This window comes from Gordonia sp. 852002-51296_SCH5728562-b, from assembly GCF_001665475.1.
GTDB lineage: Bacteria > Actinomycetota > Actinomycetes > Mycobacteriales > Mycobacteriaceae > Gordonia > Gordonia sputi.
Genome location: NZ_LZMI01000008.1, coordinates 1 through 56,468, shown reverse-complemented (window position 1 = coordinate 56,468; position 56,468 = coordinate 1). Strand labels below are relative to the sequence as shown.

At 64.4% G+C, this 56,468-nt stretch carries 60 protein-coding genes and 1 pseudogene (1 of these 61 running past the window's edge); 39 read left to right on the top strand and 22 right to left on the bottom strand.

Features of this window, described 5'->3' with window-relative positions; all coding sequences use genetic code 11:
* Nucleotides 1-522: the 5' portion of an alternate-type signal peptide domain-containing protein gene (locus A5766_RS01420; RefSeq protein WP_082933578.1), read on the bottom strand. It extends 48 nt beyond the left edge of the window; the window shows 522 of its 570 coding nt (coding positions 1-522); its start codon is at nt 520-522; its stop codon lies beyond the left edge, outside the window.
* A 512-nt stretch (nt 523-1,034) separates the two neighbouring features.
* Here A5766_RS01420 and A5766_RS01415 point away from each other — a divergent pair.
* Nucleotides 1,035-1,853 (top strand): hypothetical protein, encoded by an 819-nt coding sequence (locus A5766_RS01415; RefSeq protein WP_005208402.1) that lies wholly within the window; start codon nt 1,035-1,037, stop codon nt 1,851-1,853.
* Here the strand turns inward: A5766_RS01415 and A5766_RS25255 are convergent.
* The 5 genes from A5766_RS25255 to A5766_RS01390 are packed head-to-tail and all read right to left on the bottom strand — an operon-like array spanning nt 1,850 to nt 9,807.
* The gene (locus tag A5766_RS25255) at nt 1,850-2,977 is read right to left on the bottom strand and encodes an esterase/lipase family protein (RefSeq protein WP_051994085.1); all 1,128 of its coding nucleotides are present in this window, start codon (nt 2,975-2,977) and stop codon (nt 1,850-1,852) included. The two genes, A5766_RS01415 and A5766_RS25255, sit on opposite strands and share 4 nt — an antisense overlap.
* A gap of 23 nt (nt 2,978-3,000) precedes the next feature.
* Nucleotides 3,001-3,750, bottom strand: coding sequence for a respiratory nitrate reductase subunit gamma (narI, locus tag A5766_RS01405; protein ID WP_039856783.1), 750 nt, complete (start codon nt 3,748-3,750; stop codon nt 3,001-3,003).
* Entirely contained in the window at nt 3,750-4,412 is a 663-nt protein-coding gene (narJ, locus tag A5766_RS01400; protein WP_064903115.1) for a nitrate reductase molybdenum cofactor assembly chaperone, read from the bottom strand. The genes narI and narJ overlap by 1 nt, the downstream gene beginning before the upstream one ends.
* Entirely contained in the window at nt 4,409-6,100 is a 1,692-nt protein-coding gene (gene narH, locus A5766_RS01395) for a nitrate reductase subunit beta (protein WP_005208398.1), read from the bottom strand. The genes narJ and narH overlap by 4 nt, the downstream gene beginning before the upstream one ends.
* On the bottom strand, nt 6,100-9,807 hold the full coding sequence (locus A5766_RS01390) for a nitrate reductase subunit alpha (protein WP_005208397.1): 3,708 nt from the start codon (nt 9,805-9,807) through the stop codon (nt 6,100-6,102). Before A5766_RS01390 ends, narH begins: the two co-directional genes overlap by 1 nt.
* 164 nt (nt 9,808-9,971) lie before the next feature.
* Between A5766_RS01390 and A5766_RS01385 the strand changes: the two genes are divergently transcribed.
* Nucleotides 9,972-11,129 (top strand): tellurite resistance/C4-dicarboxylate transporter family protein, encoded by a 1,158-nt coding sequence (locus tag A5766_RS01385; protein ID WP_269449442.1) that lies wholly within the window; start codon nt 9,972-9,974, stop codon nt 11,127-11,129.
* Here the strand turns inward: A5766_RS01385 and A5766_RS01380 are convergent.
* The 6 genes from A5766_RS01380 to A5766_RS24220 form a co-directional block, all read right to left on the bottom strand.
* On the bottom strand, nt 11,110-11,439 hold the full coding sequence (locus A5766_RS01380) for a cupin domain-containing protein (RefSeq protein ID WP_005208395.1): 330 nt from the start codon (nt 11,437-11,439) through the stop codon (nt 11,110-11,112). The genes A5766_RS01385 and A5766_RS01380 overlap by 20 nt on opposite strands.
* Before the next feature lie 83 nt (nt 11,440-11,522).
* On the bottom strand, nt 11,523-14,762 hold the full coding sequence (locus tag A5766_RS01375; protein WP_064903113.1) for a helicase HerA domain-containing protein: 3,240 nt from the start codon (nt 14,760-14,762) through the stop codon (nt 11,523-11,525).
* The gene (locus A5766_RS01370) at nt 14,762-15,415 is read right to left on the bottom strand and encodes a MarR family transcriptional regulator (RefSeq protein WP_005208393.1); all 654 of its coding nucleotides are present in this window, start codon (nt 15,413-15,415) and stop codon (nt 14,762-14,764) included. Before A5766_RS01370 ends, A5766_RS01375 begins: the two co-directional genes overlap by 1 nt.
* Nucleotides 15,397-16,479: an endonuclease domain-containing protein gene (locus tag A5766_RS01365; RefSeq protein ID WP_005208392.1), complete on the bottom strand. Its 1,083-nt coding sequence runs from the start codon at nt 16,477-16,479 to the stop codon at nt 15,397-15,399. Before A5766_RS01365 ends, A5766_RS01370 begins: the two co-directional genes overlap by 19 nt.
* 78 nt (nt 16,480-16,557) lie before the next feature.
* Nucleotides 16,558-17,307 (bottom strand): DUF2127 domain-containing protein, encoded by a 750-nt coding sequence (locus tag A5766_RS01360; RefSeq protein ID WP_005208391.1) that lies wholly within the window; start codon nt 17,305-17,307, stop codon nt 16,558-16,560.
* 31 nt (nt 17,308-17,338) lie between these two features.
* Entirely contained in the window at nt 17,339-18,295 is a 957-nt protein-coding gene (locus A5766_RS24220; RefSeq protein WP_005208390.1) for a LysR family transcriptional regulator, read from the bottom strand.
* 121 nt (nt 18,296-18,416) lie between these two features.
* Between A5766_RS24220 and A5766_RS01350 the strand changes: the two genes are divergently transcribed.
* The 14 genes from A5766_RS01350 to A5766_RS01285 all read left to right on the top strand — a co-directional run bounded on the left by A5766_RS01350 (nt 18,417) and on the right by A5766_RS01285 (nt 30,369).
* Nucleotides 18,417-19,808, top strand: coding sequence for an MFS transporter (locus tag A5766_RS01350; protein WP_168431200.1), 1,392 nt, complete (start codon nt 18,417-18,419; stop codon nt 19,806-19,808).
* A 259-nt stretch (nt 19,809-20,067) separates the two neighbouring features.
* Nucleotides 20,068-20,466 carry a 30S ribosomal protein S8 gene (gene rpsH, locus A5766_RS01345; RefSeq protein WP_005208388.1) on the top strand — a complete coding sequence of 133 codons (399 nt, stop codon included), beginning with the start codon at nt 20,068-20,070 and terminating at the stop codon, nt 20,464-20,466.
* 15 nt (nt 20,467-20,481) lie between these two features.
* Nucleotides 20,482-21,018 (top strand): 50S ribosomal protein L6, encoded by a 537-nt coding sequence (rplF, locus tag A5766_RS01340; RefSeq protein ID WP_005208387.1) that lies wholly within the window; start codon nt 20,482-20,484, stop codon nt 21,016-21,018.
* 3 nt (nt 21,019-21,021) lie between these two features.
* The gene (gene rplR / locus A5766_RS01335; protein ID WP_005208386.1) at nt 21,022-21,426 is read left to right on the top strand and encodes a 50S ribosomal protein L18; all 405 of its coding nucleotides are present in this window, start codon (nt 21,022-21,024) and stop codon (nt 21,424-21,426) included.
* Between the two features lie 49 nt (nt 21,427-21,475).
* The gene (gene rpsE, locus A5766_RS01330; RefSeq protein WP_005170418.1) at nt 21,476-22,117 is read left to right on the top strand and encodes a 30S ribosomal protein S5; all 642 of its coding nucleotides are present in this window, start codon (nt 21,476-21,478) and stop codon (nt 22,115-22,117) included.
* A 3-nt stretch (nt 22,118-22,120) separates the two neighbouring features.
* On the top strand, nt 22,121-22,300 hold the full coding sequence (rpmD, locus tag A5766_RS01325) for a 50S ribosomal protein L30 (protein ID WP_005208385.1): 180 nt from the start codon (nt 22,121-22,123) through the stop codon (nt 22,298-22,300).
* Nucleotides 22,301-22,305: 5 nt separating this feature from the next.
* Entirely contained in the window at nt 22,306-22,746 is a 441-nt protein-coding gene (rplO, locus tag A5766_RS01320) for a 50S ribosomal protein L15 (protein WP_005208384.1), read from the top strand.
* Between the two features lie 299 nt (nt 22,747-23,045).
* Complete coding sequence (gene secY / locus A5766_RS01315) at nt 23,046-24,365, top strand: preprotein translocase subunit SecY (RefSeq protein WP_005208383.1); 1,320 nt, start codon at nt 23,046-23,048, stop codon at nt 24,363-24,365.
* Nucleotides 24,362-24,916: an adenylate kinase gene (locus A5766_RS01310; protein WP_005208382.1), complete on the top strand. Its 555-nt coding sequence runs from the start codon at nt 24,362-24,364 to the stop codon at nt 24,914-24,916. The genes secY and A5766_RS01310 overlap by 4 nt, the downstream gene beginning before the upstream one ends.
* Before the next feature lie 13 nt (nt 24,917-24,929).
* Nucleotides 24,930-25,724 (top strand): type I methionyl aminopeptidase, encoded by a 795-nt coding sequence (gene map / locus A5766_RS01305; RefSeq protein ID WP_005208381.1) that lies wholly within the window; start codon nt 24,930-24,932, stop codon nt 25,722-25,724.
* A gap of 207 nt (nt 25,725-25,931) precedes the next feature.
* A complete protein-coding gene (locus A5766_RS01300; protein WP_005208380.1) occupies nt 25,932-26,846 on the top strand; it encodes a carbohydrate ABC transporter permease in 915 nt (304 codons plus the stop codon).
* A gap of 128 nt (nt 26,847-26,974) precedes the next feature.
* Entirely contained in the window at nt 26,975-27,760 is a 786-nt protein-coding gene (locus A5766_RS01295) for a carbohydrate ABC transporter permease (protein ID WP_231894511.1), read from the top strand.
* Between the two features lie 140 nt (nt 27,761-27,900).
* On the top strand, nt 27,901-29,217 hold the full coding sequence (locus tag A5766_RS01290; RefSeq protein ID WP_064903111.1) for an ABC transporter substrate-binding protein: 1,317 nt from the start codon (nt 27,901-27,903) through the stop codon (nt 29,215-29,217).
* 84 nt (nt 29,218-29,301) lie between these two features.
* On the top strand, nt 29,302-30,369 hold the full coding sequence (locus A5766_RS01285) for an ABC transporter ATP-binding protein (RefSeq protein WP_005207969.1): 1,068 nt from the start codon (nt 29,302-29,304) through the stop codon (nt 30,367-30,369).
* 21 nt (nt 30,370-30,390) lie between these two features.
* Here A5766_RS01285 and A5766_RS01280 read toward each other — a convergent pair whose 3' ends face one another.
* From A5766_RS01280 to dtd, 4 genes are all read right to left on the bottom strand, one after another.
* A complete protein-coding gene (locus A5766_RS01280) occupies nt 30,391-31,539 on the bottom strand; it encodes an EAL domain-containing protein (protein WP_005207970.1) in 1,149 nt (382 codons plus the stop codon).
* Nucleotides 31,536-31,709: a DUF1059 domain-containing protein gene (locus tag A5766_RS01275; protein ID WP_005207971.1), complete on the bottom strand. Its 174-nt coding sequence runs from the start codon at nt 31,707-31,709 to the stop codon at nt 31,536-31,538. Before A5766_RS01275 ends, A5766_RS01280 begins: the two co-directional genes overlap by 4 nt.
* Nucleotides 31,706-32,680 carry a formate dehydrogenase accessory sulfurtransferase FdhD gene (gene fdhD / locus A5766_RS01270; protein ID WP_039856653.1) on the bottom strand — a complete coding sequence of 325 codons (975 nt, stop codon included), beginning with the start codon at nt 32,678-32,680 and terminating at the stop codon, nt 31,706-31,708. Before fdhD ends, A5766_RS01275 begins: the two co-directional genes overlap by 4 nt.
* Nucleotides 32,681-32,742: 62 nt before the next feature.
* Nucleotides 32,743-33,192 (bottom strand): D-aminoacyl-tRNA deacylase, encoded by a 450-nt coding sequence (gene dtd / locus A5766_RS01265; protein WP_039856660.1) that lies wholly within the window; start codon nt 33,190-33,192, stop codon nt 32,743-32,745.
* A 129-nt stretch (nt 33,193-33,321) separates the two neighbouring features.
* Between dtd and A5766_RS01260 the strand changes: the two genes are divergently transcribed.
* Nucleotides 33,322-34,194 carry an LLM class F420-dependent oxidoreductase gene (locus A5766_RS01260; RefSeq protein WP_051994042.1) on the top strand — a complete coding sequence of 291 codons (873 nt, stop codon included), beginning with the start codon at nt 33,322-33,324 and terminating at the stop codon, nt 34,192-34,194.
* Between the two features lie 73 nt (nt 34,195-34,267).
* On the opposite strand, the gene A5766_RS01255 is transcribed toward A5766_RS01260, so the two are convergent.
* The 3 genes from A5766_RS01255 to A5766_RS01245 all read right to left on the bottom strand — a co-directional run bounded on the left by A5766_RS01255 (nt 34,268) and on the right by A5766_RS01245 (nt 36,470).
* Nucleotides 34,268-34,663, bottom strand: a complete 396-nt coding sequence (locus A5766_RS01255) for a phage holin family protein (RefSeq protein WP_005207975.1) — start codon at nt 34,661-34,663, stop codon at nt 34,268-34,270.
* An 87-nt stretch (nt 34,664-34,750) separates the two neighbouring features.
* Nucleotides 34,751-35,095 carry an iron chaperone gene (locus A5766_RS01250; protein WP_005207976.1) on the bottom strand — a complete coding sequence of 115 codons (345 nt, stop codon included), beginning with the start codon at nt 35,093-35,095 and terminating at the stop codon, nt 34,751-34,753.
* Between the two features lie 37 nt (nt 35,096-35,132).
* The gene (locus A5766_RS01245) at nt 35,133-36,470 is read right to left on the bottom strand and encodes an inorganic phosphate transporter (protein WP_064903109.1); all 1,338 of its coding nucleotides are present in this window, start codon (nt 36,468-36,470) and stop codon (nt 35,133-35,135) included.
* Between the two features lie 395 nt (nt 36,471-36,865).
* Here A5766_RS01245 and infA point away from each other — a divergent pair, with 395 nt between their 5' ends.
* The 9 genes from infA to A5766_RS01205 all read left to right on the top strand — a co-directional run bounded on the left by infA (nt 36,866) and on the right by A5766_RS01205 (nt 42,216).
* Nucleotides 36,866-37,087 (top strand): translation initiation factor IF-1, encoded by a 222-nt coding sequence (infA, locus tag A5766_RS01240; protein ID WP_005170487.1) that lies wholly within the window; start codon nt 36,866-36,868, stop codon nt 37,085-37,087.
* A gap of 87 nt (nt 37,088-37,174) precedes the next feature.
* Entirely contained in the window at nt 37,175-37,288 is a 114-nt protein-coding gene (rpmJ, locus tag A5766_RS23660) for a 50S ribosomal protein L36 (RefSeq protein ID WP_005207978.1), read from the top strand.
* Between the two features lie 274 nt (nt 37,289-37,562).
* The gene (gene rpsM, locus A5766_RS01235) at nt 37,563-37,931 is read left to right on the top strand and encodes a 30S ribosomal protein S13 (RefSeq protein WP_005207979.1); all 369 of its coding nucleotides are present in this window, start codon (nt 37,563-37,565) and stop codon (nt 37,929-37,931) included.
* A complete protein-coding gene (gene rpsK / locus A5766_RS01230) occupies nt 37,931-38,338 on the top strand; it encodes a 30S ribosomal protein S11 (protein ID WP_005207980.1) in 408 nt (135 codons plus the stop codon). Before rpsM ends, rpsK begins: the two co-directional genes overlap by 1 nt.
* Before the next feature lie 23 nt (nt 38,339-38,361).
* The gene (gene rpsD, locus A5766_RS01225; RefSeq protein ID WP_005207981.1) at nt 38,362-38,967 is read left to right on the top strand and encodes a 30S ribosomal protein S4; all 606 of its coding nucleotides are present in this window, start codon (nt 38,362-38,364) and stop codon (nt 38,965-38,967) included.
* 75 nt (nt 38,968-39,042) lie between these two features.
* Nucleotides 39,043-40,095, top strand: coding sequence for a DNA-directed RNA polymerase subunit alpha (locus tag A5766_RS01220; RefSeq protein ID WP_005207982.1), 1,053 nt, complete (start codon nt 39,043-39,045; stop codon nt 40,093-40,095).
* 60 nt (nt 40,096-40,155) lie between these two features.
* Complete coding sequence (rplQ, locus tag A5766_RS01215) at nt 40,156-40,764, top strand: 50S ribosomal protein L17 (protein ID WP_005207983.1); 609 nt, start codon at nt 40,156-40,158, stop codon at nt 40,762-40,764.
* A 24-nt stretch (nt 40,765-40,788) separates the two neighbouring features.
* Entirely contained in the window at nt 40,789-41,673 is an 885-nt protein-coding gene (gene truA / locus A5766_RS01210) for a tRNA pseudouridine(38-40) synthase TruA (RefSeq protein ID WP_064903107.1), read from the top strand.
* 24 nt (nt 41,674-41,697) lie between these two features.
* Nucleotides 41,698-42,216 carry a hypothetical protein gene (locus tag A5766_RS01205; RefSeq protein WP_064903105.1) on the top strand — a complete coding sequence of 173 codons (519 nt, stop codon included), beginning with the start codon at nt 41,698-41,700 and terminating at the stop codon, nt 42,214-42,216.
* Between the two features lie 46 nt (nt 42,217-42,262).
* On the opposite strand, the gene A5766_RS01200 is transcribed toward A5766_RS01205, so the two are convergent.
* The 3 genes from A5766_RS01200 to A5766_RS01190 form a co-directional block, all read right to left on the bottom strand.
* Nucleotides 42,263-42,751, bottom strand: coding sequence for a hypothetical protein (locus A5766_RS01200; protein ID WP_064864721.1), 489 nt, complete (start codon nt 42,749-42,751; stop codon nt 42,263-42,265).
* Nucleotides 42,752-42,842: 91 nt separating this feature from the next.
* Complete coding sequence (locus tag A5766_RS01195) at nt 42,843-43,391, bottom strand: TM2 domain-containing protein (protein WP_064864719.1); 549 nt, start codon at nt 43,389-43,391, stop codon at nt 42,843-42,845.
* 81 nt (nt 43,392-43,472) lie between these two features.
* Nucleotides 43,473-44,483 carry an alpha/beta fold hydrolase gene (locus tag A5766_RS01190; protein ID WP_210734281.1) on the bottom strand — a complete coding sequence of 337 codons (1,011 nt, stop codon included), beginning with the start codon at nt 44,481-44,483 and terminating at the stop codon, nt 43,473-43,475.
* 328 nt (nt 44,484-44,811) lie between these two features.
* Here A5766_RS01190 and A5766_RS01185 point away from each other — a divergent pair.
* The 13 genes and pseudogenes from A5766_RS01185 to ahcY form a co-directional block, all read left to right on the top strand.
* Nucleotides 44,812-45,414, top strand: a pseudogene (locus tag A5766_RS01185) (DedA family protein); the annotation flags it as partial.
* Between the two features lie 555 nt (nt 45,415-45,969).
* Entirely contained in the window at nt 45,970-46,281 is a 312-nt protein-coding gene (locus tag A5766_RS01180) for a hypothetical protein (protein WP_064903139.1), read from the top strand.
* 10 nt (nt 46,282-46,291) lie between these two features.
* Nucleotides 46,292-46,606: a YbaB/EbfC family nucleoid-associated protein gene (locus A5766_RS01175; protein ID WP_082933568.1), complete on the top strand. Its 315-nt coding sequence runs from the start codon at nt 46,292-46,294 to the stop codon at nt 46,604-46,606.
* A 151-nt stretch (nt 46,607-46,757) separates the two neighbouring features.
* Complete coding sequence (locus A5766_RS01170) at nt 46,758-47,066, top strand: type VII secretion target (protein ID WP_005207992.1); 309 nt, start codon at nt 46,758-46,760, stop codon at nt 47,064-47,066.
* Complete coding sequence (locus A5766_RS01165; protein WP_387316751.1) at nt 47,063-48,481, top strand: hypothetical protein; 1,419 nt, start codon at nt 47,063-47,065, stop codon at nt 48,479-48,481. The genes A5766_RS01170 and A5766_RS01165 overlap by 4 nt, the downstream gene beginning before the upstream one ends.
* A 48-nt stretch (nt 48,482-48,529) precedes the next feature.
* Nucleotides 48,530-48,835, top strand: coding sequence for a PE family protein (locus A5766_RS01160; RefSeq protein WP_064862053.1), 306 nt, complete (start codon nt 48,530-48,532; stop codon nt 48,833-48,835).
* 115 nt (nt 48,836-48,950) lie between these two features.
* On the top strand, nt 48,951-50,006 hold the full coding sequence (locus A5766_RS01155) for a PPE domain-containing protein (protein ID WP_064864717.1): 1,056 nt from the start codon (nt 48,951-48,953) through the stop codon (nt 50,004-50,006).
* On the top strand, nt 50,003-50,866 hold the full coding sequence (locus A5766_RS01150) for an ESX secretion-associated protein EspG (protein ID WP_064862051.1): 864 nt from the start codon (nt 50,003-50,005) through the stop codon (nt 50,864-50,866). The genes A5766_RS01155 and A5766_RS01150 overlap by 4 nt, the downstream gene beginning before the upstream one ends.
* 124 nt (nt 50,867-50,990) lie before the next feature.
* A complete protein-coding gene (locus A5766_RS01145) occupies nt 50,991-51,320 on the top strand; it encodes a WXG100 family type VII secretion target (protein ID WP_005207997.1) in 330 nt (109 codons plus the stop codon).
* A 118-nt stretch (nt 51,321-51,438) separates the two neighbouring features.
* Nucleotides 51,439-51,735 (top strand): WXG100 family type VII secretion target, encoded by a 297-nt coding sequence (locus A5766_RS01140; RefSeq protein ID WP_005207998.1) that lies wholly within the window; start codon nt 51,439-51,441, stop codon nt 51,733-51,735.
* A gap of 185 nt (nt 51,736-51,920) precedes the next feature.
* Complete coding sequence (locus tag A5766_RS01135; RefSeq protein ID WP_005207999.1) at nt 51,921-52,877, top strand: cation diffusion facilitator family transporter; 957 nt, start codon at nt 51,921-51,923, stop codon at nt 52,875-52,877.
* A gap of 186 nt (nt 52,878-53,063) precedes the next feature.
* On the top strand, nt 53,064-54,569 hold the full coding sequence (locus A5766_RS01130) for an APC family permease (RefSeq protein WP_064903137.1): 1,506 nt from the start codon (nt 53,064-53,066) through the stop codon (nt 54,567-54,569).
* Between the two features lie 227 nt (nt 54,570-54,796).
* Nucleotides 54,797-56,275 (top strand): adenosylhomocysteinase, encoded by a 1,479-nt coding sequence (gene ahcY, locus A5766_RS01125; protein WP_039856658.1) that lies wholly within the window; start codon nt 54,797-54,799, stop codon nt 56,273-56,275.
* The last annotated feature ends 193 nt before the right edge of the window (nt 56,276-56,468 follow it).

Genomic DNA, 56,468 nt, shown 5'->3' with positions numbered 1-56,468 from the left:
GTTCAGGTTGAGCGTGTCGGTCTGGCTCGCGTTGGTCGCAGATGCGAACGGAAGTTTGAGCGTGACCACCACGGTGTAGGCCGACGCCCCGCCCGTCGGGCTGATGGCCAGCGACGTTCCACTCTGGGTGATATCGGTCGCCGATGCGTCGCCGCTCTTCTTGGCCGAGATGGTCTTTGTTGTTTCTGAGGCAAGAGATCCGGACGACGTGAATGCCGTTGTATCCGCGTAGAGTTTCGCCTTCAGGTTGTCACCGGTCGCGTTGATATTCACGGTCGTGGTGTACGTGAGAGTGTCACCCGGAACGAACTTGAATGACGTCGGATTGATGGCACCGTTCTGGTCGGTCCATGTTCCCGTGTCTTTGTTCATCGAGAGCTGGCCCGAACTGATGGTCGAGCCGCCGATCGCCGTGCTGTCGTTCCAGTATGCGAGCGAGCCGAGCCCGCCGAGAAGAAGAACTGCCGCGCCCCCCGCAGCAACTGCGCCCTTGGTCTGTTTCTTCATTGTTGCTCTCTGCATCGATTGGTCACCTCGGGGATTCCGTGGTGTGGTGATGCTTTTCTAGCCTGCTGGTGCCAGTTGCACAACCAATGGTTGTCTATCGAGCCTCAAGCTCAACTTGATTACAGGTGTTCACTGACCGCCCAGTAGGGCGACCCGGGGCGCTCGGTGAAGGTGCATGTTTCCGCAGATCATCGGCGCTAAATCGCTTTCATTCGCCGAAGTTTGCGATTAATGATGTCGAATGGGTATGGCATTGAATGTTGTCGCATAGATGTGATGCAGATCATGAACGGTGTGTCCGATTTACCCATTCACGCACGTGAGCGGCCATCGATGTGGATTTAATAATTGATGAAAGTCGCAAGCCGTTTGCCGTATCTGCGAGCGTCTGCGGATTAGTGGAACGCCTTTGGTGGGTACCGCGTGATGGCGAACACGAAAGCGCGAATTGATTAGTTCTGGCGTACGATCCATTGCCGAAAGCCGCAGACCACAGAATCCAAGTAGCGCTTTCGGGGGAGAATAAAATGAAAAAGCATGGCGTACGAAGCTCGGGGGAGTTTCTGACCGCGCGGTCAGGAAAGCTGTTCGTGTTCTTATTGTCGGTCGCTTTGGCGACGGTGGTCTCTGTCGTTGCCGGGATCGTCGGTGGCGGGGCACAGGGCGACGCGTCGCCGCCTCCGGCGTCGAATCGGATAGATTTCCACACCGCGGTGAAGGGCGACGATGTGGTGCTGACGGTTGGTTCCGGTGCTCTGCGAGTGGCAGGTGATCAGATTCAGATCGTCGACCGGAACGGCAAGGTGGCCGCCAGTGCGCCACTGAAATATGAAGTGGCGCAAGATATTTACAAGCTCGGCGTCGAACTTCACAGCAGCGTGGCGCGACTGCACGTCAACCGGTCGTCGATTTCTCGTGCGACGTCGCTCGCGCCGCACCGCGCAGCCGAGACGACGGTTGTGGTCACATCGACGCCGCCAACGTCGGCGACGTCGGACGCGGACGCGCGCGCCGACAAACTGGATAAGGCGATCACTCGGATGGGGACTGAATTGTCACTCGGAATGGCCATCGGAACGTCGGTTGGCACGATTCTCGGTGGTGTTCTCGGCTGTCTTATCGGGCTGACCGCAGGTATCGTCGGATGTTTGCCGGGGCTCATGTCGGGTGCGACAGCCGGTGCCGTCGCTGGATCGGTGGTCATCGGCGGGGCCGCGATCGTCGTGTCGGCGATCGTCTTCGGGATGACGATGAGCGAGCCGAGGCCGAAGGCGGAGCAGTCACCGCGGCCGACTACTCAGGTGCCGACAGCAGCACCCTCGTCTGGGGCGACCTCGTCTCGCTAGCCGACGAGCCACGCATTCGGTGCGCAGACGAGTGGGACGTCGGCCCCGAGGGCACGCAAGACGATCGACGTCGCGCGGGGCGAATAGCTCATCGAGAAATGATCGGACGTGTCCTGGGGGCAGCCGTCCTGCAGCGTGATGTTGCGGGTGTTCTTGGTGCCCGTGGGGAAGAACGTGCTGGAGTAGGGGGTGGTGACCTCGTCGTAGCGGGTGCCGACGATCGTGTATCGGATGTCGCCGAGGGCGTAGACACCGCCGCTGTTGAGTGTCTTCAGAAATGGCGAGTTGTAGATCTGCTGGGTGCCCGAGACCCCGACGCCGAGTGCGAGGGGTCCCAGGATGTCGACACCGAGATCGTTGATGGTACGTCCGAGTGCGCCGATGCCATTGAGTGTTGTGCCGTTGTTGGTTGCACCGAGAGTCACGACATTGGCGACCTTGGCCGCGCCGCCGTCGAATCGCAGGTACTGGCGGGTCGAGATGCCGCCCATCGAGTGGCCGACCATGCTGACTTTGGCTGCGCCGGTCGACGCGAGGACCTTGTCGACGAAGGTCTTGATCTGGTTTGCCGATTTCACGATGTCGCCGGTGCCGTACACGCCGGGGAATGCCGCTGCTACGCCACCGCCTTGAGAGGGCGGCTGTATTCCGTAGTCGAGTGCGTAGACGCAGAAGCCTGCCTGCCGGAGCGCGGGGGAGATCATCGACCAGTTGCTGTAGGCGTTCTCCCACGTTCCGTGGACCAGCACGACGGGATTGCGGCCGGCCTGGGGTTTGCACGACCAGTCATTCGCACCGGCGGGCGCCACGTTGGGGTTCGACAGGCTGTGCGCGAAAGCCGCGGGGAACGTAGTCTGCTTCGGCCCGTTGCCGGTGGGGATGAGCCAGCGACTCTCGCCGTTGAGCAGGAAGGTCTCGGCGCGGGCCGGGGTGGGCGAGGCATCGGAGATGTAGTCGGCGAGCTGTTGCTGCGGGGCGGCCGACGCGATACCTGCGGAGTTCGCGGCAAGCGAGATACACGCGGCGACCGCGGCGACAGCCGTCGTCAGCAGGCGGGTTCGGGAACGACGTCGATGAGACGATGTGGTCACGTGCGAACCTCTCAGCCAGGTGTTGCCGGTCATAGCGCAGGCGAGTGGAGCGTAGCTCACCGGTCACGATCCCTGACTCCCACCGGTTCCCAGCCTCGGCGTGACGTGCGGTCACCTGGGGTGGGCAGTCGGTCGCGACTGCGGTACACGATGTACGGCCGGAACAGGTAGTGCACCGGAGCGGTGAACATGTGCACGAGACGGGTGAACGGGACGAGTGCGAACAGGGTCAGACCGATCAGGACGTGCACATGGAAGCGCAGCGGTGCTGCCTCCATTGCGCGAATGTCGGGTTGCAGCACGAAGATCGACCGAAACCACGGCGAGACAGTCTGGCGATAGTTGACCCCGGGTCCACTGGGATCGACTGCACCGACAACTGTGATGTAGGTTCCCGCGATCAGCGCGCATACCAAGACCAGATACATCAGCTTGTCGTTGCGGGTCGTCGCCATGAACACCGGGCCGGTGGTGCGACGTCGATAGATGAGCAGGCCGACGCCGAGCAGAGTCGCTGCCGCGGCGAGGAGACCGAAAAAGCCTGCGCCCCAGTGGTACATCGTCTCGGAGACGCCGAGTGCGTCGGTCCAGGACTGTGGGATGACCAGACCGACCGCGTGTCCGACGATGACCACGAGGATTCCGTAGTGGAACATCGGCGAGGCAATCCGCAGTAGCCGCGACTCGTAGAGCTCCGATGATCGTGTGGTCCACCCGAACTTGTCGTAGCGGTAGCGCCAGATCGTGCCGCCGATGAGTATGAGCAGTACGAGATAAGGCAGTACGCCCCACAGGAAGACGTCCATCACGGCTCACCCCTCGCAGGTGTCGCAGTCAGCGGCAGTAGGCGCGAATCGTAGGGCTCGAGGCCAACGGCCTCGACGCCGAGCGCCGGCGTCATCGCGCGCGCAGCCTGTCGGTCTACCGGCGATTCACCGGGCAGCGTCGAGCAGATCGCCGTGAGCACAGCGGTGTACGGAGATCGACGGTCGCGCAACGCGAATCGGATCAACTCGAGCGCTGGGCGATACTTCTCCAGCATCTCTTGTCCCGCGTCAGCGTCGACACGCGCCGCGAACTCCAGGACGATCGGCAGGTGGTCGGGCAACTCGCCGTGGAGGTCGACGACAAAGCCGCTGCTCCGATAGAGCGCTTTGAACTCGCCGAGTGCGGCTCCACGCCGTCGGGTGTCGCCATCGGTCCAGTACGAGAGATACAGCGTGTGCTTGCGTGACAGGTCGAATGTGTCGACGTAGTCGTCGACCAAGGTGGGGAGCGGCGTGGACTCGATATGGTCGACGAAGGTCAGTAGCTCACGAGTGGATGAGTGATCGGGCTGTTCGCATAATGCTCTGCGCAGCAGTGAGCTTCGGTCGATGAACTGATCGTCGGGGTAACTCAGACACCATGAGGAGACCTGCCACGTCACGCGATGATCGGCCGCAGTCGTGCGGCGAGGCCACCTCACGACGACGCCTTCGAGTCGCCGGTGTCGTCGGACGCGCGGCGGTCGGGGAACAGCCCTTCGGGCGAACCGTTACCGTCCCAGTTCAGCAGATTCGTGCGATTCGCGAGGCGATGTGAGCTGGTCGCGGTGTCGGTCGTCTGGCGTTGCTTGAGCGCGTGAAAGGTCTCCACCGACACCGGGGTCGGGGTTCCGCTCGCTTCACCGAAGGGGCCGGACTCGTACATGCCGGGCCCGTCCTCGTAGTCGAGGGAGCACGCCATCTCGTCGAGCTGTTCGGCCTGCTCGAGATGGGCCGTCGGAATCACATACCGCTCTTCGTATTTGGCGATCGCCATCAAGCGGTACATCTCGTAGACCTGCTCTTCGGACATGCCGACAGAGGCGGGGATGTCGGGGTCGGGTTCGCGGCCGAGTGTGATGTCGCGCATGTAGGCGCGCATCGCCGCGAGTTTGCGCAGGACGCCGTCTATTACCGAGGTGTCGCCCGCACTGAACAGTTCGGCGAGGTACTCGACGGGGATTCGCAATGCGTCGATCGCACCGAACAGGGTGCCCGCGTCCTCAGCGTCGTGGCCCTGGCCGCTGAGTAGGTCGACGATCGGCGACAACGGCGGCACGTACCAGACCATTGGCATGGTGCGGTACTCCGGATGCAGCGGCAGCGCGACGCGGAACTCCTTGGCCAGCGCATAAATTGGCGATCGACGTGCCGCATCGAGCCAGTCCTCGGGAATGCCTTCAGCCCGCGCCCCGGCGATCACGTCGGGGTCGTTGGGGTCGAGGAGCAGGTTGAGCTGGGCTTCGTAGAGGTCGGTGTCGTCTGGTGTGGAGGCGGCTTCGGTGACAGCGTCGACGTCGTAGAGAAACAGTCCGAGGTATCGGAGTCTGCCGACGCAGGTCTCGGAGCAGACGGTCGGCTGCCCGACCTCGATACGCGGGTAGCAGAGCGTGCACTTCTCGGCCTTGCCCGTTCGATGGTTGAAGTAGATCTTTTTGTACGGGCAGCCGGTGATGCATTGGCGCCACCCGCGACACCGGTCCTGGTCGACGAGGACGATACCGTCCTCGCTGCGCTTGTAGATCGCCCCGGACGGGCACGACGCCATGCATGAGGGATTCAGGCAGTGCTCGCAGATGCGGGGCAGATAGAACATGAACGTCTGCTCGAAGCTGAACTTGACGGCGTCTTCTGATTCACGACGCAGCTTCTCGACGATCGGATCGAGCGCGCCCAATTCCGGTGCGCCACCGAGGTCGTCGTCCCAGTTCGCCGACCATGTGACCTTCGTGTCGTCACCGGTGAGCAGCGATTTCGGCCGCGCAACAGGGAAATCGTCGCCAAGCGGGGCGTCGATGAGCATCTGGTAGTCGTAGGTCCAGGGCTCGTAGTAGTCGTAGATGGTGGGCTGAACGGGACTCGCGAAGAGCGTCAACAACTTCTGCATCCGGCCGCCTGTGCGCAGCCGCAGCTTTCCCTTGTTGTTCAGATGCCAGCCGCCGCGCCACTTCTCCTGATCCTCGTAGCGTCGCGGATAGCCTTGTCCCGGACGCGTTTCGACGTTGTTGAACCAGACGTACTCGGTGCCCGCCCGATTGGTCCACGCCTGTTTGCACGTGACAGAACAGGTGTGGCAGCCGATGCATTTGTCGAGGTTCATCACCATGCCGACCTGTGCCATGACCCGCATCAGTACGTCACCTCCTGGCTGCGCTTGCGTATCGTCGACACCATGTCACGCTGATTTCCCGCGGGGCCGAAATAGTTGAATGCGTAGGACAATTGGGCGTAGCCGCCGATCAGGTGAGTGGGTTTGACCAGAAGTCGGGTGGCGGAGTTGTGCATTCCGCCGCGACGACCCGTCGCCTCCGATTTCGGGACGTCGATCGTGCGCTCCTGCGCGTGATGAACGTAGACCACACCGGCGGGCATCCGATGGCTGACAATAGCCCTGCACACCACGACGCCGTTGGCGTTGACGCATTCGATCCACTCGTTGTCGTGCACGTCGATGGCTGCGGCATCCGACGGGCTCAGCCACGCGGTTGGACCGCCACGGGACAGTGACAGCATCAAGAGGTTGTCCTGGTACTCCGAATGAATGGACCACTTCGAGTGGGGCGTCAGGTATCGCACGGTGATTTGCTGCTCCCCGTCCGGCCCGAGCCTGGGCTCACCGAACAATCGGTGCATGTCCAAGGGCGGGCGGTACACGGGTAGCGACTCACCGAGGTCGATCATCCAGTCGTGGTCGAGATAGAAGTGCATACGCCCGGTCAGCGTGTGAAACGGCTTGAGCCGCTCTATGTTCACCGTGAACGGGGCATAGCGTCTGCCGCCTTTCTCAGATCCCGACCATTCCGACGAGGTGAACACCGGGACCGGGCCCTGCTGGGTGTCGGCGAAGCTGATCTGCTTGTCGGCGTTGCCCTCGGCCAGTTCGACGAGCGTCGTGCCGACGCGCTTCTGGAGCTTCTCGAAGCCGTTGACGGCCAGAGCCCCGTTGGTGGTACCGGAGAACATCAGGATCGCATCGGCCATCTTGGCATCCGTGTCGATTGCGGGCCTGCCGTCGCCGGCACCCCCGAGCATGACCCCGTTGCGATCCGCGAGGCGCCGTGACTGCTCTGCGATGTCGAAGGTGACGCCCTTGTTGGCGAAGCCGAGTGTGTCGGCCAGCGGCCCTACCGATGCAAGTTTCTCGGCGATCGCGGTGTAGTCGCGTTCGACCACCGTGAACGACGGCATGTTGACACCCGGCCGACCGGGGGATGCCGACATCGCCCAGTCGTCGACGCTGCCCTTGGGTTGCGCGGTCTCGCCGGGGGTGTCGTGTTGCATCGGAGTGGCGACGAGATCGTGGCGCACACCGAGGTGAGTCTTCGCCTGCTCGGACAGTTCGACTGCGAGCAGGTGGAAGAGATCGAAATCGGTCTTGGCCTCCCACGGCGGGTCGATGGCGGGAGAGAAGGCATGGACGAAGGGATGCATGTCGGTCGACGACAGGTCGTTCTTCTCGTACCACGTTGCTGCGGGTAGGACGATGTCGGAAAGAAGGGTCGTCGACGTCATCCGGAAATCTGCCGACAGGAGGAGATCGAGTTTGCCCTCCGGCGCATTCTCGTGCCACCGAACATCGTTGGGGCGTGGGGTATCCGGAGATTCGGCACCCATCACGTTGTTGTGGGTGCCGAGGAGATGTCGCAGGAAGTACTCATTACCCTTCGCCGACGACCCCATCAGGTTCGATCGCCACAGAACCAGCGTGCGTGGCCAGTTCACCTGAGCGTCGACGTCGTTGATCGCAGGTGTCAGTGAGCCGTCGGAAAGATGTTGTGCCACATAGCTCGACGCGGATTCCGCATCGCCACGGTCGACCGCGTCGCGGGCCTCATCGGCGACGTCGAGAGGATTGCGGTCGAACTGCGGATAGAACGGCATCCAGCCGAGCCGTGCCGATTGCGCGATGGCGTCGGCGGTGTGTTCGTGGTCGAGCGTGCCGCGCGACAGCGGAGATGCCAGTGACGTCGCCGAGTAGCCGTCGTTGCGCCACTGGTCGGTGTGCATGTACCAGTACGACGTGCCGGTCATGGTGCGAGGCGGTCGGCTCCAGTCGAGTCCGTTGGCCAATGACATCCATCCCGTGATCGGGCGGCATTTCTCCTGTCCCACGTAATGCGCCCAACCCCCGCCGTTTCGCCCCATGCAGCCGGTGAGGATCAACAGCGAGAGGATGGCCCGATAGGTGGCGTCGCCGTGGAACCACTGGCAGATCCCGGCTCCCATGATGATCATCGATCGTCCGCCCGAATCGACTGCATTGGTGGCGAATTCGCGCGCAACCCGGATCGCTGCCTCCGCAGGCACGCTGGTGATCTCCGCCTGCCAGGCAGGCGTGTAGGGGGTCGACGCGTCGTCGTAGCCGGACGGCCATTCGCCGGGCATGCCGTCACGATGCACCCCGTACTGCGCGAGCATGAGGTCGAAGACCGTGGTGACCTGATGGCCGTCGATGACGGTCGTCGGCACACCTCGGCGTAGCACCGAACCGCTGCCATCCGGGGAGTCGAAGGCCGGCAAAGCGATCTCGACCAGTTGCGCGTCGTCGCGACCGAAAAGGGTCAGCGCCGGGGTGATTGCTTCGAGGTCGAGGTTCCATCTGCCCTCGCCTGCGGCGGAGCGGCGAAAGCCCAGCGAGCCGTTGGGAACCGTGGCTGCTCCGGTCTGCTCGTCGAGTACCACGGTTTTCCACACGGCGTCGGAGTCGTTGTCATCGGCCCCCGCCAACTCATCCGCGGTCAGGAACTTGCCTGCGACGAGGCCGTTTTCGTGTTGCTCGACGTGCACCAGAAAGGGAAGGTCGGAGTAGGAGCGCACGTACTCGTCGAAGAACTCGGTGGTGTTCGCGACGAAGTATTCCGAGAGGATGACGTGCCCCATCGCCATGGCCAGCGCGGCGTCGGTACCTGCTTGTGCCGGTAGCCATTCGTCGGCGAATTTGGTGTTGTCGGCGTAGTCGGGGCTGACCGATACGATTTTGGTGCCGCGATAGCGCACCTCTGCCATCCAATGCGCGTCAGGAGTTCGGGTGACCGGGACATTGGAGCCCCACATCATCAGATACGACGCGTCCCACCAGTCACCGGACTCAGGGACGTCGGTCTGATCGCCGAAGACCTGTGGGCTCGCGACGGGCAGATCGGCGTACCAGTCATAGAACGACGTCATCACCCCGCCGATCAACTGGATGAAGCGCGTCCCCACGCAATGCGACACCATCGACATCGCGGGGATCGGTGAGAAACCGGAGCAGCGGTCGGGGCCGTAGGTCTTGATGGTGTGCACATGGGCAGCCGCCGCCATCTCGATGGCCTCGTCCCAACTCACGCGGACGAGGCCGCCCTTACCACGAGCCTGCTGGTATGACCTGCGGCGCAACGGATCTCCGACGACGTCGGCCCACGCCAGCACGGGATCGCCGGTCTTTTCCTTGGCGGCCCGGTACATTTCGACGAGCACCCCGCGTGCGTACGGGTATCGAACCCGCGTCGGCGAGTACGTGTACCAGGAGAATGCCGCACCACGTGGGCAGCCGCGGGGCTCGTATTCCGGCCGGTCGGGACCCACCGACGGATAGTCGGTTTCCTGCGTCTCCCACGTGATGATGCCGTCTTTGACGTACACCTTCCATGAGCACGACCCGGTGCAGTTGACGCCATGGGTCGATCGCACGATCTTGTCGTGGTTCCACCGATCGCGGTAGAAGACATCGCCAGCACGGCCTCCCTCGCGGAAAGCGACTCTCCCGTCAGAGGTTTCGTCCCAGCGGGTGAAGAATTTGCCGATATCGAGTAGGGCTTTGGCTGCATCGCCCTGAACTGCAGTAGATCGGGCCATGAATTCACCATACGGATGAAATGCTCGGGGTGTGCGGTTTCGTCGTCGCAGATCCGAGGCGGCTCGGCGGAGGCGTCGACGCCCGGCCGGACGTTATCGCCGAGTGCTCCGCGTGTTTCGATTGGGTATAGACATTCGCAATGTGTAGGTCCTTGTGACACAACGTGAAAGGGTCGGTCAGTGTGAACGTTTCGCGTGCGGTATCGCCCGATTCGCCCACCCGGCTTCGACGACGCGTGCCGCATGCGAGCCTTGGGCAGTTCACTTTCGTCATGGCGACCGGCATTGTGTCGACAGCAATCCACAATGCGGCGACACTCGGTAGTGGCACATACTCGGATCTGGCCGATCTCATTTCGGCGATTCTCTTCTTTGCGGCAGTCGTCGGATATGTCGCGTTGATCGTGTTCACCATTGCCGGTTGGTTCACTGGTGCAGGCGTGGTCGACGAGGTGCGGCGTGAGATCGCGAACGACGGGTTCACCGTGTTGGCCTTCACTGCGGCGAGTGGGGTGCTCGCGGCGAGAGCGTTGGCGGCGGGAAGTACCTGGGCCGCAGTCACATGTGCTGTCGTCGCGCTCGTGTCGTGGGTGATACTCGGCTACACGGCGGTGATCGCCGCGTTCTTCAGCGCCGCACAGTCACGGGAGCATCCCCCGGCGCCGACGACCCCGTTGCCGTGGACACACGTCAACGGCACCTGGTTTCTGATGGTGGTCGGGACACAGGCGGTCGCGGTTGCCTTCGGCGCGCTGGCCGCGGCCAAGCGGGTCAAGTGGTACGCCGAGGTCGCTGCGTTGTGGTGGGGGATCGGCGTGCTGATCCTGATCGTGATGGCTGTGTTGGTCGTCGCACGGTTGATCATCGTCGGACTCTCACACGACGACGAAGTGGCGCCGTACTGGGTGCTCATGGGCGCCGGCGCGATCTCCGTGCTCGCGGGGGCCGAGGTCATAGGGACGGGCTCGGCGCAACGACTCGTCACGCACGATGTGGTCGGGACGTTGTGTCTGATGGCCTGGATCTTCGGCACGTGGCTGATTCCCCTGTTGATCGTGCTGATGATCTGGCACGCGCGTAGGCCGGGTACGCATTCGGGATTTCGCACCGCGTTGTGGTCGATCGTGTTCCCCATCGGCATGTGGGGGGTGGCGAGCAGACAGTTGGGAATCGCCTGGCAGGTTCCGTGGATCAAGACCATGGGTACCTGGGAGGCGTGGCTGGCGCTGCTGATCTGGGTGATCGTCTTCGTCGGGATGCTGCGATGGTGGTGGCGATGGCTGTCGACACGACGTTCGGAGACTAGTTCGCCAGCACGGTGAGAAGTACCGCAGAGTCCTCGTTGGCGCGGAGATTGTGTCGGGCGTCGGGAATGGTGATGAGGTCACCGGCCACGCCGTGCCACTCGTCGTCGCCCGCGGTGAGCGTCACGTCGCCGCGGAGCACCTGAAGCGTCGCTTCGCCGGGACTCTGGTGCTCGCCGAGTTCGGTGGAGGCCGCCAATGCGATGACGGTTTGACGCAGATGCCGGGCGGAGTTGCCGTGCAGCGTGTGCCCGGCGCGGCGACTGTGCGCGTCGCGCGCCGTGGCGATGAGTTCGTCGACGAGGGCTGGGAGTCGCGTGGTGTCCATGTCTCACGATTGCACGCCGCGCGCGGTGGTGGGTGGCATTGGAGGGCCGCGCCACCGCGGACTCGGCAGATCCTCGTGAGGTCCTAGTCCAGTGACGCTCGCGCGATGGCGATCACCTCGTCCTCGGTGGGCGGACTCTTCGGGTGGTAACTCAGACACAGCGGGGTGTCGACTTTGACGAAACGGCCGCCGTCGACCGCGGTGTAGAACGTTCCGGTCGATAGTCGGCCGACGTCGGGGATCGGACTTCCCTTGCTGTTTGCCAACTCCTTGGCAGCTTCGATCTGGTTCGGGTGGTGCAGTCTTCCGAAGAGCTGAGTTGACGCGTTGCCGCTCACGCGGCCGTGGATTCCCTTCGGGGCCTGTGTCGCGAAGATCAACCCCAACCCGTACTTGCGCGCCTGCGAAGCCAGTGCCAACGTGCTCTCCGTTGCGGTCGTGACGCGCTGCGATGGTGCGTAGTTCTGCGCCTCATCCATCACCAAGATGCCGCCGAGCGGCCGATCTGAGGCAGGGTGCTTCTTGATCCAGGCGAACAATGACATTTGCAGTTGTCCGACGAAGTTCGCGACGCGCGACTCGCTTCCGAGTCCCGCGAGGTTGATGACCGACACGCGAGCGCGATAGCCCGGCGATGGGGTGAGCAGCACACCCGGGTCGGCGGGCGTCGCGGCTTCGTCCAACAAGGGGTCGTTGGCCATCGACGCTTTCAGATTCTCGGCCAGATCGATCGCGAGGCGAGGTGCGTCGGCGAGGGTGCTCACCCCGTCGGGTAGTTCGGACAGCAAGGCGACGAAGGACGGCAGACTTCCACCGCCGCGACGACCGAAGTACACCATCGCCTGTCGCAACACCGCCTCGTAGCGTGATGCGCGCGCGCCGCGTTCGGTGGGGCGCGCCTTGGGGAGGAGCGCGCCGACGGCAGAGTCGACGGCTGCGAAGAACTCGTCGGTATCGGCTTCCAGCGAGGCGAACTCGGGCAGCGGACGAAAGCTCAACGGTCGACCGGAGCGCCGTCCGGGGGTGAACACAACAACCTCTGTGTCGGCGAAATAGCGGTCGGCCGCGGCGCGGTCGGTTGGACTCCATTCTCGCGTGCCTTCAGGCCAGGGCATCCCGAGTCGTGCGAGGTCGTTGTTGATGTCCAGGACTATCGACGAAACACCTTGCAGGGCTGCCTCTTCGACGATGCGTCGAATGAGAACGGTCTTCCCGGAGCCGGAACCCGCGAAGATGGCGGCGTGCTTGCGGAGCGATTCCAGCGGCGCCTCAACAGGTTCGCCGTCGACTGATCGAACACCGATCGGCAGCACGTCGACTGCGTGTGGTTCACCGGACGAACGGGACTCGGCGGCAACAGGACTCGCCTCGTCAGGCGTGATCGTTACCGCGGAGGAAGCGGCGTCGGGCTCGGCTGCGTGGGCTCCCGATGATGCACTCTGCGGCGTCTTCACCTGCGGCGTATCGACTTCCGTGGCGAGGGCCTTGGTCAAACCGGGTGCGAGAACCTCTGCAAGAAAGCCGATCTCGGCTGCCGGTGCACGATCGACGATCCAGTCGTGCAACTGCGCTGGTCGCTCGGAACGCAACTGCGCCAATGCCATGAGTCGTCGGATGTCGTCGTCTGTCCAGGCGATCGCTCGACCGCCACGACGATGCAGTTCGTCGACCAACTGTGCGGTTTTGGGTCCGGTGGGCCACGGCTGGCGCCTGAGCACCACCAGGGTGCGCTCGACCTCGCCGAGGCTGAGTCCCGAGGCGATGTTGGCGTTGGTGAGGCGGGACTGGACCGCGCGGGGGTGTGTGGCGGCAAGCGCGCGGAAGCTCCACGATTCTTCGGACTCTGTCGCGGCGTCGATGACATGACTGATTCGCCCGTGCAGCAAGGCTTTTGCGCCAGGCTTGGGGTCCTGATGCCAGTTGCCGGCCCCGCTGGGGAGGGCTTCGATCCACGCGCCGAGTCCGGCCTGCAGCAAATCGGGGACGACGACATCCTCTGTGGCGTGGTCAAGGGCGGCGGCGGGGTTGGCTTGCTCGATCAACTCACGATACCGCTTTTCGATTGCGTCGACATCTGTTGTCGCCGAATGCGATTCGCTCACGGAGGGGACGTCGTTCGACTGTTCACGAGCGTTGTCGCTGGCCGGGCGTGTCGGCGTGTGGGTGTCGTTCAACGTCGTGATCGATGTGAACGTGCCGCTGCGCAGCATCGCCGCAACCTGCCGGTCGACGGCCATCATGAGTTCGCGCGGGGTGTATCGCTGTGCATCGGCGAGCGCTACGTCGTCGACAGGCCAATGTGGTTGGGGTGGCGTGAAGTCGATCTGGGCGAAGCCGGGTGCGAAACGTTTGGCGAGGAGCTCGCGCGCGAAGTCATCCGACGGCGGCCGCTGCAGCATTGGTGGCTTTCGGAAGCGCTCGACTGCGGAGCGCATCACCCTACTCTCCAGATGTTCCCAGGCCGCCGTGATGCACGAGACAACGGTTGCCGTCCGACTCATGTTCTCGCGCAACGCCATCAAACCGTGAGCCACCTGATTGACCACTGAGTTCTCGTCCGCGGCGGCCGACCATCCCGCTTCGATGAGCGTGTCGATCTGGTCGACGCCCAGTACTGCTGCGGCATCGAACGCGACGATGCGGGAGATATTTTGGACCATCTCTTGGTAGCCGAGCGTCGCGTTGCGGATACCCCACTCGGCCAACTCGTCTGCGTCGTCGACGTCTAGGTGTAGAAACGCCTCGCCGAGGTCTCTGGCGTCGTAGTCCTGTGACGCTGTCAGTACCAGCGCGCGCAAGATGTGCTGCGACCGTCGGCGATGGGGGTGGTTTCGATACACGCCCGCCACGAACTCTTCGAGTGCAGAAACGGTGAGCGTCGCCTCACCGACGACTGCTGCACGCGTCGACTCCGACACGTCGGCTTCAAGGGCAAGGCGGTCGAGAAGTTGTGCGAGCTGGGTCGGATGTGTCGGGCTGGGGCGATTGAGACTCTCGAGCACCGCGACCGTGACCGACTTCCAGAAGTCGCTGCCGTCGAGCAATCTCACCAAGAAGAAGTAGCCGCCCCGCTCCTGCACGCGCTGACGGATCTGTCCGAGAAGGTGCGTCTTGCCCGAGCCCGCTACGCCGCGGATCACCACGCCGATGGGGCTGGCTGACTCCGACCGCGCAGCGTCGGCGAAGCTGCGCATCGTCTCGTCGGCGACCTGCTCGTGCAAGCCGGCGACGTGGTAGGTGCCCGACGTGCCCCACACGTCGTCGGGGGTGTCGGCCCAGTCGAGTCGGATCGACTCGAGTGCCTCGCGAATGTCGTTGTCCATCAGTCCTCCTCGACTGCGAACAGGTGGCACGGTTGTGTGCCGACCACAACGGCCGCAGCTCGGTCGGTCTCGCTGAGACGGGCCCGGTCGTCCTGAGGGATCAGACTGACACCCGGGCGGTCCTGCAATTCGAGGATCGCGGCGTTGAACTCGGAGCGGTCGATGTCAGGTAGCGATGAACGAAGCGCCGCGACGTCGACGAGCGCTCCGCGCTGATGAGCTAACGACTCGTATGTGGCGATGATGCGGGCGCCGATGTTCACGGCCTTCGACGACGCGGGCGGCGCGGCCTCGACGACGGCGCGCGGACGGCCGAAGACTTCGTACAGTCGGAAGTCTTCGGCGTCGAGATGACGCCCGATTGCGTTGAGGACGGCATACAGCGCGCGGATCGGGGGCAACGAGCGGTCCGGCGGCCCTGCACGCAATTCGTCTGCACACCAAGCCCATCCGCGGTCGGTGAGCGAGTGGTAGAGCGCATTGCGCTCGCCTTTGCGCGACTCGATCAGGCCGTGTTCGGTCAACTTCTGTCGTCCAGGCTTGTCGAGGTTGGGGCCCAGCTCGCGTAGGCGAGGAGTCGACAACTCCGTGGACTCCGCCATGAGGACGAAGAGCACCGCGCTTTGGCTCGGTGTCAGCTTCGGGTGGTCCACTGTGACTCCTTCAGATCAGGTCCAGGCGCAGTAGGCGAGCTGGGGGTCGGATGGTGATGGGCGAGAACTTCGCGCAGTTCCGCGACGACTGACGACGTGTCGCCGAGAACCTGTTCGTTGGTGTAGCGGAGTACCACGTAGCCGTGCCGCTGCAGCATATTGTCGCGGCGGCGGTCACGGGCGTACTTGTCGGCTCGACGATGGTCGGGGCCGTCGACTTCTACGATGACTCGCGCATCCGGCCACAGGACGTCGACTATCGCGACTCCCGACAATGCGGCGAGGTCGGTGGGGCAGCGATTCCAGAGACGTCCGGCTGCCCAATCATGTTGGGCCAGTGTGTATTCGAGCGCCTGCTCTGCGGCGCTGTGTGGGGCGGGAGCGCCCGTCGGTCGGGAGACGATCAGAGTCGGTCGCAGCGGGTCGGTCGGGACGGGGGCGGTTGATGAGGCGACCCCGAGGCGCAGCACAGGTACTCGGCGCACCTCGGGCAACGCGTCGGCGGTGAGCCAGACGGTCATGTTGGCATGCTCCGCGAGCCACGCACATGCCGACGCCGCGGTGCGCTGCGCATCATCGGGGAGCGCGCTACTTGCTCGCACGGCGAGCACCACCTCGGGCCGACCGTAGAAGTGGCGTAGCAAAGCGACGAGCACGGCCGCGCGTTGTTCAGGAATTGCGGATGGCGTCGTGCGTTCGTTCGCGGCGCCCGCCCGCGCGAGCGGTACGACCACGGCAGTTGACAGGCCGACGTCGGCGCACAACTGCCGGGCCAGCGTCTCTGCGTCGTCGACGTCGAGTCGCTCATTGGATGACCTGCCAGGTAGCCAGGCCGGGAACAACGTGATCAGCGCCGATTCGAGTGCCTCGAGGATCTCGGTGGCGACCTGCCGTGCGCTCCGTTCATCGGGGCCGCGGTAGTCCAAGATCACCGGCAGTTCCGGTGCTACGGCGTCAGCGAGGTCGTCGATTGCCGGGCCGTACACGTCCGCGAGGCGGACGACCCGTCCGGGACGGATCGCGTGGCCGACCGGCGGTGGCGTATCACTGTCGGCGTGAGTCATCGGACGTGAATATAGCTTCCGCGACCGACGGGTGCGCGGCGGCGGTGCGGCTCGTGACAGCGGCGATGTCTTGTTGGTTCAGCCCGCCGCCCGCTCGACGGTGAGGAGGCTCTCGGCGCTGTGTTCGGCGTGGTAGGCGGCCTCGCCGCCGCGGACGCCGAACAGCCGCTTACTCCAGATGAGCCAGACGACCGCAGCGACGTTGACGGCGAGCAAGAGCACCTTGAACACCGTCGCCTTCTCGACGAGTTCATACACCTCGAGCGGGATGAAGATGCTGGTGACGATCACCGCGAAGTACTCGCCCCAGCGTTTGGCGAACCACAGGCCGTACGCCTCGACGAATTGGCTGATTCCGTAGGCGAGCAGCGCGCAGCCGACGAGCACGATGGTCGCGGTCGACAGGGTGGTCGCCTTTTCGATCCACTGCACGACCTTGGAGTCGTCGATATTCCAGCCGATCTGGTCGGCGATCGGTTTGAGCAGCGGCATCTCGGCGTCGAACTTCTCGTGCAGTGTCTGTTGACTGTTGCGCAGCTCGATCACGAATATGCCTGCGATGACGAGAAAGATCCCGCGGATCAGGCGCTCGACCGCGAGCAGTCGCATGATGATGAGGTCGCGCAGCAACCGACCACGCGGAACCTCCGGGGCATGGTCGGCGGGTCCGCTGTTGCGAGGTGAGCCGAGGGCGTAATCGCCGCATCGCAGGCATCGCCACGCGTCGCCGGCGCTGGTCTCGGTGTGCAGATGATCGGCGAGACCGGGCTCGTCGGGGCGGTAGGTCTCGTGACCGCGTAGGCCGCAGGAGATCAGTTCCCAATTCACCGCAGCAGCCTAGCCGTCGACGGCAGGTGGGTCACGACGCCGCGGCGATCTCACCCGGTTGACCGACCTTGCCACTGCGCGTCGTATCGCCGCTCACCCCGACGCTCGCCGCGTACAGCAGGTCGCGAAAGTCGCCGACGACCGGGCGCTCGGATGACCACACCATTCGAATCCAGGAGGTGTGCGGCGCGATGTCGAGATCTACCGCGACGAGCTGGCCGGCAGCCGACGTCGCGCCAACGGCGAACTTCGGGGCCATCACCACCCCGAGGCCGTTGGCAGCCCAACTGAAGGCGACAACCAGGCTCGACATGGGTTCCATCGGTTCGGGCAGCATGTTCTCGACGCCGAGGTGTGTCGCGCATCGTCGTGGGCCGCTCAGGATGTGTTCGCCGACAAGGTCGGCGATGGTGAGGTGCTCGTGTCGAGCAAGCGAATGGCCGGATGCCATCGCGATTGCAGTGGTGACGGGGACCAGGTCGGCGTAGGAGACGTCCGTACGCTGCGTCGCGGGCAGGAGCCAACGGTCGGCCGCGTCGTCATGCATATCGAGTACGAGTCCGACGTCGGCGCTCCCAGACGCCACCGCGTCGACGACGCACGTCGGGTCAATGAGGGTGTCCACGGCGACGGTTCCGCCCGGGACTCGGTTGCCGAACTCGCGCAGAATGCCTGGGATCTGCGTGGCGACCATGTGTTCGGTGCTCGCGATACGCAGGGGCGCCGCCGAGGCGGCAGTGGTGACCGAACGCCCGAGTCTGGCCCAGCGGTCGAGGAACTCGGGGCCCTGGGCGGCCAGCACCAGTCCGGCTTCGGTCAGGCGCATACCGCTCGGCGAGCGGTGATAGAGCTGCACACCGAGGTCGCGTTCGAGCGCCCTTATCTGTTGCGACACCGACGAGGGGGCCAGGTCGAGGGCGGCCGCAGCGCCGAGGACGGTGCGATGCTCGGCGACGGCGAGAAAGGTCCGTACGTGTCGGATTTCCATGACTGCTACTCCTCGCTTGGGGCCGGGAGGCGTGACGCATCGGATGGTGTTCGGAAAAACCGCACACTGCCTGCATCTATTCCGGTCGATCGACGTCGGGTGTCGGCAGCATCCTGATGCCGTGCCAACGACAACTCGCGAACCCTCCAGATCACGACGCCGCTCGGGCGAGGCCATGCGTGGTCGCACCGTCAGCAACGTCGGCGTCTCGCTCGGATACCTGCTGGTGCTGGTCGACTCGACGGTCCTCAACGTCGCGCTGCCAGACATCGCCAGGTCTCTGGGTGGCAGCGTTGCCGGACAACAGCGGGTCGTCAGCGCCTACCTGGTCACCTTCGGCGCGCTGTTGCTGAGTTCCGGCGCGATCGCCGATCGCTACGGCGCGCTGCGCACGTACCGGGTGGGCGTTCTCGCGTTCGTGCTCACGTCGGTGTTGTGCGCTCTCGCTCCGACGTTGCTGGTCCTCATCATCCTGCGCGCGTTTCAAGGCGCTGCGGCCGCGCTGATCCCGGGGACGACGCTGGCGCTCATCGGGAGGATGAATCCCGAACCTGCCGACAGACACCGCGCCATCGGTCTCTACGCGCTGGTCACCGGGTGCGGTTTCGCAGCAGGACCGACCGTCGGTGGAATCCTCATCGCCGCAGGCGGATGGCGGTGGATCTTCCTGATCAACGTGCCGGTGGGAATTCTCGCGCTGGCCTGGAGTCGATACTTTCCGGCTGACTCGAGGGCACGCGACCGTGGTGCGCGACTCGATGTGCGCGGACAGCTGCTCGCGGTGGTGTTCTTCGCGCTCGTGGTCGTCGTCATCATCGAAGCGGGGGAGCGATCCTGGATCGCGGCGTGGGCGCTGATCGCGACGGTGTGCGCGGCCGGATTGCTCTACTGGTCGGATCGACGAAGCGCTGCCGCGGCGATTCCCGTGCGTCTGCTCCGTATTCCGTCGATCCTGCGAGGAACGTTGCTCGGCTTCACGATTCAGGTGGTGATGGCGTCGACGCTGTTTGTCGCGAGTCTGTATCTGATCAACGCACGCGGGCTGTCGCCATTGGGTGCGGGACTCGTCCTCATCGCCTACACGTTCGGGCCATGTGTCCTCGGCCCGGTTGTGGGGCGCGTGGTCGCCGCGCGTGGGCCGCAGTTGCCGGCGTTGCTGGGCCAGTCCGCGGCTGTGGTGGGTTCTGTCGCGATCGCGGTGGTGATGTTCGTAGGCGGACCACTGTGGGCGCTGATCGTGACGATGCTGGTCGCCGGAACGGCGTTACCGCTGGTGATCGTGCCGATGACCGGGCTCATCGTCGCGGGTGCTCCCGCGGGATCCGCGGGTACGGCAGGCGGCTTGTTCAGCGCGTCGCGTCAGCTCGGAGGGGCCTTTGGTGTCGCGGCACTCGGCGCGGTGTTGGCGTCGGTTGGCGGAGCCGACGGCGCCGGGTGGGCGATGATGGGTGCGGCCGTCGTGGCGGGGATGGCGCTGCTGGGTATGGTCGTGCGTCCGCATCGAACGCGGTGACTCAGGACCGCTGCGGGCATCGATTTGGGTCTGGCCAGCCGATTCTCTACACTAGAACGGTTGCCTGTGCACCTTCGCGTGTCCGCACTCGGGTCACGGCTACAACTGAATAGTCTCCGGTGCTGGCGAAATGCCTAGGGCACCGGCGGCGAGAACCTATTCACTATCCACTTCGTGGAAGGCCCACCGCAGGTCACAGGAGAAATCCTGATGATCGGCGCTGCATGGGAACCGCTACGAGAAAGGTTGACGGTCAACCATGACCATGACTGACCCGATCGCAGACTTCTTGACACGTCTGCGTAACGCCAATTCGGCGTTCCATGACGAGGTGACCCTCCCGTCGTCGAAGCTCAAGGTGAACATCGCCGAGATCTTGAAGCGCGAGGGCTACATCACCGATTACCGCACCGAAGATGCGGAGGTCGGAAAGAACCTCGTCGTCGCCCTCAAGTACGGCCCCAGCCGTGAGCGCTCCATCGCAGGACTGCGCCGCGTGTCCAAGCCGGGTCTGCGGGTGTACGCAAAGTCCACCAACCTGCCCAAGGTCCTGGGCGGCCTCGGCGTGGCCATCATCTCCACGTCGTCCGGTCTGCTCACCGATCGCCAGGCAGCCAACCAGGGCGTGGGCGGCGAAGTCCTCGCCTACGTCTGGTAAGGGGAGGTAAGCACAATGTCGCGTATCGGTAAGAATCCGATCGAGATCCCCGCGGGCGTCACCGTCTCCATCGACGGACAGACGGTCACCGTGAAGGGACCCAAGGGCGAGCTGAGCCACGTTGTCACCAGCCCCATTCAGGTGGCGCAGGAAGACAACACCATCGTGGTGACCCGCCCCAACGACGAGCGTCGTAACCGTGCATTGCACGGTCTGAACCGCTCGCTGGTTGCCAACCTGGTCGACGGCGTCACCAAGGGCTACACCACGAAGATGGAAATCTTCGGTGTCGGCTACCGCGTCGCAGCCAAGGGTCGCGACCTCGAGTTCGCGCTCGGTTACAGCCATCCCGTGCCGATCGAGGCTCCCGAGGGCATCACTTTTGCCGTCGAGTCGCCCACCAAGTTCTCGGTGTCGGGTATCGACAAGCAGCAAGTCGGCCAGATCTCGGCGAACATCCGCCGCCTGCGTCGTCCCGACCCGTACAAGGGCAAGGGCATTCGCTACGAGGGTGAGCAGATCCGTCGCAAGGTCGGAAAGACGGGTAAGTAAGCCATGAGTGATACAGCAACCAAAACTGTCCGCAAGCCCATCGGCAAGGACGTGTCGACCCGACGTCGCACCGCGACCGGCAATCGTCACTTCCGCCTTCGCAAGAAGGTCAGCGGAACGCCGCAGCGTCCGCGTCTGGCCGTCAAGCGCAGCAGCCGTCACATCCACGTGCAGCTGATCGACGACCTCGCGGGCAACACCCTCGCAGCAGCGTCGACCATCGAGGCTGACGTGCGTGCATCCGGTGGCGACAAGTCGGCACAGGCCCGTCGCGTCGGCGAACTGATCGCCGCTCGCGCCAAGGCCGCAGGTGTCGAGGCCGTCGTCTTCGACCGTGGTGGCAAGAACTACCACGGCCGTATCGCCGCGCTCGCCGACGCCGCCCGTGAGGGAGGCCTGCAGTTCTGATGATGACCAGCAACAACAGCTTGACCAACATGACCGGAGGGAACCTCTGATGCCCGGACGTCAGCGTGACGGCGGAAACGGACCCGCCGGTAACGACAACAACAACAACCAGGGCGGCAACGACCGCCGCGGTGGCCGCGATCGTCGTAACGACCGCGGACGCGATCGTGACCAGGAGCGCAACCAGCTCGAGCGCGTCGTCACCATCAACCGTGTGTCCAAGGTGGTCAAGGGTGGACGTCGGTTCTCCTTCACCGCTCTCGTGGTCGTCGGCGACGGCCAGGGCATGGTCGGTGTCGGCTACGGCAAGGCCAAGGAAGTTCCGGCCGCGATCCAGAAGGGCGTCGAAGAGGCTCGTAAGAACTTCTTCCGCGTTCCGCTGATCGCAGGCACCGTGACCCACCCGGTTCAGGGTGAGGCTGCTGCCGGTGTCGTGATGCTGCGTCCGGCCAGCCCCGGTACCGGTGTCATCGCCGGTGGCGCGGTGCGTGCCGTGCTCGAGTGCGCGGGCGTGCACGACGTGCTCGCCAAGAGCCTCGGCTCCGACAACGCGATCAACGTGGTCCACGCGACCGTGGCCGCACTCAAGATGCTGCAGCGTCCCGAAGAGGTCGCCGCACGTCGCGGTCTGCCGATCGAAGATGTGGCGCCGGCCGGTATGCTCCGGGCGCGCGCAGGCCAGGGAGTGTAAGACATGGCACAGCTGAAGATCACCCAGGTGAAGGGCACCATCGGTGCCAAGAGCAACCAGCGTGACAGCCTGCGGACCCTTGGACTCAGGGGCATCCGCCAGACCGTCACCCGCGAGGACACCCCGATCAACCGCGGTTTGATCAACGTGGTTGCACACCTCGTGACAGTCGAAGAGGTTTAAGAGCAATGACCATCAAACTCCATCACCTTCGCCCCGCTCCGGGCGCGAAGACCGAGAAGACCCGTGTGGGTCGCGGTGAGGGGTCCAAGGGTAAGACCGCCGGTCGCGGCACCAAGGGCACCAAGGCACGCAAGAACGTGCCTGCAGCCTTCGAGGGCGGCCAGATGCCGATCCACATGCGGTTGCCGAAGCTCAAGGGCTTCACCAACCCCAACCGGGTCGAGTACCAGGTCGTCAACGTCGGCGACATCGCCAAGCTGTTCCCGCAGGGCGGCACCATCGGCGTCGACGAGCTCGTCGCTGCCGGTGCGGTTCGCAAGAACCAGCTGGTGAAGGTCCTCGGCGACGGTGAGCTGAGCGTCGCGGTCAACGTGACCGCGAACAAGTTCACGGCGTCGGCCAAGGAAAAGATCGCCGCTGCCGGTGGCAGCACCATCGAACTGTAAGAAAGTTCGTTTCTGACCACAGCGGACGGCAGCACTGTTCTGCCGTCCGCTGTGGTGCCAGCGGGCTGGTTCGTCGAACTCGGCGGTGTGCGTGCACTCGCAACGCGCGTCGAGTCGGGCGAGCCGGCCGAAAACTTCAGGTGGAGCGGTCCCGGAGAAGTGCCGGTCGTGGCAGCCGGTAGAGTTTCTGGCGTTGCCGCACAACGCAACCACCGATCAACGTCGATTGCCGAGCACGTGGGGTGGGGTCCGCCTGGGCCCCCGAACAACCCGAGCGTGGTCGTTCCTAGGAGGAGTTAGTGCTTTCCCCCCTCGTCGCGGCCATTCGGACGCCCGATCTGAGGAAGAAGATCCTCTTCGTCATCGGCATCATTGTGCTGTATCGCCTGGGCGCGACGGTCCCGTCGCCCGGCGTCGACTACAAGACCGTGCACGCCTGCATCGACCGCATCAACAGCGGTGGCGGCAATCAGGTCTACTCGCTGATCAACCTGTTCTCCGGTGGAGCGCTGCTGCAGCTCTCGGTGTTCGCGATCGGCATCATGCCCTACATCACCGCGAGCATCATCGTGCAGCTGCTCACCGTGGTCATCCCGCGGTTCGAGCAACTCCGCAAGGAGGGCCAGTCCGGTCAGGCCAAGATGACGCAGTACACCCGCTACCTCACGGTGGCGCTGGCACTGCTCCAGTCGACCGGCATCGTCGCGCTCGCCGACCGCGGCACCCTGCTCCCGCAGGAGTGCGGCAACGTTCTCACCGATCAGTCGATCTTCGGTCTGTCGATCATCGTGCTCGTCATGACCGCAGGCGCCTGCCTCGTCATGTGGTTCGGCGAGCTGATCACCGAGCGCGGCATCGGCAACGGAATGTCGCTGCTGATCTTCGCGGGCATCGCCGCTCGCATCCCCGCCGAGGGTCGCGCGATCCTCACCAGCCGTGGCGGCTTGGTCTTCGGTCTCGTGTGCCTCGCGGCGCTGATCATCATCGCGGGCGTGGTCTTCATCGAGCAGGGCCAGCGTCGAATCCCGGTGCAGTACGCCAAGCGGATGGTCGGCCGGAAGATGTACGGCGGGTCGTCGACCTATCTGCCGCTGAAGGTCAACCAGGCCGGCGTCATCCCCGTGATCTTCGCGTCGTCGCTGCTGTATCTGCCGCAGTTGATCGTGCAGCTGACCAAGAGTTCCGACGGCACCGAGTCGGGCTGGCAATCGTGGGTCTCGCAGTACCTCGCCGACCCGAGTAGCTGGGTGTACATCCTGGTCTACTTCGCCATGATCATCTTCTTCACGTACTTCTACGTCGCTGTCACCTTCAATCCCGAAGAGCGCGCCGACGACATGAAGAAGTACGGAGGGTTCATCCCGGGTATCCGTCCCGGCCAGCCGACGGCTGATTACCTGGGCTACGTACTGAGCCGCATCACGCTCCCGGGTTCGATCTATCTGGGTATCATCGCTGTACTGCCCAACCTCTTCCTCGAGATCGGTAACAGCGGGGGAGTGCAGAACCTGCCATTTGGGGGCACCGCCGTGTTGATCATGGTCGGCGTGGGTCTGGACACGGTGAAGCAGATCAACAGTCAATTGATGCAACGCAAGTACGAAGGATTCCTGAAGTGAGACTTGTTTTTCTCGGCCCCCCCGGCGCTGGTAAAGGGACTCAGGCGGAACTGCTGTCGGAAACGCTCGGCATTCCGCACATCTCCACCGGTGACCTGTTCCGCGCCAACATCTCTCAGGGCACTGCCATCGGCATCGAGGCCAAGAAATACCTCGACGCAGGCGACCTGGTGCCACCGGAGATCACCGTCGACATGGTCCGCGCACGGCTCAACGAGCCCGACGCGTCGAAGGGCTTCATCCTCGACGGCTTCCCCCGTTCGATCGAGCAGGCCGAGGCGCTCAACTCGATCCTGGCCGACCTCGACACGAAGCTCGACGCTGTCGTCTCGTTTGTCGTCGACCCCGACGTCGTCGTCGAACGGATGCTCGCGCGTGGTCGCGCCGACGACACCGAAGACGTGATCCGTAACCGCATGGCGGTGTACGACAAAGAAACCGCGCCGCTGCTCGAGTACTACGGTGACCAGGTCAAGACCGTCGACGCCGTCGGCGAGGTCGACGAAGTGCACCAGCGTGTGCTGAGCGCGCTCGGCGTCAAGGTCTCTTAGGTATCGATCTGCGATGAGGCTCCGTAAGACCAAACGTGTTCCGTTCCGCAGCCCTGGCGAGCTCGACGCCATGGCTGCGGCGGGAGCCGTTGTGGGGGAGGCGCTCGTCGCGGTTCGCGACGCAGCTAAGGCCGGGGTGAGCACCCTCGAGCTCGACGAGGTGGCCGAGTCGGTGATCCGCGGCGCGGGTGCGGTCCCGTCGTTCAAGGGTTATCACGGGTTCACCGGCTCGATCTGCAGCTCCGTCAACGACGTTGTGGTGCATGGCATCCCGTCGTCGACCGTTGTGCTCGCCGAGGGAGATCTCGTCTCGATCGACTGCGGCGCCATTCTCGACGGCTGGCATGGCGACTCCGCATGGACCTTCGGGGTCGGCGAACTCTCGCAGGCCGACCAGGACCTCTCGGACGCGACACGACTGTCGATGGAGGCGGGCATCGCGGCAATGGTCGACGGCGCGCGCCTCACCGATATCTCGCATGCCATCGAGACCGGAACCCACAAGGCGGAGAAGACCTTTGGCCGCGGCTTCGGCATCGTCGACGGTTACGGCGGGCACGGCATCGGGCGCGAAATGCACCTCGACCCGTTCCTCCCGAACGAGGGCGATCCCGGGCACGGTCCGTTGTTGGTGATCGGCTCGACGCTGGCGATTGAGCCCATGCTCACGCTCGGCACCACCGACACCACCGAGCTCCCCGACGGCTGGACCGTCGTCACCGACGACGGCTCTTGCGCGGCCCACTGGGAGCACACCGTCGCCGTCACCGCCGACGGCCCGCGCATCTTGACGCAGCGCCCGGCCTGACTCTTCCGGCTGGCCCGTTCTTCCGTCGCCCATTCTTTCCGGTTGCCCAGACGCTCGGTTTCCGCGCCTGTGGGCAACCGCAAGTAGGCCCGGGTTCGGGCGCGTTCATGTTCCATTCATGAGACGTGGTCCACGTGACACCTTCCGGACGTCGACGGGCAATCATCTCGTTCGCAATCCGTAAGATCGGGGCTGAATACTGCCCGGGTGTCGTCAGTCAACGAGCGGGTGCTTCCGTCGTCGCGCGCCCGGTCGTGGCGTAGCTACGCGCTGTTCATCGCGCTTGTAGCGCCCAATCTGGTGCTGCTCGGTGTCTTCACGTATCGCCCGCTCATCGAGAACATCCGAATGTCGTTCTACGACTGGAACATCTCGTCGCCCGGCGCCGACTTCATCGGCGTCTCGAACTACACGGAATGGTTCACGCGCGCCGACACCTGGACCATCGTCGTCAACACCGTGATCTTCACCGTTGTGGCGGTGGCGGGCAGTATGGCGCTGGGACTCGCGTTGGCGCTGTTGCTCGACCGGAAGCTGCGTGGCCGAAACCTGTTGCGATCCATTGTGTTTGCGCCGTTCGTACTCTCAGGCGCTGCGGTGGGAATCGCGTTTCAGTTCGTGTTCGATCCGAGCTTCGGCTTGATCAACGACCTGATGCACCGCCTGCACCTCGGGTCGGCACCGGACTTCTACCAGCAACCACACTGGGCGCTGTTCATGGTCACGGTGACCTATGTGTGGAAGAACCTGGGCTACGCGTTCGTGATCTACCTCGCCGCGTTGCAGGGGAAGCGAATCGACCTCGACGAGGCAGCGGCGATCGACGGGGCCAGCCGCTTCACCTACTTCCGTCGCGTCCTGCTGCCGCAGCTGCGTCCGACGACGTTCTTCCTCTCGATCACAGTGCTGCTCAACTCATTACAGGTCTTCGACATCATCAACGTGATGACCCGTGGAGGCCCGCTCGGCAACGGCACCACGACGATGGTCTACCAGGTCTACGAGGAGACGTTCCGGAATTTCCGCGCCGGCTACGGTGCGACGGTCGCAACGATCATGTTCGTCGTGCTGCTCGTTGTGACCGTCGTGCAGGTACGCGTGATGGATCGGGCACAGGCATGAGCGACGTCGTCGTGGCGGAGTCCACGACATCGGACAACGCGTCGTCGACGAGTCCCGTTGGTGTCGAGCAGCGCGCAGCGGCGTACGCACGGCGCAAACGCGTTGCGACGGTGTTCGGTTACCTCGCGATGGTCGTCGTGGTGCTGCTGGTCGCGCTTCCGCTCGTGTGGATTCTGTTGGCGTCGTTCAAGGATCGGTCGGAGATCTACGTACAGCCCGCCGTGTGGTGGCCGTCTGTGTGGCATCCGGAGAACTACCGCGAGGCGACGACGTCGGTTCCGTTCTGGGACTTCATGCGGAACTCGTTGATCGTGACGTCGATCCTGGGCGTCGTGAAGTTCGCGCTCGGCGTGCTGAGCGCGTATGGGCTTGTGTTCCTACGGTTTCCGTTCAAGAACGTGGTGTTCATCGTGATCATTGCCGCGCTGATGGTGCCGAACCAGATCACGTCGATCACGAACTATGCGTTCGTCGCACAGCTCGGACTGCGCAATACGTTCCTCGGCATCATCCTGCCGCTGGCGGGCGTCGCCTTCGGAACGTTCCTGATGCGCAACCACTTTCTGTCGATACCGCACGAGATCATCGAAGCCGCCCGTATGGACGGCGCCGGGCACTTCCGGCTGCTGACCCGTGTGGTGTTGCCTCTGTCGATCCCGACGATGGTTGCCTTTGCGCTCATCACGCTCGTCAACGAGTGGAACGAATACCTCTGGCCGTTCCTGATGGCCGACGACTACACCGTCGCCACGCTGCCCGTCGGGCTGACGCAGTTGCAGAACAACGACGGCCTGACGAACTGGGGCCCGGTGATGGCCGCGACGGTGCTCGCGATGCTGCCGATGCTCGTCGTCTTCCTGCTCCTGCAGCGCCACATGATCAAGGGCCTGACCTCCGGGGCGGTGAAGGGGTGATCTCGACAAGCTCGATCAGCGAGGTGAGCTCGATCAGCGGGGTGAGCTTGATCAGCGAGGTGAGCTCGATCAGCGCAGGTGTCGAAACCACCTGCGCGACAGGCAGAGAACGATAACCAGTGGGGAACAGGAGCACACGAATGCACGAGTTGTCTCGCCGCGGTTTTCTCGCGGCAGGTGTCACGTTGGCGGCGGGCCTGGCGGTATCGGCCTGCGCGGGATCGGGGAGTTCGGAGGGGTCCGACGGCGGGGGTGACGCAAACAACCTGACCTTCTGGTCGAACCATCCGGGCAAGTCGACGGCCGTCGAGAAGGAGTTGATCTCGCGCTTCGAGAAGGCCAACCCGGGCATCAAGGTCCAATTGGTCGACGCCGGAAAGAACTACGAAGAAGCCGCGCAGAAGCTCAACGCCGCACTCTCGGGCGGATCGTTACCGGACATCATCATCCTGTCTGACGTGTGGTGGTTCAACTTCGCGCTCATCGGTGCGATCGCTCCGCTCGACGACCTCTTCGGCCAGGCGGGTGTCAACACCTCCGACTACGTCGATTCGCTTGTGGGCGACTACAAGTGGAACAACAAGACGTGGGCGCTGCCGTACGCGAGGTCGACGCCGCTGTTCTACTACAACGCCGACGTCTGGAAGCAGGCGGGACTGCCGGCTCGCGGGCCGCAGAGTTGGCAGGAGTTCGACGAGTGGGGTCCGCGTATCCAGGGTGTCGTCGGTGGCGGTAAGCAGGCGCACGGCTGGGGCAATGCTGTTGATTACCTCGGGTGGACGTTCCAAGGTCCCACCTGGACCTTCGGTGGTGCCTACTCCGACGAGTGGAACCTGAAGTTCACCGATCCCAAGACGATCGAAGCCGCCAACTACTTGAGCGAGTCGATCAACACCAAGCGATACGCGAAGATATCCAACGACATCGCAGGCGATTTCAGCGCCGGCATCATCGCTTCGACAGTGGCGTCGACCGGCGACCTGTCGGGAATCACCAAGAATGCCAAGTTCAACTTCGGCACAGCGTTCCTGCCTGCTCCCGACGGGACGATCGGTTGCCCGACCGGTGGTGCCGGCCTGGCGATCCCGGCACGGATCTCCGACGCGCGAAAGATCAACGCGCTGAAGTTCATCAACTTCATCACCGACACCGACAACACGGCGTACTTCTCGCAGAACGTCGGGTACATGCCGGTCCGGAAGTCGGCGCTGAGCGACCCGTCGATGGTGGCCTTCCTCGACAAGAACCCCAACTTCAAGACGGCGATCGATCAGTTGCCGAAGACCAAGCCGCAGAACTACGCTCGCGTCTTTGTGCCCGGCGGCGACAAGATCATCGGTACGGGGTACGAGAAGATCGGACTGCAGAACGCCGATGTGAACGACACCATGGCCGACGTGAACAAGCAGATCCAACAGATCTACGACACCCAGATCAAGCCGAAGCTGCCGAAATGATCAGCAGCACAGGCGATATGGACAAGGCCACCATCGACGCACCCACTGTCGACTCGCCCAATATCGACTCGGCGGGAGTGTGACGTGGCGGTAGTGACCTTCGACGGAGCGACGCGTCGGTTCAGTCCCGAGGCGTCGCCGGCCGTCGACCATCTCGACCTCGAGGTGGCAGACGGAGAGTTCATGGTGCTCGTCGGGCCGTCGGGGTGTGGCAAGTCGACGACGCTGCGCATGCTCGCAGGCCTCGAGTCGGTGGAGGCGGGGTCTATCAGCATCGATGGACATGACGTTGTCGGTCTCGAACCGAAATCCCGTGACGTGGCGATGGTGTTTCAGAACTACGCGCTGTACCCCAACATGACGGTCGCGCAGAACATGGGATTCGCGCTACGCAACGCGGGAATGTCCAAGGACGGCACGGCAACCCGCGTCAGCGAGGTCGCCGCGATGCTCGAACTCGAGGATCTCCTCGAACGCAAACCGTCTAAACTGTCCGGCGGTCAGCGTCAGCGAGTGGCAATGGGACGAGCGATCGTGCGGCGCCCCAAGGTGTTCTGCATGGACGAGCCGCTGTCGAATCTCGACGCCAAACTGCGTGTGAGTACTCGCGCGCAAATCGCTGCACTCCAGCGTGAATTGGGTACGACGACGCTCTACGTCACGCACGATCAGGTCGAGGCCATGACGATGGGCGATCGTGTTGCCGTGCTGCGCAAGGGGATTCTGCAACAGGTCGGTAGTCCGCGCGAAATCTACGCGCATCCGGCAAACACGTTCGTCGCCGGGTTCATGGGTTCGCCTCAGATGTGTCTGATCGACGTCGAGATCGACGCGGGCCGTGCGCATCTCGGCGACGCCGAGATCGCCGTTCCTCGTTCGGCGCCACAGCGACTCGTCGTCGGGCTGCGGGCCGAGTCGTGGCAGGTCACCGGTCCGGGGACGCTGGGTTCGTTGACGGCGCGGATCGAACTGGTCGAGGAACTCGGGTCAGAGCAATTCGTCTACTGCTCGGCCGACGTCGCCGTTCGAGACGGACGGATCGTCGTCCGTGTCGACCACAGGCGCGAGTTCACAGTCGGCGAGTCGCTCGGTCTGATCCCGGATGCAGGCGAATTGCACTGGTTCGACGCGGAGTCCGGTGTTCGTCTTTGACGCTTCGACGGTGCGCGTGCCTCAGCGGGCCGCAAGCGACGAGATCAGTGCGTCGATGGGCACCATGCCTGAGTAGTTGCCGTTCTCGTCGCAGCACACGAGTGGATCGAACCGGCTGGGCAGCGGTCGGGTCATGGCGCGTCGCAACACTTCTCGACGACCGGCAGCGCGATTCACGCGCATGGTGCTGTGCCGCACGATATCTCGCGGACCATGGCGGGCCGCGAGACTGATCGGACGCGTGCCGGGGTCGAGAAGTGCGATCGCCGCGACCTCCGGTTCGGCGTCGAACATTGTGCGCAGCACCGAATCGTCGGAGTCGGCGGGTGCGGTACGGCCGGCTTCGATGAAGGGCGCCACGGTCTCTCTCGATTCGCACAGATCGCGCGTGCGACTCTTGAGTAGCGGATCGATTCCATTCATCGCCTCATCGGGTCTTCCCAGCAGATACCCCTGTCCCAGTGGCACTCCGAGCTGGCGCAACCGATGGAGGTCTTCGGCGGTCTCGATACCCTCGGCGATCAACCAGGCGTCGATGCGGCTGGTGAACTCGCCGAACATCTCGACGAGCGCCGACTTTGCCGGGTCACGGTGCAGGTCCGCAACCAGCGAACCGTCGAGCTTCACGAAATCGGGGTGCAGCGTCAGGATGTGATGCATGCTGGCATATCCCGCGCCGGCGTCGTCCACAGCAACAAACCCGCCGAGTTCACGCACTCGCGCGATGGCTGCAGCGACCTGGTCGTAGTCGGTGACGATGGAGTGTTCGGTCAGCTCGAAGACCATGCGGTCAAGCGGCCGGTGCTCGAGCAATCTCTGTATGCGATCGGTAAGCAACACGTCGGGGGAGATGTTCACCGACAGGAACGCCCGACGTGGCAGCGTGGCTCTCGACGACAGTACCTTCTCGAGGACGAGTGCACTGAGTTCGGCCTCTTGCCCGATGCGCGCAGCCGCCGCGAACCACTGATCGGGGCCCACCGGGCGTTGCGCCGAGAACCTGCTCAGCGCCTCGTAGCCGACGACCCGCAACTGAGGTAGATGGGCGATGGGCTGAAATACCACCTTGGGAGCCTGCGCCGAATGAATCAGCGCATCCACCTCACGCTCGAGTTCCGACTCGATCCGCGCACTCATGCGCTCCGTGCGGACCCGATCAGAGGAACTCACTGATCGACGATCACTTCACGGACGCGAGCGACGGTGTCTGGGGGCACGTCGTCGATCCCGTGATCGTCGGCGGCATGCTCGACGACAAGCTCCACAATCTCGGCCTCGGTCGTGGCTTCGAAAGTCGCGTCGCAATCCGGGATGACCGCACCGCACCAGAAGCTCTTCATGACGTCTCTTTCCGTGTAGTCGCTATCGAAGTGGTCGCAATCGAGAATTCTTCATCGGGGTTCGCGTCGTTACACGAGACGCGATCGGCGCCGCTGTAGAGAACCATCGACTCCCCTCGAACGAACCCGGCGAGGGTCAGGCCGTGCTGCTCTGCAAGGTCGACGGCCAGCGACGACGGCGCCGAGACCGCCGACAACATCGGAACGCCCGCCATGATCGCCTTCTGCACCAACTCGAAGCTCGCGCGCCCGGACACCTGAAGGATCTGGCCACGCAGGGGCAGCAGATCGTGCGCCAGGGCCCACCCGATGACCTTGTCGACGGCATTGTGGCGCCCGACGTCCTCGCGGACCACCCGCAGTTCGCCAGTGCGACCGTCGAACAGTGCTGCCGCATGCAAGCCGCCGGTCTTCGCGAAGACCTTCTGGTGTTCGCGGAGCCGACCGGGCAGATCGAGTACGGCATCGGCGTCGACGATCAGCGGGTCGTCGGAGACGTCGAAATGCGAACGCGTGATGACGGATTCGATGCTGTCCTTACCGCACACCCCACACGCGCTCGAAATCGTGAAGTCGCGCGAGAGCGACGGATCGGGCGACGCGACACCCGGCGCGAGCGCGACGTCGAGCACGTTGTACGAATTCAACCCATCGCTCCCGGCGCCGGGCAGATTAGGCCCGCTCGCGGCGCTCCCGGCGCCGGGCTGACTCGGCCCGCTCGCTGCGCTCCCGGCGCCGGCACAGTAGCGGGCCGTGGCGAGGTCCTCCGCGCGGACCAGCACACCCTCGGAGACGAGGAATCCCGACGCGAGTTCGACATCGTGTCCCGGGGTCCGCATCGTGACCGCGAGCCGTTCGCCGTTGACGCGCATCTCCAACGGCTCTTCGACGGCCAACACGTCGACGCGCGTTGTCGGCTGCGCGCCGCGACGAACGCGGGTAACGCGACGTCGTGCTGTGATTCGGCCCATGTAAACCACGGTATCGGTTGCCGTACGACTCGCCCACCCGAGGAGAGGCCGCCGCCGGGCTCTCAGACGTCGACGATGAGGGTCACCGGACCGTCGTTGACCAGCGAGACCTCCATGTGCGCGCCGAAACGGCCCGTCGCGACGGTCGCTCCGGCGGTACGCAGTTCCGCGACCACGGCGTCGACGAGCGGTTCGGCGACCGCGCCGGGTGCGGCGGCATTCCAGGAGGGGCGTCGACCCTTGGCGGTGTTGGCGTACAGGGTGAACTGGCTGATCACCAGGATCGGAGCGTCGAGGTCTGCGGCAGAACTCTCACGCCCGTCCGGACCGTCGAGGATGCGTAGCCGCCAGATCTTGTCGGCGAGTTTCGTCGCGTGCGCCGGAGTGTCGTCGTGGGTGACCCCGACGAGCGCGACGAGACCGAAGCCGCCGGGAGCGATGTCGAGTTGACCGACCGTCTCGCCGTCGACGGTCACCTTCGCCTGGGTTGCTCGTTGGATCACTGCGCGCATGCCGACCAGCATCACAGATCGGGCGCACCCGCCCGCTGGTGGGCGAGTGCGTCGGACATCAGATGAAGATCTGGTGACGACTTCGACGCGTCGGAATACCGGCGAGCGAAGATGAGGTTCGCTGTGAACATGACCGCTTCATCCAGGGCAGAGCAATCGAAGGCCGCGCAGACCAAGGCAGAACACATCGCCAAGTTCGGCACCTACGGCGCGTGGGGTTGGTTCAAGCAGTTCTCGCCCGACGAGGCCCGCGAGATCGAGAAGCTCGGCTACGGGACCATCTGGCTCGGCGGGTCGCCCAAGAATCTGCACCCTGTTCGCACGATCCTCGAGGCGACCGAGCACATCACCGTCGCCACCGGCATCGTGAACATCTGGAACTCCGTCCCGTACGTCATCGCCGGTGAATTCCACGCACTCGAGCGCGATTTTCCCGGCCGCTTCTACCTCGGTGTCGGTGCCGGGCATCCGGAGGCGACGTCGGAGTACACGACGCCGTTCAAGGCTGTCGGACGCTACCTCGACGCTCTGGACGGCAAGCAGGTTCCCCCTGATCGTCGACTGCTCGCCGCACTCGGGCCGCGCATGCTGCGGATGTCGGCCGAGCGGTCACTGGGCGCCCACCCCTACCTGACGACTCCCGAGCACACCGCCGAGGCCAGGAAGATCCTCGGACCCGACGCCCTGCTCGCCCCGGAGCACAAGGTGGTGCTGACCGAGGACGCCGACGAGGCACGTGCCGTGGGTCGTCCACCCGTAGACCAGCCCTACCTGCATCTGAGCAACTACACCAGGAACCTCAAGCGCCTCGGATACACCGATGAGGACATCGCCGACGGAGGTAGCGACGCGTTGATCGACGCACTCGTCGCACATGGCACTCCCGCGCAGGTGAAAGCCCGACTCGACGAGCACCTTGCGGCCGGTGCCAATCACGTGACGATTCAGGTGCTCGGATCGGAAACGCCCGTCGAACAACTGGCTGCGATCATCTCGGCGTAGGGTTTCGCGCGACGATCGACTTCGCGGTGGCGGCGAGGCCCGACGACACCCTCAGCGCGCGCGGATAGCGGCGCTACTGCACCGGCTCCTTGAGCACCATCGAAATCAGCCAACTGACGATCGAGACGACCAGCGCGCCGAAAATCGCAGCCCAGAAGAAGCTGTCGACCTGCAGCCCCCAGTGCGTCGTGTTGTGCGTGATCCACGAGGTGATCTCGAGCATGAACGCATTGATCACGATGTGAATCAAACCGAGGGTGAGGATGTACAGCGGTATCGAAAAGAGCTGCACGATCGGCTTGATGAAGGCGTTCACCACACCGAAGATCAGGGCGACGAGCACCACGATTCCGAACTTTTCCAAGCCCGACGCGTCGTCGGGAAACTGAAAGCTCAGGCCGGGCACGATCAGAGTGGCCACCCAGAGAGCGACGCCCGAGAGCGCCGACTGGAGCAGAAATGCACGCATGTACAAGATCTTGCCAAATTCGGACAGGGCGGCGCGCGCTGTATGACGGATCGGCGACGCGCCCCTCGCGGCGGATGCCCTTTCAGCTCAGCCGATCTGATCGCGGCGCGCGGTGACGAGGGTGCGGATGGCGTCGTCGGATGGGGGATCAGACGGTTGGAACCGAATGGTGCCCTTGTCCATGTCGAGGCCCTCGAGTTCCGGGGCCGCTGTCGAGACCGCTTCCGGGCTGAACGGATAGATGCCGATGTGCTTTTCGGCTCGCATCACCGACAGCAGTGGCTTGCCGTGGTAGGTGAGGGCGGGCATGCCGTAGCCCTTGCCCTGCTCGGCGTCGGGGACGACCTCACGGGCGGTTGTGTAGATGTGATCGATCACTGCGCGGTCGGTGTCGTCATCGAGTTCGGCCAGATAGTCGTCGATGGTGCCCACGCCTCAGCGTGGCACGTCGCCATGCCCGACCGCCCGATTACCAGGACAATTCGGGGACCTGGTCGGCCGTGACCTTGTTCAGCTCGTCGAGTTGTTTGCGCTGCTCGGCTTCCTTCGCGGCCTTGGCGTCGTCCGTACCGGTTGCGGGGACCTCATGGTCACCATACGAATCCGCCTTGTGACCATGAGGGCGTCGTGGCTTGCCGCTCGGGATGATCGAGCCCGCTCCCGCGAGCATCGGGAACTCCTCCTCGGCTTCTTTGTCGAGATCTGCTTCGACGTCGCTGGCCTTGGGGGCGGCCCGCAGCGATTTCCACAGCAGCACGAGTAGTCCCGCGATCAGCACGGCGAGCACGATGGTCGACGCCGCGAGACTCGGCAGCTGGGTGAGGCCGTAGACCGCGGCCGCGACGATCGCCGCGGCCGGCATGGTGACCACCCATGCCACCACCATCTTTCGGAACACCGCCCAGTCGACCGTGCTGTTGCGGTTGGTGGTGCCGACTCCTGCGACCGCGCCTGCGACCGTGTGGGTTGTCGATACCGGCGCGCCGAGGGCCGTCGAGCCGAAGATTGCGATCGCGGCACCCGTCTCGGCGCAGAAACCGCTGACCGGGCGTAGTCGGGTGATGCCGGTGCCCATCGTCCGGACGATGCGCCAGCCGCCTGACAGTGTTCCGAGCGCGATGAACAGGTAGCAGCCGAGGGCCACCCAATCGGGCACCGGCAGTGACGAACCGGTCTGGGTGAGGTGGCCGGTCGAGACGAGGAGGCCCGCGACGACGCCCATCGTCTTCTGGGCGTCGTTGCCGCCGTGTGCAAGCGAGATGGCTCCCGACGATGCGAGCTGGAACCATCGGAAGAGTTTCTCCGTGCGCAGGACGGGTGCGCGGAAGAGCGCTGCGCGCAGGATGAGCATGAGCGCACCGCCGAGTAACAGACCAGCGAGTGGCGAGATCACGATGAACGCCGCGGTCTTCTCGACACTCGACGCCTTGATCGCGTCGATGCCACCCTTGACCAGCGCGGCGCCGACGAGGCCGCCGATGAGGGCGTGCGACGACGACGTCGGAATGCCGAAGTGCCACGAGAGGAAGTTCCAGATGACCGCGGCGAGCAGTGCGGCGAAGACGACGGCAACGCTGTAGTACTGCGCCTTCACCGTCTCTCCGACGGTGTCCGCGACCGCGGTCCCGATCAGGAAGAAGGCGAGGAAGTTCCAGCCGGCCGCCCACACAACCGCGACCTTGGGCTTGAGGACGTGCGTCGCGACCACGGTGGCGATGGAGTTCGCCGAATCGTGGAATCCGTTCGTGAAGTCGAACAGCGCCGCAAGCGCGATGATGCCGACCACTGCAAGTGTTGTGAGGTCCACTCAATCCAGAGTGATAGCCGGTGGATGCCAGATGGGCTCTCCGGACGACTCGTGCGCAACTCTTCGGAGTGTGTTCATCCCACGGTCACCCCGTCGGGCGAAATGTCGGAGTCGCGTCGGACCGGCTTCCCGGGTTCGGGCCAGACGGCACGGGTTTGGACTGTTAGGCCAGTTCGCGTAGGATTGAACGTCGGTGCGCTTGTCGTGCCGGTATGCGCATGCCATCTACCCGGTGAGCGCGGCCGGAGACATCGCCGCCAGGCCCTCGCTCTCGGAGCGGGTGCCAACACACTAACGGATAAACACTGATTCAACCGGGCAGTGGGGTGAATCGTTCGTCCGGGCACTTGTTGCCCTGCGAGCGGATCGCGACACCGCCGAGGATCGCGGAGGACATGGCGAAGAAAGACGGGGCCATCGAGGTCGAGGGACGGGTTATCGAACCCCTGCCCAATGCGATGTTTCGCATTGAGTTGGAGAACGGTCACAAGGTTCTCGCCCACATCAGCGGCAAGATGCGGCAGCACTACATCCGCATCCTGCCCGAGGATCGGGTCGTCGTGGAACTCTCGCCGTACGACCTCGGTCGCGGGCGCATCGTTTACCGCTACAAGTAAGACTTCCCGGCCGAGACCGGTCCGGGACAACCCTCGTGTGGTGCGGCCGTTCGGTCGTGCCCGCGGGCGACAACAGGAGAGATTGACGTGAAGGTTCAGCCGAGCGTCAAGCCGATCTGTGAAAAGTGCAAAGTGATCCGCCGTAACGGCCGGGTCATGGTGATCTGCGAGAACCTGCGCCACAAGCAGCGTCAGGGCTGATCACTCCCACGGTCGTACGACCGTGGAGCACCCCACCAGATCGCTTGGTGAAACACACAACTGAATACACACACCAGAGCTGAGCAGAACTTGTGAAGCCCTCCCAGCACCAGCGGCGACAGACGCGTCACCGCCTACCTCCGGACTGTGTCACGCGGACCACCGCGCGACACCGCGAAGCGAGTGCAACTCGCTTCGTGCAGAGGCCGGAGCCCCTCGCAGAGTAGGGGACGGACCGGGAGAAGACCTCTGAAAAGTAAAGGAAATCCGCCACATGGCACGTGTTGCTGGTGTCGATCTTCCCCGCGAGAAGCGGCTCGAGATCGCACTGACCTACATCTACGGAGTTGGGCGTACCACCTCCAAGGAGATCCTTGCGGGCACCGGGCTGAGCCCCGACCTGCGCGCCAAGGACCTCACCGACGCAGACGTCACAAAGCTGCGTGAGTACATCGAAGGCTCGGTGAAGGTCGAGGGTGACCTGCGCCGCGAGGTGCAGGCCGATATCCGTCGCAAGATCGAGATCGGCTGCTACCAGGGTCTGCGCCACCGTCGTGGCCTGCCCGTCCGTGGACAGCGCACCAAGACCAATGCCCGTACTCGTAAGGGCCCGAAGAAGACCATCGCCGGGAAGAAGAAGTAATGCCTCCGAAGTCACGTAGCGCAGGCCCCAAGAAGGGCGCACGCCGTCGCGATAAAAAGAACGTCCCGCACGGCAACGCACACATCAAGTCGACGTTCAACAACACCATCGTGTCGATCACCGACCCCAACGGCAATGTCATCAGCTGGGCATCGTCGGGTCACGTCGGCTTCAAGGGCTCGCGCAAGAGCACCCCGTTCGCGGCTCAGCTCGCGGCCGAGAACGCTGCGCGCAAGGCCCAGGAGCACGGCGTCAAGAAGGTCGACGTGTTCGTCAAGGGACCGGGTTCGGGTCGCGAGACCGCCATCCGGTCGCTGCAGGCAGCCGGCCTCGAAGTCGGCACCATTTCCGATGTCACCCCGCAGCCGCACAACGGTTGCCGTCCGCCCAAGCGGCGTCGGGTCTAGCGGGAAAGGGAGGAAGAGAAAACATGGCTCGTTATACCGGCCCCGCAACAAAGAAGTCCCGTCGTCTGCGTGTCGACCTCATCGGAGGCGACCAGGCGTTCGAGCGTCGCCCCTACCCGCCCGGCCAGCACGGCCGCTCGCGGATCAAGGAGAGCGAATACCTGCAGCAGCTGCAGGAGAAGCAGAAGGCACGCTTCACCTACGGAGTGATGGAGAAGCAGTTCCGTCGCTACTACGAGGAGGCCAATCGTCGTAACGGCAAGACCGGCGACGAGCTGCTGCGCATCCTCGAGACCCGTCTCGACAACGTTGTCTACCGCGCAGGTTTGGCACGTACCCGTCGTCAGGCACGTCAGCTGGTCACCCACGGTCACTTCACCGTCAACGGTGTGCGCGTGGATGTCCCCAGCTACCGCGTCAGCCAGTACGACATCATCGACGTCCGCCCGAAGTCGCTGCAGACCACTCCGTTCCAGATCGCCAAGGAGCTCGTCGGCGATCGTCCGGTTCCGGGCTGGCTGCAGGTGGTTCCTTCGACGCTGCGCATCCTCGTGCACAACGTGCCCGAGCGCGCTCAGATCGAGGTTCCGCTCACCGAGCAGCTCATCGTCGAGTTCTACAGCAAGTAAAACCAAGCAACACAAGCTGTTTCGGTCCACTTCTAGGCCGTCAAATAGCGGTCGGCCACAAGGAGAAATCAAGAAATGCTCATCTCACAGCGACCAACCCTCACCGAGGAGATCATCGCCGACGACCGGTCGAAGTTCGTCATCGAACCGCTCGAGCCGGGCTTTGGCTACACCCTCGGTAACTCGCTGCGTCGTACCCTGCTCAGCTCGATTCCGGGTGCTGCGATCACCAGCATCCGCATCGACGGAGTTCTGCACGAGTTCACCACCGTCCCCGGCGTGAAGGAAGATGTCACCGACATCATCCTGAACCTCAAGGGCCTCGTGGTGAGCTCCGAAGAGGACGAGCCGGTCACCATGTATGTGCGTAAGCAGGGTCCGGGCACCGTCACCGGTGCTGACATCGTGCCGCCCGCAGGCGTCACCGTGCACAACCCGGATCTGCACATCGCCACCCTGAACGACAAGGGCAAGCTCGAGATCGAGCTCGTCGTCGAGCGGGGCCGTGGATACGTGCCTGCCGTGCAGAACAAGGCGTCGGGAGCCGAGATCGGCCGTATTCCGGTCGACTCGATCTACTCGCCGGTGCTGAAGGTCACCTACAAGGTGGAGGCCACCCGCGTCGAGCAGCGCACCGACTTCGACCGTTTGGTGCTCGACGTCGAGACCAAGAACTCGATCAGCGCTCGTGACGCCCTGGCGTCCGCGGGTAAGACCCTGGTCGAGCTGTTTGGTCTGGCTCGGGAGCTCAACGTCGAGGCTGAGGGAATCGAGATCGGGCCGTCGCCTGCGGAGGCTGACCACATCGCGTCGTTCAGCCTGCCGATCGAGGATCTGGATCTGACCGTCCGTTCGTACAACTGCCTCAAGCGCGAAGGTGTTCACACCGTCGGCGAGCTGGTTGCACGTACCGAGTCGGATCTGCTCGACATCCGCAACTTCGGTCAGAAGTCGATCGACGAGGTGAAGGTCAAGCTGCACACCCTGGGTCTGTCGCTCAAGGACAGCCCGGCCAGCTTCGATCCGTCGCAGGTCGCCGGTTACGACCCGGCAACCGGAACGTGGTCGGACGACGCGTCTTTCGACGCTGACTCCGGTGAGGATTTCGCGGAGACCGAGCAGCTCTAGTCGCTGCGACTGCCAAACCTGACTCGTCGAGCGATCGTCGGGTCCTCCTAGGAGAAGACAATGCCCAAGCCCACCAAGGGTGCCCGCCTCGGCGGGTCGGCCAGCCACCAGAAGGCGATGTTGGCGAATCTCGCCACCTCGCTCTTCGAGCACGGCCGCATCACCACCACCGAAGCAAAGGCCAAGCGCCTGCGCCCGTACGCGGAAAAGATCATCACCCACGCCAAGGCCGGCAAGCTGGCCAACCGTCGTGAGGTCATGAAGGACATCCGCGACAAGGACGTCGTCCACACGCTGTTCGCCGAGATCGGCCCGTTCTTCGCGGACCGTCCGGGCGGCTACACACGCATCATCAAGACGATCAACCGCAAGGGCGACAACGCCCCCATGGCTGTGATCGAGCTGGTGCGTGAGAACACCGCGTCGACCGAGGCCACCCGCGCCACCCGTGTCGCTGCGTCGAAGAAGGCTGCTGACGAGAAGGCCGCTGCTCCGGCAGCCGAGGCCGACAACGTCGTCGAGGCCGTCGCCGACGAGGCAACCCCGGCACAGGTCGAGAACGCCGAGGCCGTGGCCGAGGCTGTCGACGATGAGTCGACGGCTGCCACCGCACCGGAGGCCGAAGCTGCTGACGCCGACGTCGACGGCGACAAGGCCGACGACAAGTAGGTCGGACGGCTGAACACGCCAGACATGAGCGGACCCGCCACCACACCAGGTGGCGGGTCCGTTCGTCTGCGTTTCGACATCGGCTACGACGGAACCGATTTCGCGGGCTGGGCGCGACAGATCAGTCAGCGCACGGTATGTGAGGTCGTCGAGACGGCGTTGTCGACGGTGCTGCGGGTACCGGTCCGGCTGACCGTCGCCGGACGGACGGACGCGGGCGTCCACGCCACCGGTCAGGTCGCGCACGCCGACATTCCCGTGTCGGCACTCGACACGCGCTCAATAGACGGCGACCCCGGGCGCCTCGTCGGACGACTCGCCAAGATGCTTCCCGACGATGTGCGCGTGAAGCAGGCCGCGTCGGTCAGTGACCACTTCGACGCACGGTTCTCGGCGTTGCGGCGTCACTACCGGTACCGACTGTCCGACGCGGCATTCGGTGCCGAACCGGTCCTCGCGCGCACCACCGCCGCATGGCGACGGCCGCTCGACGTGGAAGCGATGAACGCGGCGTCGTCGGCGTTGGTGGGGCTCAACGACTTTGCCGCCTTTTGTCGACGCCGCGAAGGTGCTACGACGATCCGCGATCTGCAACGGTTCTCGTGGTCACGTGACGCCGACGGCGTGCTGATCGGCGAGGTCAGCGCCGATGCGTTCTGCTGGTCGATGGTGCGCTCGCTCGTCGGTGCGGTGGCGTCGGTGGGGGATGGTCGGCGCGATGTCGACTGGTGCCGAGCGCTTCTCGGCGAGCGTGAACGCAGCGCGAAGGTGCCCGTCGCCGAGGCGCGGGGACTGTGTCTCGTCGGCGTCGACTATCCGGAGGCCGACGAGCTGGCGGCGCGCAATGCGATCACCCGCGACGTCCGGGTCGCGACAACCGAAGGCGCACAAGGATGTTGCGGCGACTAGTGATGACAACGGCGGTATGCGTCGATGGGTGAGCGCCGTCCCGAGACGGTCGACAAGGCAATCGCCCGACTGCAGAGGGCTGCCGCCGCAGAGAAGATCGAGTGTGCCCGGTTGTCAGAGAACGAGGTGGCGTTGCGGGCAGACGGGGTGTCGAGCCTTGTGACGTTCGAGCCGGATGCCCACGCGTTTCGTCGCGAGGGACTCGGTGGACTGCGCCGCCGATCGACTGGTGCCGGCGACCGATTTCCGGGCGCCGGCAGGTTTCCGTTGAGCGACAGCGATTCCGGGGTGGGCTTCGGAATGAGGAGGTCGACGATCCTTGCCGGACGCGGATTGGAGTTGTCGACCGCGCTGGTGAGAGAGGCTGCTACCGGAAAATGGGAGCCGCAGCCCACGAACCGTGTGGGCTTTCTTGTCTACGACGAGTTGGTGTTGCATGGCTGGCACCAGCGGTGCAGCAGGCAGACACTCGCACTGATTGCGTGTGTGGCTCTTGTGCTCATCGTGGTGATCGCCGTGCTTGCCGTGGCGCTTCTCGTCTGAGTCCGAGCTGCTTGCTGCTTGTCTGGTTGTCTGGCCGTCTGGGCCGTTACGCCGAATATGCGAGTGTCTGCGCGTAGTTGACGCGCGCCCCGAGGTCGGCGACGGCCGCCCGTGAGGTCACCGGGATCGCGGTGGTGTGGGCGACTGGTCCAGCAGACACGGTGATCTGCACGAACCCGATGGTGCGCTCCTCCTTCACCAGAAGAAACAGCAGGCCGAGTCCGCAGAACAGTACGGCCGTCACGATTCCCACGATGAGGGCCCACTGCGGGATCTCGTTGGTGGTGCGTGACATATCGATGAAGCTCCACCGCGACCCGGCCAGTGGTGCGTTGCCCGCGGGTGTGATGACTTGGCTGCGCGTGCAGTGGATGTCGCCGATCGAGACGAGGATGGGATCGCTCGGCGGCGGTGCCGCAGCATAGCTTCCCGGGGCAGGCGTCGGCGGCAACTCGACGTCGCTCCAGGCAGGGCCGGGTGAGTCGGGCCCGCGAGGTTTCGACGGATCGGGGTTCGGCGCGTCCGGATAGCTCACTGTGTCACCGTCCTCAAGGGGGTCACCGTCGTCACTGGGTCGCGGTCCTCACTGGCTGCCATTGCACAGCAACGGCAGCGTCGTCAGGGCGTCAAGATCGGAGTTTGTAGCCGTTCGAGTCGCGGACGCTGCCGGTGAACATCATGATGGCGTCGACGAGGACCCAGATCCCGACCGCGGGCAGGATGAAGAAGCCGATGAACAGGAACGTCGTGATCCACCCGACCATCGTCAGCACGAGCTGTGCGACGCCGATGCCGGTATATCCGAGGTAGAACCGTCCCGCGCCGAAACCGCCGAGGAACAGTTGGAGCAGGCCCGCCGTGACCTTGGACTTGTTCGAGAGGGGCTCACCGGTGAAGGGGTCGCGCCCGTACGGGGCCATCGCATCCGCGGCGCCGGGGTATCCGGCTTGCATCCCGTATCCGGGGGCCGCATATCCCTGAGCGCCGTACCCCTGGGCGCCATATCCCTGAGCCCCGTAGGTCGGTGAACCGGGGGTTCCGTTCTCGTACGGGAGCGGCAGGAACTGGTCGCCGGAGGCGGCGGGGCCGAACGGTGATGGAGCGCCGTAGGGCGAAGAACCGTAGGGCTGCTCGTTGCCGCGGGCATCCGGGTTCGAATTGTCGGGATAGCTCATGGCGCCAATACTCGCATGGACCTCCGACAGGTGTCGCCACCCGGGTCAACGAATGGGCGTATGTCGTTCGGTCGGCTGACCTCAGGTTGCGCTGCGCTCGTCGTCGATGGCGTCGAACACTGCCTCGACGGTCTGCTCGTCGCCAACGATGTCGGAGCTCTTGCGGCCCTCGGTCATCAGCCTGCGCCAGACCTGGGAGTCGAACTCCATGGGTTCGTTGCGTTCGAGGAACTCCATGACGACCTGCACGAAGCGTTCCGGGTCGTCGTGGAAGGGGAAGTGGCCCGAGCCGTGGAACGTCGACATCTCGCTGTGGCCGATCGCCGAATTCGCGAGCAGGGCGTGTTCGTAGGGGATGACGGTGTCGTCGTCGCCCCAGACAATCAAAACGGGCAGGTACTCGGTCAAATAACATCGGTCGAGCATCGTGATCGATTGCCCTCGCCAGTCGACCACTGCCCGCAGGGTGCGGAGAAATGCCGCCGATGCGGTGGGTGCCGCGAGATCGCCGAGGACTCGAAGCAGATCCTCGTGGTCGTTGAGCATGCGCTTAGGTGACAGATCATGCGGGAGGTCGGGGATTCCCGGAGGCGTCGGCGTTGCGGCGATCACGCTGACACCTAAACGGAGTGCAGGCAGCACTCCCGGAACCCGTAGAGCTGTGAGTGCGCTGTTGACCAGTGGCAACGTCACCAGCCTCAGGGCGGGGTTGACCTCCCGGCTGACACCGCCCGCGGCGACAAGGACGAGTCGCTCGACAAACCGGGGGAACTGGTAGCAGAACTGCATTGCGACGCCGCCGCCCAGCGAGTGCCCGACGACGGTGACCTTGCTGATGCCGAGCACCACGAGCAGGTCGCGCATGCCGTTTGCGAACGCCGGGACGGAGTAGTCGGCGCGCGGCTTGTCCGATCGTCCATGCCCCAGTAGGTCGGGTGCGATGACCGTGTAGTGCTGGGCGAGCATGGGGATGACTTCGTTCCAGGTGGACGAGTTATCGCCGATGCCGTGGATGAGAAGCAGTGCCGGTCCGCTCCCCGCGATCCGATATGCCCGTCGGTAGCCGTGGATGACCTTGTATTCGATGCGCATTTCAGTGTCGGAGACCGGGCGTAGATTGGCAGACGACGAGCCACCGGAACGTTTGATTCCGCCGACTCGGGTCGGGGCTTCTGACACGACTAACTCCTCGCGTGATCACAACGGCGTGATGTCTGGGCTGGCGGCGTGTGACCCCAACTCCTCGCGTGATCACAACGGCGTGATGTCTCGGCTGGCGGCATGTGACCACAACGCCTTACCTCCGAGTAAACACCTGATAGGCGTTGTCTGCCCACCATGTTGCAGCGAGTTAACGTGAGCGCAAACGAGTGGGTTCGACCACATCGCTGGCGCCCGGGTGTCGATAGGCTTGCGGGTAATGAATCCGTTCGACCTCGACGCGTTTCTGACCACGGGCGGGCTCGTCGGACTGTGCCTGCTGATCTTCATCGAAACGGGCCTGCTCATCGGTTTCGTATTCCCCGGCGACTCGATTCTGTTCACCGCGGGCGTCCTTGCGGCTCAGCCGGAACCTTTCGCCCCGCTCTGGCTGTTGTGTGTGCTGGTTCCGTTGGCCGCGATCCTCGGCGACCAGTGTGGATTCCTGATCGGTCGACGGCTCGGCCGCGGAGTGCTCGAGGGCCGTCTGATGCGCACAATCGGACCGACCTACATCGAGCGGACGCACCGCTTCTTCGACAGGTTCGGTCCGCTGACCGTGTTCTTCGGTCGGTTCATCGGGATCGTGCGCACATTGACCCCGCTTGTCGCGGGCTTCAGCGGGATGCGCCACTCGGTGTTCACGTTCTTCAGCGTTCTCGGCAGCATCGTCTGGGCGGCGGGCATCATCGTCCTCGGCTACTTCCTCGGGTCCGTGCCGATCATCCGCGATCACCTCGAACTGATCATCGTCGCGTCGGTGCTGACCGTGGTGGTGCCCACACTCATCGAGGGCGCCCGACGGTGGCGCGCAGTGCGTCGGCTGAAGGGGGTCGACGCAGTCGGGGCCGGTGGCGACGAGCGGGTCGGCGACGCTGAGGGTGGCGGTTCTGGGACCGGCAGTTGTGAGACCGGCAGTTCTGAGGGTGGCGGTTCTGAGGGTGACACCCCAGCCGGCGACGGCCATGAGGGTGGCGACTCGGACGTCGATGGACTGGGCGCGGGCTGCTCGGGAGAGTCGTAGAACTAGCATCGCGGGATCGCACACTCGATGCGCTCGCAGATGTTTACGCGTTTGTTCGTCGCGAAACGTAAAAATCCGACAGAATGACTTATCCACAAGCAAGCGTCGGGGTATCGCCGGGAGGCCCACCGGGTGGCAATATCTCAACGCACAACGCGCTTGACGAGTGAGGTCAGCAGCGCGGCCGGTGGGGTCATGCACAGTGGGGTCATATACGGAGGGGTCAGGGGGATGCGGGATCAGATGTCAGTCCAGCAGAACAATTTCGGGCAGCAGAACGATTTCGGGCAGCGCAACGACTTCGGGTCGACGAGCGACCACGAGTCGCAAGCGCAGGTTCCCGCAGCATTTCGAATGTCCTCTGCGCGATCACGATCCGGCGCGATCACGGTGGTGACCACACCGCAAGGTCTGCCGACGCGCGTCCGCATTGATCGATCGCAGCTCGAGAAGAGGCCTGACGTCCTCGCCGACGAGATCCTGCGGCTCTGCAGGCAATCGGCGATGGCCGCCGGTATCCGTTGGCGCGACGAGCTTCTCGAGGCCGGGGCGTCGCGCGACGTCGTCGATGCAACGGGCTTGCCGACCACCGACGACCTCTCCCGCGCCGAGCAACTCGACGACGAGCGCGACGACGTCCCGGCGTCGTGGCTGCGCCGGGTGTGAGGCGAAGACGATGACGGGTGCAATGGACGAACTCGAAGCGCGCGCACGGGCTCAACTGGGTCACCTTGCCGACTTCGGCGACCGGCTGGCCGCGTTGAGCGTGCGGGAGAGTTCGCCGGACGGACTGGTGACGGCGGAGGTCGACGGCAGTGGGGCGCTGACCGGTCTGTGGTTGGGAGAAGGCGCCAACGATCTCGGCGAGGTGCGGCTGGGCGAACAGATCGTCGCGACAGCACTTCTCGGTGCCCAACGTGCGTTCGCCGCACGTGCGGCGCTCACCGAAGAGTTCACCGCGGTCTTCGCCGAGCAGCTCGAGAGCCGATGACCGACACCGACGCAACGTCGGGAAATTCGATGGAACCTTTCGGGCGCAGGGCGCGTCAGATCCCCAAAGCTCGAAGAACCGCTCAAGCACAGATAGCCGCTCAAGCACAGAGAACCGTAAACCTGCAATCGCTCATCAACGAGGGGACCACATGGACAACGTGACGGTGACACCTGAAGTGCTGGAAGGCTTTGCGGCAACCAACGTGGCGATCGGCACCGCGGTAGGCGCGGCGGGCACGATCGACGCAGCGGCGAACACCGCTGCGATGATCGGGGTGTTCGGGCTCATCGGTCAAGAGTTCCTGGCGGCTTTCATCACCGCTCAGGCCAACCACTTGGTCGGGGTCGGGAGCCTCGCGGCCGTCCACGCATCGACTGCCGCGAGCACGGTGGCCGCACTCGCTGAATTCGACGCCAACGACGCGGCCGGTGCGGCAGCAATTCGGTCGGTGCTGTGAGCTCGCCGCAACCCGCCACGGGTGGGCCACATCTGCCCGACGCGATCGACACGTCGATGCCCGATGTTCCCGCGGTCAACAACATGTCGATCCAGGACATGATCGACGCCACGCCTCTCGGGCCGATCCTCGATAGGCCCGTTGGTGAGGTACTCGCCGGACTCGGCCTGCCGCAGATTCCACAAGTCCCGGCGCTACCGCCCATGCCGGGACTTCCGCCGCTGCCGACGATAGACATCGGCATGCTGCTCAAGCCGATCACCGATCTCCTGGGCGGATTCGGAACCGGCAACCTGGCCGGCGCACCGGTCGACCCGTCGATGCTCTTCGAGAGCTTGTCGACGGTGCTCGACACCGCGATGTCCACCGCCACACAGGCTCTCGGTGTGCTCGATACCTTGTGGGCGGGCCAGGCGTCGCTGGGTGCGACGACCAAAACGGCGCAGGCGAGCGCCGACAGTGCCGCGCTGTCGACCCAGGGCGGGGTGATGTCGATCGACATCCAAGCCGCAGCGGGGATCGTGGCGGCGGGCCTCGCGACCGTGCAGGGGATCATCGCGGCGACGATCGGCAAGATCGCGGTGCTCGGGCCGGGCCTTGTGACGCCGGTCGGGCAGGGCGCCGCGGTCGCATTCGCTACCGAGGGTCTTGCCGAGGCGACTGCCGCGGTCGCAGTGACTCGGGCCCAATTGCTCGGCCCGACAACGCAAATGGTCGTCAACGGGGCCCCTGTCAACGTGACCGCCCCGCCGACGGTCGCAACATCGGCAGCGCAGTCGCCGTTCGCGCTGGCCAGTTCGATCCTCGAGGCGGTCTCGCCCCTCGTCTCCACCGCGACACAACTGCCCTCTGCGTTGATGGCTCCTGTCAGCGAGATGCTCGGTATCGCCTCCGGCGACGGCGTCGACGCCGCACGTCTCGACCACGTCGCCGCCGGTGACGATCCCGATCTCGCAGGACCGCGCGGGGGATCGGGCGACGCCGCTGTCGGCGCGGCTGGGATGGGTGCCGGGGCTCTGGGTATGGGGGTTGGTGGTCTGGGTGCGGCGTCGGCGCCTCTCGGGGCCGCACGGGCGGGCATGTCTGCCGGGATCGGGAGCACCGAGCCTGCGTCGTTGACGCCGTCGCAGACAACTCGAACCGCCGGTACGACAACGACTCCCGTGCCGGCGTCAATGGCCCCGATGATGGCGGCGGGCGCGGCGCGCGGCGCAGCGGATGCCGCGGAGCACCACGAGATTCCTGACTACCTCGTCACCGAAGAACACGGTATGGAGGTGGTTGGCGAGTCGCACGAGGTGGCTCCCTCCGTGATCGGTGATCAACCTGCGCAACCCGAGTCATCGCCGACACCGGATATCCAACTTCGCCTCTTGTGGCACGACTCCGAACTGGAGACCGAGCCGCAGAGTTGATCCGTCCTCTCGCCAACGACCACTGTCCGAGACACCTGGAGGTGTGCCATGCCGGATCCGAAACTCAGCGTCGACCCCGACGAACTGATCACTGCCGCAAGAGATCTCGACCGATTGGCCGATCGAATTGAGGGCTCGGTGATCGGTACCGCCGATCGGCGGACGGTTGCCACGGCTGGTCGCGACGAGGTGTCAGTCGCGGTCGCGGGTTCCTTCGACGCCGTCGCGCGCGGGTTCGACGCCGACGCCGCGTCGGGAGTCCTCGAACTACGCAAAATCGCTGCCACATTGCGCGCCCAGGCGACACGGGTCGTCGACGCCGACGACGCGGTCGCACGCGGACTGCGTATCTGAGTCGGGCTGCGAAGCCGCACGTCAAGACATCGAGTACGACAAGAGCTGCCGGCGAATACCGCTGCAGTTGAATACCGCTGTAGCAGTCAAGCTCTCGACAGGAAGGAGGAGTGCAGTGACCGGTTTCACCGGCGTCATCTGGGACGCACGTACCACTGATCGGCTCGTGTCCGATCTCGCGTCCGGTGTCGGTCCTGCGCCCTTGATCGAGGCGGGAGGTGCATGGAGTGCTGTCGCGAGCGAGATGGGCGACGCCGCAGTCGAATACGGCACCATCCTGGCGCGGATGGGGGGATCGTGGGCATCCACCCACGCAAGCGAGGCGCTCGATCGACTGACCGCGTTGGGTGGCTGGTTTGCCGATGCCGCGGCGACCGCGGCGTCGAACGCTGTTCTCGCGCAGGAGCAGGGTGCGGCAGCAACAGTTGCGAGGCTGGCGATGCCCGCCGCCGGAGAGGTGGATCTGGTCGACGGACTGAGCGATCTCGCGAGGTCGGTGAGTGCGGTCGCGCCTGTCATCACGGGCGCTGCCGCCCACGCCGAGCGCGCCCGACACGACCAGCGCATGCGCGCGGCCCGCGTGATGGAGGCATACGAACAGGCTGCGACGCCCTCAGCGCAGCCGTGGCATGTCGAGGATCGCGCGCCGCTGCTGGTCTCCGACGCGGCACTGCTTGCCGAGCAGTCGGCGGCGAGCGCTGCTCGCAGCGCAGCGGACGCCGCGAACGTCGAGCCCCACACGGTGACAACAACAAACGCGACGACACGGCTGGCCGGGGGTGGATCGCCGTTCGGGCCAATGGTGCCGCCGCCGGTCACGGCCGGATACGCGGCGACGACCCTCGCGGCGGCCCCGCAGGCCACGGCGGCCGCTACGCCGACACCTACATCACGACCGATGCCATCGGAGTCGATGCCACCGCCCGTCGCCCCGTCGGTGGCTGCGACGACCGAGCAGCGTGTGACGCGAACAGTAGCGGTAGCCGCCGATCGCGGCGAACCGGTATGTGGCGCCGGGATCGCTCACGAGCCGCCTGCCACCTGGGCAGCCGCAGGCGTTGCGGTCTCCTCGCAGGTGACGATCGACTCCGGCGTTGAATCGGGCTCGCCGACAATAGATCCCGCCTATCTCGAGCAGACCCTTCGGCTCGGGGAGGTGTCGACGCGATGATCTGGACAGCGACGCGAGGTGGACGAGTGGATGTCGCGACTCTACGCCGGGTCGGTGCGCGGTTCGGTGTGACCACCTGGCCGGTCGTGCTCGACCTCCTCGCCATCGACGACGATGCCGAGCGTGCGCGCGCCGCACACTCCGCGGCCGACGCCCGCATCGCCGAGCTTCGACTCGTCGATGACGTGGGCGATCCCGTGCCATGGCTTGCGACCGCACTGCGGGTACTCGCGCTGCCCGACCGAGAGTTGGAGATCCGCACATTCACCGAATCCGACACCGTCCGTGCGTGTCTCGCGCGTCGCGACGATCACCACGTCTTCGCCGTGAGGAGCGGCGACACCATCGACATCACGGGCGTCGAGCTTCCTGACGTCGCCGCGGTCTCGGCGCTGGTACGTCGACACTGCACAGATCGCGGAGACGATGACAGGAGCGATCGGGGCATAGCGGACCAGAAACCCATAGCGCGCCCGGAACCCTTGGAGTTCGGTGCGCTCGCGTGTCCGTGCGACGAACTCGCAGATCGTCTCGGGCGTTGTCTGGCTACCGCTGAGGTCGCGCGAACACTGACGCGATTGGGTATGCCACCGGGCGATTCCGGCGCTGTGGCACGTGCTTTCGCGACGATTGAGCGTCGCATCGAAGTTGTCGCGGTCTCGCGCCGCGACGGAATGCTCACGCAATCCCCGGGAGCGCTCGGCGTCATCGACACAGCGCGAGGTCGAATTGTTGCCGGTCCCAGTAGATCTCCCGACGGCAGGGTGTGGACCACGCTGTCGCCGGGTTCGGGTCATCGCATCGGTCAGGCCGTGGGTCTGCTGATCGAGACCCTTCCCGACGGCTGGTGGCCCCGGTGACGTCCGGGCCACTCGTTCGGGAAGCGACGTCGGAACCGATTCCGAACGTCGTGCACACCAACGGTATCTGAGTCGCGGATACCGCGAGGCACCGTGATCGGTGCTCAACCACAGGAGGATCAGGATGCTCAATCTCGGTGACAACGGCGGGGGAGCGGTCAAGGTCGACGTCGAATCGGCAATGGCCACAACGAAATCGGTTGCGGGGGTGGTCGCCGACATGCAGGAGACCATCGGTCGCATCGCACGGGCATCGTCGAACGGCGCCGCGTCGTGGCAGGGCAAGGCGTCGGCGGCCTTCACCGATACCCACGCCGACTGGAACTCGTCGGCGCTGGCGTTGCACAACGCGCTCGACGACATTCGGAACAAGCTCAGCAGCGGCTTCACCGGATACGAGGACAACGATGCTCAGGTCGCGGGTGGTTTCCAGCCCGGAGGAGTGCGGATCTGAAGCAGGTTCTCACGATCAATCAGACTCGGGCACAACCACATTCACGCTCGACACATTCACGCTCGACACATTCACGCTCGGGAGCATTCGGTTCGAGCGATCAGAAGGGAATACAGACATGGGACAGATCGAATACAACTTTGCAGGTCTCGGCGATCTCAGCGGCAATCTCCAGTCGGAGTTCACGCGGCTGAGCGACCTCGCCGACGAACTCAAGCGGCAGGTCCACTCGCTCGACGCGATCTGGACGTCGGACATCGCCAAGGCGTCGTACGAGCAGGCGCAGGCGAATTGGGACCGCATCTTCCTTCAGTCGCGCGATCAACTGTTCGGCCTGCACCGCGGCGTGCAGAACGCGTCGAACACGATGTCGGAGCTCGACGGCGCGATCGGGCGCGGTTTCGGCTCCATCTGAATGTGACGTCCCGAATGGGGGCGGGGCGGGGTGGGGCCTGCGGTTGTGCCTGCGTGGTCCCATACCCGCCCGCGCGAAACGCCGGCATGTTCGTTCCGGGGTAGTCGGTTAGAGTCTCAGGCGACAAGAATGACCGGCGATGCCTGTGCGGCGGGCGGCAATGACGTCGATGGAAGGACAACACGGTGTCGGCAGAAGGTTCCAAGAAGGCAATTCTCGCGGCACTCGCGGCCAACGCCGGTATCGCCGTGGCCAAGTTCGTCGGATTCGCGATCACCGGGTCGTCGTCGATGCTCGCGGAGGGTGTGCACTCTGTCGCCGACACCAGCAATCAGGGGCTGTTGTTGCTCGGGCAGAAACGCGCGAGCCAGGAGGCCGACCAGCTTCATCCGTTCGGTTATGGGCGCGCCCGGTACTTCTATTCGTTCGTTGTGGCGTTGGTGATCTTCACGCTCGGTTCTATGTTCGCGATCTATGAGGGCATCGAAAAGATCACCCACGCAAACGATCACGGACTCGAGTCGCCGATCGTCGCGATCGTGATCCTGCTTGTCGCCATCTGCCTCGAGGGCTACAGCTTCACGACGGCCATGCGTGAATCGCGCCCGCTCAAGGGCGGTGCGTCGTGGTGGCGATTCATCCGCAACTCGCGGAATCCGGAACTCCCGGTGGTTCTCCTCGAAGACACGGGCGCGTTGATCGGTCTTCTACTGGCGCTGCTCGGCGTCGGGTTGACCATGATCACCGGCAATGCGGTGTGGGACGGTATCGGAACGCTGGCGATCGGCGTTCTGCTCGGCGTGATCGCGATCGTGCTGATCGTCGAGATGAAGAGCCTTCTGATCGGAGAGGGTGCGACGGTGGAGGAAGAGGTCGCTCTCCGCGAAGCGCTCGAGTCCGATGGGGTCGATCGCGTCATTCACATGAAGACCCAGTACCTCGGGCCCGACGAGCTCCTCGTGGCCGCCAAGATCGCGATCCCGGCCGGGACAGATGTGGTGGCGGTCGCGCATATCATCGACGACGCCGAGGCGAGAATCCGTACGGCCGTGCCACAAGCGAGGATCATCTATCTCGAACCCGACATTGATCGGGGCTCGGCGCAGCCCGCCGCAGATCGGGCCGACATGTCTTCGCGTTAAAGCCCTCACACCACCCGCGCAGTCGGTAGCGTGTGAATCCGCGATAACCGGAACGCCGGTTGCGTGAGCACACTGTCGAGTCGGGGGATCACAAGTCACTCCGACCCTGCGTCGGTCGAGAAGACGGACGACGCGTCGACGATGCTGACCTGACACTGCTGACCAGAAATGCAGGGAGAAGCGCTGATGGCCAACGCGTTCACACGCACCAAGTCTGTCGAGCAGTCGATGGCCGACACCGACGAGCCCGATCACAGACTTCGCAAGGATCTGACGTGGCGGGACCTGATCGTCTTCGGCGTCTCGGTCGTGATCGGTGCAGGTATCTTCACGATCACCGTGTCGACTGCCGGCGACAAAGCGGGTCCCGCGATCTCCCTGTCGTTCATCATGGCCGCCATCACGTGCGCACTGGCGGCGCTCTGTTATGCCGAGTTCGCCTCGACAGTTCCCGTCGCGGGGTCCGCATACACCTTCGGCTATGCGACATTCGGTGAGTTCCTTGCCTGGATTCTCGGCTGGGATCTGATCCTCGAGTTCGCGGTCGGTGCGGCCGTGGTGTCGAAGGGGTGGTCGAGCTACCTCGGCAGCGTGTTCGGCTTCTCCGGCGGGACCGTCGACGTCGGCTCACACACCATCGACTGGGGCGCGATTCTCATCGTCGCGGTTGTGACAACACTGCTCGCTCTGGGCACCAAACTGTCGTCGCGTGTCAGCGCAGTGATCACCGCGATCAAAGTCGGCGTCGTGCTGCTCGTCATCATCGTCGGCTTCTTCTACATCAAGACGGCCAACTACCACCCCTTCGTGCCGCCTGCGGAACACGCAGCAGGTGAAAAGGCTTCTGTTGATTCGACGCTCTTCTCGCTGATCACCGGAGGAGGCGACTTGTCCTACGGGTGGTACGGCGTGCTCGCCGCGGCGTCGATCGTGTTCTTCGCGTTCATCGGATTCGACGTCGTCGCCACCACCGCGGAGGAGACCCGCAATCCGCGCAAGGACGTTCCGAGAGGCATCCTCGGGTCGCTGCTGATCGTCACAGTGCTCTACGTGCTGGTCACGATCGTCGTCACCGGCATGGCGAACTACAAACAGCTCGCGAGCAGCGGCGGTGACTCGAAGAACCTCGCCGACGTCTTCGCGTTGAACGGGGTCACCTGGGCGGAGAAGGTGATCGCCATCGGCGCGCTGGCAGGCTTGACGACGGTTGTCATGGTGCTGATGCTCGGCCAGTCACGCGTCGCCTTCGCGATGTGCCGCGACGGTCTGCTGCCGCGCGGGTTGGCCAAGACGAGTCCGCGGTTCGGAACGCCTGTGCGGTTGACCGTGCTGATCGGTGTTGTGGTCGCCGTGGTCGCGGGCTTCTTCCCGATCAACAAGCTCGAGGAGATGGTCAACGTCGGAACGCTCTTCGCGTTCATCGTCGTCGCCGCGGGTGTGCTGGTCCTGCGTCGGACAAGACCCGACCTCGAACGCGGGTTCACCGTGCCGGGAGGACCGATCATTCCGGTGCTCGCGATTCTGGCGTGCCTATGGCTGATGCTGAATCTGTCGGCGCTGACCTGGATCCGATTCGTGATCTGGATGGCCATCGGCGTGCTGATCTACGTGCTCTACGGAATGCGCCATTCGATGGTTGGCCGTCGCGAGCGCGGCGAGGTCGAGGGCGTCGCCTCAGACAAGCATCTGTGAGCGTCGCCTCGCCGGGGCTCGCGCGGCACCGTGTCGCCGCTCGACGTGTGGCCAGCCATGGCCTTGTCTGCGGTATTAGATAGCCTCGTAGTGGAGTGACTTTCGGGTGCGCGCTTCGCGTACCCGTTCAATCGGCCGTCGGCGAACAGTCGGCGCGACACCCTCACACAGGCGCGTGCCCGGCGGCACACATCGGTGACATGCGATTTCACGGACAAGGGGAAGACATGACCATGGTGCAGAACGAGGCACCTCAGGTGGACACCAAGAACGGCATCGACTACAAGGTCGCCGACCTGTCGCTTGCCGAGTTCGGCCGCAAGGAGATCGGGCTCGCCGAGCACGAGATGCCAGGCCTGATGTCGCTGCGTCGCGAATATGCCGACGTCGCGCCGCTGAAGGGTGCGCGTATCTCCGGTTCGCTGCACATGACTGTGCAGACCGCGGTACTGATCGAGACCCTCGTCGCACTCGGCGCGCAGGTGCGGTGGGCGTCGTGCAACATCTTCTCCACCCAGGACCATGCCGCGGCCGCGATCGTCGTCGGCCCGCACGGCACCGTCGACGAGCCGAAGGGTGTTCCGGTCTTCGCGTGGAAGGGCGAGACTCTCGAGGAGTACTGGTGGGCGGCCGAGCAGATGCTCACCTGGCCGAATCCCGACGAGCCCGCGAACATGATTCTCGACGACGGCGGCGACGCCACCATGCTGGTGCTGCGCGGTGCGCAGTTCGAGCAGGCGGGTGTCGTCCCTCCCGCGGACGACGACGATTCTGCCGAGTACAAGGTGTTCCTCGAGCTGCTGCGCACCACGTTCGCCGAGGACAAGACCAAGTGGACGAAGATTGCCGAGTCGGTCAAGGGCGTCACCGAGGAGACAACCACGGGCGTGCTGCGGCTCTACCAGTTCGCTGCTGCCGGTGAACTCTCGTTCCCCGCGATCAACGTCAACGACTCGGTCACCAAGAGCAAGTTCGACAACAAGTACGGCACGCGACACTCGCTGATCGACGGCATCAACCGCGGCACCGACGTGCTCATCGGCGGCAAGAAGGTGCTGATCTGCGGCTACGGAGACGTCGGCAAGGGTTGCGCAGAGTCGCTCGCAGGCCAGGGCGCTCGCGTGCAGGTCACCGAGATCGATCCGATCAACGCGCTGCAGGCGCTCATGGACGGATTCGACGTCGTCACCGTCGAGCAGGCGATCGGCGACGCCGACATCGTCGTCACCTCGACGGGCAACAAGGACATCATCCTGCTCGAGCACATGAAGCAGATGAAGAACCAGGCCATCCTCGGCAACATCGGCCACTTCGACAACGAGATCGACATGGCAGGCCTGGAGAACTCTGGCGCAACCCGCATCAACATCAAGCCGCAGGTCGACCAGTGGGTCTTCGGCGACGGCAAGTCCATCCTCGTCCTCAGCGAGGGGCGACTGCTCAACCTCGGCAACGCGACGGGTCACCCGTCGTTCGTCATGAGCAACAGCTTCTCCAACCAGGTCATCGCGCAGATCGAGCTGTGGACCAAGAACAACGAGTACGACAACGAGGTCTACCGGCTTCCCAAGCACCTTGACGAGAAGGTCGCGAAGATCCACGTCGAAGCGCTCGGTGGCACTCTGACCAAGCTCACCAAGGAGCAGGCGGAGTACATCAACGTCGACGTCGAGGGGCCGTACAAGCCCGAGCACTACCGCTACTGATCTACCCGCTGCTGATCCTCGCGCTGCCGATGGATCAGAGCGGAGGCAGACGATAACGAGCCGGGGGCGTCGACGACAACTGTCGTGGGCGCCCCCCGCTCGTTCGGTCGGCGATCGCTCTCGCGCTCTACGTGCTGTAGGAGGGCTGAGCGTTGGGGCAGAAGTACCAGGTGCCCAGGGAGGTGCTGGAGGT

Bases quoted from the DNA above. Each gene is read 5' to 3' on its own strand.
- A5766_RS01415 (WP_005208402.1), top strand. From the start codon at position 1,035: ATGAAAAAGCATGGCGTACGAAGCTCGGGGGAGTTTCTGACCGCGCGG.
- A5766_RS25255 (WP_051994085.1), bottom strand. From the start codon at position 2,977: ATGACCGGCAACACCTGGCTGAGAGGTTCGCACGTGACCACATCGTCT.
- narI (WP_039856783.1), bottom strand. From the start codon at position 3,750: ATGGACGTCTTCCTGTGGGGCGTACTGCCTTATCTCGTACTGCTCATA.
- narH (WP_005208398.1), bottom strand. From the start codon at position 6,100: ATGCGGGTCATGGCACAGGTCGGCATGGTGATGAACCTCGACAAATGC.
- A5766_RS01390 (WP_005208397.1), bottom strand. From the start codon at position 9,807: ATGGCCCGATCTACTGCAGTTCAGGGCGATGCAGCCAAAGCCCTACTC.
- A5766_RS01380 (WP_005208395.1), bottom strand. From the start codon at position 11,439: ATGGACACCACGCGACTCCCAGCCCTCGTCGACGAACTCATCGCCACG.
- A5766_RS01375 (WP_064903113.1), bottom strand. From the start codon at position 14,762: ATGGACAACGACATTCGCGAGGCACTCGAGTCGATCCGACTCGACTGG.
- A5766_RS01365 (WP_005208392.1), bottom strand. From the start codon at position 16,479: ATGACTCACGCCGACAGTGATACGCCACCGCCGGTCGGCCACGCGATC.
- A5766_RS24220 (WP_005208390.1), bottom strand. From the start codon at position 18,295: ATGGAAATCCGACACGTACGGACCTTTCTCGCCGTCGCCGAGCATCGC.
- rpsH (WP_005208388.1), top strand. From the start codon at position 20,068: ATGACCATGACTGACCCGATCGCAGACTTCTTGACACGTCTGCGTAAC.
- rplF (WP_005208387.1), top strand. From the start codon at position 20,482: ATGTCGCGTATCGGTAAGAATCCGATCGAGATCCCCGCGGGCGTCACC.
- rplR (WP_005208386.1), top strand. From the start codon at position 21,022: ATGAGTGATACAGCAACCAAAACTGTCCGCAAGCCCATCGGCAAGGAC.
- rpsE (WP_005170418.1), top strand. From the start codon at position 21,476: ATGCCCGGACGTCAGCGTGACGGCGGAAACGGACCCGCCGGTAACGAC.
- rpmD (WP_005208385.1), top strand. From the start codon at position 22,121: ATGGCACAGCTGAAGATCACCCAGGTGAAGGGCACCATCGGTGCCAAG.
- rplO (WP_005208384.1), top strand. From the start codon at position 22,306: ATGACCATCAAACTCCATCACCTTCGCCCCGCTCCGGGCGCGAAGACC.
- map (WP_005208381.1), top strand. From the start codon at position 24,930: ATGAGGCTCCGTAAGACCAAACGTGTTCCGTTCCGCAGCCCTGGCGAG.
- A5766_RS01295 (WP_231894511.1), top strand. From the start codon at position 26,975: ATGGTCGTCGTGGTGCTGCTGGTCGCGCTTCCGCTCGTGTGGATTCTG.
- A5766_RS01290 (WP_064903111.1), top strand. From the start codon at position 27,901: ATGCACGAGTTGTCTCGCCGCGGTTTTCTCGCGGCAGGTGTCACGTTG.
- A5766_RS01275 (WP_005207971.1), bottom strand. From the start codon at position 31,709: ATGAAGAGCTTCTGGTGCGGTGCGGTCATCCCGGATTGCGACGCGACT.
- fdhD (WP_039856653.1), bottom strand. From the start codon at position 32,680: ATGGGCCGAATCACAGCACGACGTCGCGTTACCCGCGTTCGTCGCGGC.
- dtd (WP_039856660.1), bottom strand. From the start codon at position 33,192: ATGCGCGCAGTGATCCAACGAGCAACCCAGGCGAAGGTGACCGTCGAC.
- A5766_RS01260 (WP_051994042.1), top strand. From the start codon at position 33,322: ATGACCGCTTCATCCAGGGCAGAGCAATCGAAGGCCGCGCAGACCAAG.
- A5766_RS01255 (WP_005207975.1), bottom strand. From the start codon at position 34,663: ATGCGTGCATTTCTGCTCCAGTCGGCGCTCTCGGGCGTCGCTCTCTGG.
- infA (WP_005170487.1), top strand. From the start codon at position 36,866: ATGGCGAAGAAAGACGGGGCCATCGAGGTCGAGGGACGGGTTATCGAA.
- rpsM (WP_005207979.1), top strand. From the start codon at position 37,563: ATGGCACGTGTTGCTGGTGTCGATCTTCCCCGCGAGAAGCGGCTCGAG.
- rpsK (WP_005207980.1), top strand. From the start codon at position 37,931: ATGCCTCCGAAGTCACGTAGCGCAGGCCCCAAGAAGGGCGCACGCCGT.
- rpsD (WP_005207981.1), top strand. From the start codon at position 38,362: ATGGCTCGTTATACCGGCCCCGCAACAAAGAAGTCCCGTCGTCTGCGT.
- A5766_RS01220 (WP_005207982.1), top strand. From the start codon at position 39,043: ATGCTCATCTCACAGCGACCAACCCTCACCGAGGAGATCATCGCCGAC.
- rplQ (WP_005207983.1), top strand. From the start codon at position 40,156: ATGCCCAAGCCCACCAAGGGTGCCCGCCTCGGCGGGTCGGCCAGCCAC.
- truA (WP_064903107.1), top strand. From the start codon at position 40,789: ATGAGCGGACCCGCCACCACACCAGGTGGCGGGTCCGTTCGTCTGCGT.
- A5766_RS01205 (WP_064903105.1), top strand. From the start codon at position 41,698: ATGGGTGAGCGCCGTCCCGAGACGGTCGACAAGGCAATCGCCCGACTG.
- A5766_RS01195 (WP_064864719.1), bottom strand. From the start codon at position 43,391: ATGAGCTATCCCGACAATTCGAACCCGGATGCCCGCGGCAACGAGCAG.
- A5766_RS01190 (WP_210734281.1), bottom strand. From the start codon at position 44,483: ATGCGCATCGAATACAAGGTCATCCACGGCTACCGACGGGCATATCGG.
- A5766_RS01180 (WP_064903139.1), top strand. From the start codon at position 45,970: ATGTCCTCTGCGCGATCACGATCCGGCGCGATCACGGTGGTGACCACA.
- A5766_RS01175 (WP_082933568.1), top strand. From the start codon at position 46,292: ATGACGGGTGCAATGGACGAACTCGAAGCGCGCGCACGGGCTCAACTG.
- A5766_RS01170 (WP_005207992.1), top strand. From the start codon at position 46,758: ATGGACAACGTGACGGTGACACCTGAAGTGCTGGAAGGCTTTGCGGCA.
- A5766_RS01160 (WP_064862053.1), top strand. From the start codon at position 48,530: ATGCCGGATCCGAAACTCAGCGTCGACCCCGACGAACTGATCACTGCC.
- A5766_RS01150 (WP_064862051.1), top strand. From the start codon at position 50,003: ATGATCTGGACAGCGACGCGAGGTGGACGAGTGGATGTCGCGACTCTA.
- A5766_RS01145 (WP_005207997.1), top strand. From the start codon at position 50,991: ATGCTCAATCTCGGTGACAACGGCGGGGGAGCGGTCAAGGTCGACGTC.
- A5766_RS01140 (WP_005207998.1), top strand. From the start codon at position 51,439: ATGGGACAGATCGAATACAACTTTGCAGGTCTCGGCGATCTCAGCGGC.
- A5766_RS01130 (WP_064903137.1), top strand. From the start codon at position 53,064: ATGGCCAACGCGTTCACACGCACCAAGTCTGTCGAGCAGTCGATGGCC.
- ahcY (WP_039856658.1), top strand. From the start codon at position 54,797: ATGACCATGGTGCAGAACGAGGCACCTCAGGTGGACACCAAGAACGGC.